Origin of the sequence: Pseudomonas arcuscaelestis (assembly GCF_016881005.1) — a bacterium.
GTDB classification, from domain to species: domain Bacteria; phylum Pseudomonadota; class Gammaproteobacteria; order Pseudomonadales; family Pseudomonadaceae; genus Aquipseudomonas; species Aquipseudomonas arcuscaelestis.
Map to the genome: position 1 here is coordinate 115,343 of NZ_JACOPV010000017.1, position 48,466 is coordinate 163,808.

Below are 48,466 nucleotides of genomic sequence, written 5' to 3' on the forward strand. Positions count from 1 at the left end.
CCGTCTTTGTTCGCTGCTGGATGGTTGGGTTCGTAGCGCGCCTCAAGGTTGCTTTGATCCTCAACCACGCCGAGCACCTGAACACCTTGGCCTGCCTCGCCCTGATCCTGGAACAGCGACTGACCCACACCGCCCTGCGCTTGCTGGAAGGTGGTAGCAAAAACCGGATGACGGGCACGGTAGGTCTGATCAATGCTCGAAGAGACCGTCTCGGCGTTGGCAATGTTCGAAGCGACGGTATTCAGACGCGTGGTCTGGGCACTCATGCCGCTACCGGCAATGTTGAATACACTGGCGAGGGACATGACTTACTCTCCGCGCAGGGCCGATACCAGCCCTTTGAATTTACTGTTGAGCAGCGTGAAGCTGGCCTGGAAACCCACGGCATTTTGCGCATAGCTCGATTGCTCGAGCTGGGCATCGACAGTGTTCTGATCGATCGACGGCTGCATTGGCGTGCGGTACTGCAGAGTCTCGTCACCCATGCTCAGGCCTTCAGCCTCGATGTGGCGGGTGTTGGTACGATCCAATGCAAAGTGGCCTTTGCTGGTCTTCTCGGCCTGGGCGGCGAGGACCGATGCAAAGTCCAGGTCGCGCGCCTTGTAGTTTGGCGTGTCGGCATTAGCGATGTTGTTGGCCAGCACTTCGGCACGCTGGGCGCGAAAGCCCAATGCCTTTTCGTGAATGCCGAGCGCTTTGTCGAAACTGATGCTCATGTCTGGGAAACCTTCGAAGGTTTTTCGTTGACTGAGCTAGAGCAAGAGCCATGCCAAAAAGCAAAACCCCGTAAATACGGGGCTTTTAGTGCTTTTCCACTGGCGGCAATGCCAGAAAAGCGGCAAAGGATTACCGCCGGGCGCCAGCAAAGCGGCAATGCCTACGCCCACAGGGGACGTGTTTATTTGGCCTGGTAAATGATGCCAGGGCTGCACTGGACCATTTGATAGTGATCCGGCAAGCCGTTGAGGGCTTCCGAGGCGCCAAGGAACAAGTAGCCGCCCGGCTTGAGCGTGCTGTGGATGCGCAGCAGGATGTCTTTTTTGACCTGTGCCGAGAAATAGATCAGCACGTTGCGGCAGAACACGATGTCGAACTTACCCAGGCTCGCGTAACTGTCGAGCAAGTTGAACGAACGGAACTCCACGCGACTGCGAATCGGTGCCTTCACCGCCCAGCGACCAGGCGCCTTGACGTCGAAGTAGCGCTGCAGGCGCTCCTGGGACAAACCGCGAGCAATGGCCAGGCTGTCGTACTCACCCGACTTGCAGTTGGTGAGCATGGTTCCCGACAGATCGGTGGCAACGATTTGCGCGCCCATCTTCAACTGACCAATGCTGCTGCGCTCGAACTCATCGATCGCCATCGAAATGGAATACGGTTCCTGGCCCGAGGAACAGGCAGCCGACCAGATGCGCAGACGCTGCCCCGGGTTGGCCTTGATCTGCTCAGGCAGCACCTTGTTCTTCAGTACTTCGAAGGGATAGGTGTCGCGAAACCACAGGGTCTCGTTGGTGGTCATGGCATCTACCACCTGCTCGCGCAAACCACTTCGCGGCTGGCTCTGAATACGCTGTACCAGTTCGGTCAGGGACTTGATGCCCTGCTGCTCCATCAGCTTGTTCAGACGGCTGGAGACCAGGTACTGCTTATTTTCGCCCAGCAGGATGCCACAGGCTTTTTCCAGGAAGACCCGGAACTGTTCGAAATCCAAATTACCCGTAGACAATGGTACAGCCTCTTAAATCGTGTGAACCGCCAGGGGTTGAACCCGCGGCCGTTAGTGCGTGGCCTTGATGCGATCGACGACGCGCTGGGCGAGGTCGTCCGGCTTGAACTTGGCCAGGAAATCATCGGCACCGACCTTCTTGACCATCGCCTGGTTGAACACGCCGGAAAGCGAAGTATGCAGGATGATGTGCAATTTTTGCATGCGCGGGTCGCTGCGAATCTCGGCTGTCAGGGTGTAACCGTCCATCTCCGGCATCTCGATATCGGAGATCATCATCAAGAATTCTTCTTCCGGACGCTTGCCCTCGTCCACCAGGTTGCGCAGGTATTGCAGCGCCTGACGACCATCGTTGAGTGCTACCACTTCCACACCGACAGTCTGCAGGCAGCGACTGACCTGCTTGCGCGCCACGGACGAATCATCGACCGTCAGCACACGCAGCGATACAGCTTTGTCCTGCACCTCGGCATCGACCACGCCAGCAGAGATGGACTCGGAGGTCGGCGCCACTTCGGCGAGGATTTTCTCCACGTCGATGATCTCGACCATCTTGTTGTCGACCCGTGTTACCGCAGTCAAGTAATGGTCGCGACCGGTGCCCTTGGGTGGCGGATGGATCTCTTCCCAGTTCATGTTGACAATGCGCTCCACCGAGTGCACCAGGAAACCCTGAGTCTTGGTGTTGTACTCCGTGATAATAACGAAGCTCTTACGCACATCTTCACTCAGACCGGGCATACCGGTCGCCATCGCCAGATCGAGGATCGGGATGGTTGCCCCACGAATATTCGCTACACCGCGCACTACCGGATTGGACTTGGGCATCACGGTCAAGGGTGGGCACTGCAGCACCTCCCGCACCTTGAATACGTTGATCCCATAGAGCTGCTCGCCATTGAGGCGAAACAACAGCAGCTCCAGGCGATTCTGCCCCACCAGTTGCGTGCGCTGGTTCACCGAATCCATTACACCAGCCATGCCAGACTCCTTCACCAAACGCTTCGAACTTCGTACCCAGTCTCGGCACGCGCTTTGCTATTTCAATCGTATGAACATGAAAACGCCATTTTCCCGACGCCTGACTCGCCTGCTGCCCAGCTATTTGGCTGCGCTGTGCCTGCTGGCACCTGGCGGTCGACTCTTGGCTGACACTTTCACCCTGCCTGAACAACTTATCGGCGTCACCCAAGGGTTTCTTGAATTCACCGTGGAAGACTACTTGGCCAGCAGCCAGACCGAGGGACGCTACGAGATCCAGGTCAACAACCTCGACCCACGCCTGCGCATGCCGCTGTGCGACCGCCAACTGGATGCCAGCCTGGAAAGCCCGGCGCAGCCCATAGGTCGCGTGACAATAAGGGTTCGTTGCGAAGGTAGCTCACCTTGGACGGTGTTCGTGCCCGCCCAGGTACGTCTTTTTCGCAATGTCGTGACGGTAGTGCGCCCGTTAAAGCGTGAGAGCATTATCAGTGAGCAGGACGTCAACCTGCGCGAGCGCGACGTAGGGCTGCTCAACCAGGGTTTCTTGAGTAGTCTGGATCAGGCCATCGGCCTCAAGGTAATCCGACCAACGGTCATGGATCAGGTGCTGACGCCTCAACACCTGGAACAGGCCGAAGTGATCCGCAAAGGTGACCAGGTGGTTATTACCGCTCGCAGCGGCACCTTGAGCGTGCGCATGCCGGGCGAAGCCCTGAGTAAAGGCGGCCAGAGCGAGCAAATTCGAGTACGCAATCTGAATTCCAAACGAGTGATCAAGGCCAGGGTTACCGGGCCAGGCCAGGTCGAAGTAGCGATGTAAGCGAGCAAACAACGACGAAGGCTGGCGATCAGGAACTGCTTTTCCTAAACTGTGTCCTATTGGGTGCCCAAAATGCACTGCGCATGATGTGGAACAATTGCGTCTAAAGTTTTTTCCGGGTTGGCCGAAAACAAGGCAAGCGTCCATATACCCAGAGGTTTTCTGATCATGGTCATCGACTTCAGTCGTTTGAATAACTCCCCGTCGGTTACCGGCGCGCGCCCTGGCAATAGCCAGGAAAGCACCGGCACCGCTGCAGCCAAGGCCGACCCTGTCGCCACCAGCAGCACCAGCGGGGAAACCGTACACCTGAGCCACGAGGCCCAGCAGTTGCAAAAGGTCAGCGATAAGCTGCGCGACCAGCCGGTTGTCAACAGCGCCCGAGTGGCGGAGTTGAAACAGGCCATCGCCGACGGTAGCTACCAGGTCGACAGCAATCGCGTCGCCAGCAAACTGCTTAATTTCGAAGCCCAGCGCTAGCCTCTGGCGCGCTGACTTCAGGACGCTTGAACCAAAGAGCCAGCCATGCACGACACTACCTTGCTGCAATTGATCGAAGACGACCTTGCCCCAGCGCAACAATTGCTTGAATTGCTTCAGGCTGAGTCGACTGCCCTGCACGGCCGTGACATGCCGCTGCTGGAGGACATCCTGGCGCGCAAACAATCGCTGGTAATCCTTCTTGATCAGCAAGGACGGCGCCGCAGCGAACTGCTTGCAAGCCTCGGCTTGAGTCAGGATCGCGCCGGCGTTCAACAACTGGCCAGCCAGTCGCAAATAGGTGAATTGCTCCTGCAGCAGTTGGACGTGTTGGGCAAACTGCTTGCCGACTGCCAGGCTGTCAACGAGCGCAATGGTCGCGCGATACAACTCCAGCAAAGCACCACAGCCAATCAGATCAAAATCCTCATGGGCGGCGAATCACCATCGCTTTACGATGCGCGTGGATCGACCTCACCCCTTGCCAAGCCACGAGCGCTCAGCCAGGCTTGATTGCCTATATCAAGCCATAGAACATACTGGCAAAATGCCGTTACTTGCGTGTGCCGTCTTGCCTGGAGATTGATTACCCGTGTTCAATGAAGCAGAAGCTCCGCAGCCTCCGAAGGTACTTCGTACGCCTTTGGAAATTGCCGCCAACTTGCGGTCGCTGCAAGAGAGCCATGACCCGCTGATCATTACCTTCCATGAACGTAGCCAGCGCTTCCAGAGCTATGTCGTCGAGGTCGACCGCGAAAACAACCGCCTGGGACTCGATGAAATGGTCCCCCGCGATGGTGAACGCTACCTTGAAAACGGTGAACCGTTCCGGATCGAGGGTTTTCATGAGGGCGTACGCATCGCCTGGGAATGCAACACCCCCTTGAGCATCAGCGAAGCCAACGGTCATCGCTGCTATCACGGGGAGCTGCCCACCGAAGTGGCCTATCACCAACGCCGCAATGCCTTCCGTGCCGCCTTGAAGCTGTCGCAACTGGTCGACATCAAGCTCGATGGTGACAAGCTCAAGGGCAATGGCGAGTTGCGTGGCAAACTGCTGGATATTTCCGCCACAGGTTGCAAGCTGCGCTTTGAAGGCAACGTCGAAGAATGCCTGCAACTGGGTCAGGTGTACGAAAAATTCGCTTCCGGCGCTCCGCTGGGCTTGTCCCAGGTGGAAGTCGAGCTGCGCCACCTGCATTTTGAAGAGCGCTTCAACACCACGTTCGCCGGTGTGCGCTTTCACAACCTGAACGGGCAAATGCAGCGCAAGATCGAAACCTTTGTCTATCAGCTCCAGCGTGAAGCGCGTCGGTTCGATAAAGACGATTATTGAGTGTATCGCGGGGCAAGTCCGCGCCTACCGAATCCGGTAGAGACGGCTTGCCCCACGCAAGACTTCACAGCGACGCCGGCTTCCCCACTCCCCCACCAGCGACATTGTCTGCCTCGACGCTGGCGTCTTCCCCTTCAGTATCTTCAGCCGCCACCGGCGCCTGCATCTGATCCTGCACCACTTGCTCATCGACCCGCGGGTCGAGCGCCGCCGACAGCGGTGAGCCTGCTGCCGGCATGGCCACGTGATTGAGCGGTGCATCGTCGACTTGGTGCAAACCTGTAACCGCCTTCGGACGGATCCGCCATACCAGCACCAGGGCAAAAAAGACAAAGAAAGCATAGAGCATCTGGGTGCCGAACATCTTCATCATCACCCCCGCCGCCAGCGGCCCAATACTGGCGCCAACGCCATAGGTCACCAAGAGCATGGCGGTCAGCGAAACGCGCCGTTCGCTCTCCACATGGTCGTTGGAAAAAGCCACCGCCAGGGGATACAGGCAAAACTGCAGCAACGACACGATAAAGCCCGCAGCAAACAGCACCACGATTGGCACGGTCGGCATGATCGCCAAGGGCAATGCCGCAATCGCCAGGCCCACCGCTACACTGCGGATCAATAAGGCACGGTCATGCCTATCGGACAACCAACCCAAAGGCCACTGCACCAGCAGACCAGCAAAAATACAGCAGCCCATGAACAGTCCGATGTATTCAGTGCTCAACCCCTGCTTCGCCGCATACAACGGTGCAAGACCGTAGAACGAACCGACGATCAAGCCCGAGCCGAGCACCGTACTCAAGGATTGAGGCACCCGCTTGATAAAGAAGCGCGGCTCCATTGGCGCAGGGTGCAAAGGTGCCGGGTGAATGCGGCGAGTCATCGCCACCGGCACCAGGCACAAGGCAAAGCACATGGCTACTAGCATCAACAGCTCTGGTCCCAATTGCGGGTGGGCAACCAGTATCAGTTGGCCGAGCACCAGCCCCAAGTACGAAGCAATCATGTAGCCACTGAACACCGCGCCCCGCTGCTTGGCGTCTGCCTGCTCGTTAAGCCAGCTTTCGATGACCATGTACTGGCACATCATGCCCAGGCCGACGATAACCCGCAGGAACAGCCATGCCGGCAACCAACTGACCAGGCCATGGCCAAGCACTGCCGCGCCGACGATACCGGCACAGGTAGCGTACGCGCGTATATGCCCGACTCGGGCAATCAGGCGGTGACCGATCTTGCCACCCAGGGCCAGGCCAAAATAGTTGGCCGCCATTAACGCACCCACCCAAAGGCTGTCGACATGGTCGGCAGCCAGGCGCAGGGCCAGGTAGGTACTCAACAAGCCGGAACCAATCAACATCATCAGCGCAGCGAAATACAGCGCGCGAAAAGACTTCCAGATCTGTCGCATCAGCGTCCCGAACGGCCCCTTGAGCAGGTGGAAAAACTGCATGAAAGCATAAGTGAAAATAGCGGTACTGCAGGCCCCGGGAACGAAAAAAACCTACGCCTGTGCCGCCAGCACTCGACGCTCCCACGGGGTAATTTCATCAAAGAAACTGGTCAGCTCCATACTCTTGGTAGCGATGTAGCCGTCGATGAATTCGTTGCCGAACATTTCCCGAGCGAGCTCACTGCGCTTCAGACGCTCAAGGGCCGCATGTAAGGTACATGGCAGGCTCAAATGATCCGGCACCTCGAACTCACCCTGGATCGCCGCAGTAGGTTCAAGCTGCTGTTCGATGCCATGCAGGCCGGCAGCAAGGCTGGCAGCAATGGCCAGGTAAGGGTTGGTGTCGGCACCGGGCAAGCGGTTTTCCACCCGCCGCGCCACCGGCGAGCTGGCCGGGATACGCAAACCGGCAGCGCGATTGTCCTCTGACCAGCAGGCATTGTTGGGTGAGGCGTAGGGATGGCAGAGGCGCTGATAGGAATTGACGTTGGGCGCGAACAACGCGGTGAAGTCCGCCATACAGGCCTGCAAACCACCGATGAAATGTCGGAAGGTGGCGGTCGGCGCACCGTCGGCATCGCTGAACACATTATGACCATCGCTGATCTGCACCAGGCTCTGGTGAATATGCATGGAGCTTCCCGGCGTATGCGCCAGGGGTTTGGCCATGCACACCACGATCAGGCCATGCTTGAGTGCAACCTCCTTGAGCAAATGCTTGAACAGCAGCGTCTGGTCGGCCAGCAGCAGGGGATCACCGTGCAACAGGTTGATCTCGAACTGACTGACGCCCATTTCATGCATGAAAGTATCGCGCGGCAGGCCCAGCGCTTCCATGTAGCGATACACCTCATTGAAGAACGGACGCAGGCCATTGTTGGAACTGACACTGAAGGCCGACTGCCCTTCTTCGCGACGACCGTCCTTGCCCAGCGGCGGAAGAAACGCCTGGTTTGGATCACTGTTGGGGGCGAAAACAAAGAACTCCAGCTCAGTCGCTACCACCGGTGCCAGCCCAAGGGCGGCATAACGGGCGATCACCGCCTTGAGCAGACCGCGTGTAGACAACCCGGAGCTGGCGCCGGTCAGTTCCACTGCATCACAGATCGCCAGGGCGCGGGGTTCGTCGCTCCAGGGCAGGCGATGAATGTGGCGATCATCGGCAACCAGCGCCAGGTCACCATCGTCGCTGCCGTAGAAACGTGCAGGCGGATAGCCACCCATGATGCACTGCAGCAGCACGCCACGGGCCATCTGCAAACGGCGGCCCTCAAGAAAACCTTCAGCCGTCATTACCTTGCCGCGGGGTACACCGTTGAGGTCCGGTGTGATGCACTCGATTTCATCAATGCCCGTCAATCGTTCGGCGAGGGAGCACTGGCCACTGGTCGTCATGACACTATCCTTAATGTTGTCGCATGCCGGTAAAGGCGATGACTACAACATAGGCGCGCAGCGTTCGGAATTTCAAGCACCCAGAACGGGGCTGATCGAAATTTCCTACAAGCGCTGCAGCACCAGCAGCAGCGCTTACCCCGCGCCAGCCTTCGCAATTACCCCGGCAAGGTCAGGCCATTGGCCGGCAACGGGAGGGCGGTTTTGTAGCGCACCTGCTTCAAGGCAAAGCTGGAGCGAATATTGGCCACCCCAGGCAAACGCGTCAGGTAATCCAGGAAGCGCTCCAGGGCCTGAATACTCGGCAGCAGCACCCGCAAGAGGTAATCCGGATCACCTGTCATCAGATAGCACTCCATGACCTCCGGACGCTCGGCAATTTCTTCTTCAAAGCGATGCAGTGATTGTTCCACCTGCTTTTCGAGGCTGACATGAATAAACACATTGACGTCCAGGCCCAACACTTCCGGCGCCAGCAGGGTCACTTGCTGGCGAATGACACCCAGTTCTTCCATGGCTTTTACCCGGTTGAAACACGGGGTGGGCGACAGGTTGACCGAGCGCGCGAGTTCAGCGTTGGTGATCCGGGCATTTTCCTGAAGGCTGTTGAGAATCCCGATATCCGTGCGATCCAGTTTACGCATGAGACAATTTCACCTGTTTTTTGTCTTTATCTAGAATGTTTATCCGCAAGCCGGAATAAAGGCAATGAACTTGAGAGAAATATTCTTCAGGCGCCCGAATATTATGTAGGACAAGACTGACTCCCTAGTCACAAGCCGGGGTTTCAGTAGCGACCGCTTCAAAGCTCAACAAAAACACAAGACAGAGCGAGCGTAAAAAAGCATGAACGAGTACGCCCCCCTGCGTCTGCATGTGCCCGAGCCTACCGGCCGGCCAGGCTGCCAGACTGATTTCTCCTACCTGCGTCTGAACGATGCCGGCAAGGTCCGTAAACCTCCCGTTGATGTAGAAGCCGCCGAAACCGCGGATATCGCCTATAGCCTGATCCGGGTACTGGACGACAAAGGCAATGCCCTGGGCCCATGGGCCGAGGACATCAGCCCGCAAATCCTCCGCCAGGGCATGCGCAACATGCTCAAGACCCGGCTGTTCGACAGCCGCATGGTGGTTGCCCAGCGCCAGAAGAAAATGTCCTTCTATATGCAGAGCCTGGGCGAAGAAGCCATCGGCAGCGGCCAGGCCATGGCCCTCAACCGTACGGACATGTGCTTCCCCACCTACCGCCAACAAAGCATTCTCATGGCCCGCGATGTGTCGCTGGTCGAGATGATCTGCCAACTGTTGTCCAACGAGCGTGACCCGCTCAAAGGCCGTCAATTGCCGATCATGTACTCGGTGCGCGAAGCTGGTTTCTTCAGCATCAGCGGCAACCTGGCCACCCAGTTCGTACAGGCTGTGGGTTGGGCCATGGCCTCGGCGATCAAAGGTGATACCAAGATTGCCTCGGCCTGGATCGGTGACGGCGCAACCGCCGAATCCGACTTCCACACTGCCCTGACATTTGCCCACGTCTACCGCGCGCCAGTGATCCTCAACGTGGTCAACAACCAGTGGGCAATCTCCACCTTCCAGGCCATCGCCGGTGGCGAGTCGACCACTTTCGCCGGTCGTGGCGTCGGTTGTGGTATCGCTTCGCTGCGCGTCGACGGCAACGACTTTATCGCCGTCTACGCCGCTTCGCGCTGGGCAGCCGAACGCGCCCGTCGCGGCCTGGGCCCAAGCCTGATCGAGTGGGTCACCTACCGCGCCGGTCCACACTCGACCTCGGACGATCCGTCCAAGTATCGCCCGGCAGACGACTGGAACCACTTCCCCCTGGGCGACCCTATTGTCCGGCTCAAGCAGCACCTGATCGCCATCGGCCACTGGTCCGAGGAAGAACACTTGGCGGTTACCGCCGAGCTCGAGGCCGAGATCATCAAGGCGCAGAAAGAAGCCGAGCAGTACGGCACCCTGGCCGGCGGCCAGATGCCAAGCCCTGCCTCCATGTTCGAAGACGTCTACAAGGAGATGCCGGAGCACCTGCGCCGGCAGCGCCAGGAACTGGGGATCTGACATGAACGATCACAACACCACCATCCAGTTGGAAACCGCCATGGCGACTACTACCATGACCATGATCCAGGCCCTGCGCTCGGCCATGGACATCATGCTTGAGCGCGATGACAACGTGGTCGTATACGGCCAGGACGTTGGCTACTTTGGCGGCGTGTTCCGCTGCACCGAGGGCCTGCAGAGCAAATATGGCAAGTCGCGGGTTTTCGACGCACCGATCTCCGAGAGCGGCATCGTCGGCACAGCCGTGGGCATGGGTGCCTATGGCCTGCGCCCGGTGGTCGAGATTCAATTTGCGGACTACTTCTACCCGGCCTCCGACCAGATCGTCTCGGAAATGGCGCGCCTGCGTTACCGCTCGGCTGGCGAGTTCATCGCCCCGCTGACCCTGCGTATGCCTTGCGGCGGCGGTATTTATGGCGGCCAGACCCACAGCCAGAGTCCCGAGGCAATGTTCACCCAGGTCTGCGGCCTGCGCACGGTGATGCCTTCGAACCCCTACGACGCCAAAGGCCTGTTGATCGCCTCGATCGAGAATGATGACCCGGTGATTTTCCTGGAGCCCAAGCGCCTGTACAACGGCCCATTCGACGGCCACCACGACCGCCCGGTAACGCCATGGTCAAAACACCCTGCCGCCGCCGTTCCTGATGGCTACTACACCGTCCCTCTGGACAAGGCTGCCATCACTCGCCCCGGCAACGATGTAACAGTCCTGACCTACGGCACCACCGTGTACGTCTCACAAGTGGCCACCGAAGAAAGTGGAGTCGACGCTGAAGTCATCGATCTGCGCAGCTTGTGGCCGCTGGATCTGGAGACCATCGTTGCCTCGGTGAAAAAGACCGGTCGATGCGTAGTCGTGCACGAAGCCACCCGCACCTGCGGTTTTGGCGCCGAGTTGATTTCGCTGGTTCAGGAACACTGCTTCCATCATCTCGAAGCCCCGATCGAACGCGTGACCGGTTGGGATACCCCCTACCCGCATGCGCAGGAATGGGCGTATTTCCCAGGCCCTTCACGGGTGGGCGCGGCATTGAAACGGGTAATGGAGGTCTGAATGGGCACGCACGTCATCAAGATGCCGGATATCGGTGAAGGCATCGCACAGGTCGAGTTGGTGGAATGGTTCGTCAAGGTCGGTGATACCGTCACCGAAGATCAGGTCGTGGCCGATGTCATGACCGACAAAGCCACGGTGGAAATTCCCTCGCCGGTAAGCGGTAAGGTACTGGCCCTGGGTGGTCAGCCCGGTGAGGTCATGGCCGTCGGCAGCGAGCTGATCCGCATCGAGGTAGAAGGCGCCGGCAATCACCAGGAAGGCACCAGCAAAGTTGCTGAACCCACGCCTGCACCATCTGTTGTAGAACCGGTGGAAGCAAGCTTGCCCCGCGAAGAAGCCAGCAAGCCCACCCCACCCGTGCTTTCGGCTCATCAGCCCAGCCCGATCGTCCCGCGCGCGGCCGGCGAGCGCCCATTGGCCTCTCCTGCCATCCGCAAGCGTGCCCTGGATGCCGGTATTGAACTGCGCTTCATCCACGGCAGCGGCCCGGCCGGGCGCATCCTGCACGAAGACCTCGACGCGTTCCTGACCACGCCGACCCAGGGCACCCAAGGTGCATCTGCCGGCTACAGCAAACGCACCGACAGCGAACAGATCCCGGTCATCGGCCTGCGCCGCAAAATCGCCCAGCGCATGCAAGATGCCAAGCGCCGCGTTGCGCATTTCAGTTATGTCGAAGAGATCGACGTCACCGCGCTCGAAGAGCTGCGTGTACACCTGAACAAGAAATGGGGCGACAGCCGCGGCAAACTGACCCTGCTGCCGTTCCTGGTGCGTGCGATGGTCGTGGCCTTGCGTGAGTTCCCGCAGATCAACGCCACCTACGACGATGAAGCCCAGGTCATCACTCGCCACGGCGCGGTGCATGTCGGCATCGCCACTCAGGGCGATAACGGCCTGATGGTGCCGGTGCTACGCAATGCCGAGGCCGGCAGCCTGTGGAACAACGCAGGTGAAATCGTGCGCCTGGCCAACGCGGCTCGCAGCAACAAGGCCAGCCGAGAAGAGCTGTCGGGCTCGACCATTACCCTGACCAGCCTGGGCGCCTTGGGCGGTATTGTTTCCACCCCTGTGGTCAACACCCCCGAGGTGGCCATTGTCGGCGTCAACCGCATGGTCGAGCGACCAATGGTGGTCAATGGCCAGATCGTTATTCGCAAGATGATGAACCTCTCCAGCTCGTTCGATCACCGCGTGGTCGATGGCATGGACGCGGCACTCTTCATCCAGGCCATTCGCGGCCTGCTCGAACAACCTGCCAGCCTGTTTGTGGAGTAACCATGCAACAGACTCAAAACACCACCTTGCTGATCATCGGTGGCGGTCCCGGCGGCTACGTCGCAGCCATCCGTGCAGGCCAACTGGGCATTCCTACCATTCTGGTCGAGGGCCAGGCCCTTGGCGGCACCTGCCTGAACGTGGGCTGCATTCCCTCCAAGGCGCTGATCCACGTTGCCGAGCAGTTCCACCAGACTCGCCAGCACAGCCAGCATTCGAACCTGGGCATCAAGGTTGCACCGCCAAGCTTGGACATCGCGCAGAGCGTGGCCTGGAAAGACGGCATCGTCGATCGCCTCACCAGCGGTGTTGCTGCCCTGCTGAAAAAGCACGGGGTCAAGGTGATCCACGGCTGGGCAAAAATCCTCGATGGCAAAAGCGTTGAGGTCGATGGCCAACGTATTCAGTGCGAGCACATGTTGCTGGCAACCGGCTCCAGCACGGTGGAGTTGCCGATGCTGCCTTTAGGTGGCGCGGTTATCTCATCTACCGAAGCGCTGGCCCCCACTACCTTGCCCCAACGCCTGACGGTGGTTGGCGGTGGCTACATTGGCCTGGAGCTGGGAATCGCCTATAGCAAACTCGGCGTGGACGTCAGTGTGGTAGAGGCCCGCGAACGGATACTGCCAACCTACGACAGCGAGCTGACAGCACCGGTCGCCGAGTCGATCAAGAAACTCGGCATTACCCTTTACCTCAAGCACAGTGTTGAAGGCTTCGACGCCGACAACAAGCTGCTGCAAGTGCGTGATCCAGCCGGCGCAATGCTGCAGATTGCAACCGATCAGGTATTGGTCGCCGTGGGGCGCAAGCCTCGTACCCAAGGTTTCAATCTGGAAAACCTGGGACTGAAAATGAACGGCGCTGCGGTGGCCGTCGATGAACGTTGCCAGACCAGCATGCGTAACGTCTGGGCCATCGGTGACCTGAGCGGTGAACCGATGCTTGCTCACCGCGCCATGGCCCAGGGCGAAATGGTTGCCGAGATCATCGCTGGAAAAACCCGTCGCTTTGAACCCACTGCGATTGCCGCGGTGTGCTTCACCGATCCGGAACTGGTGGTGGTCGGCAAGACCCCCGACGCTGTCGAACACGAAGGCATAGACTGCATCGTCGCGCAGTTCCCCTTCGCCGCCAACGGCCGGGCCATGACCCTGGAATCGAAAAGCGGCTTCGTCCGTGTCGTCGCCCGCCGTGACAACCACTTGATCCTGGGCTGGCAAGCTGTCGGTGTCGGCGTCTCGGAACTGTCGACGGCCTTTGCGCAATCACTGGAAATGGGCGCACGCCTGGAAGACGTGGCGGGCACTATTCATGCCCATCCAACCCTGGGCGAAGCCGTCCAGGAAGCGGCATTGCGGGCGCTTGGTCACGCCCTGCATCTGTAACCTGTAACACACTGAAGCGGCCAAGGCCGATTTGACCCGCTGTGCGAGCGCGCAGCGGGTATTTTTTTGCCTCTACCCTGGTTCAACGCACAGGCAGACTTTGCACTTGAGCCTTGATCCAGTTGACGAATGCCTGCACTTCAGGACGCTGCAAGATGTCGGGACGACTGACCAGGTAGTAAGCGAAGCGCGAAGGCCAGGGCTTGTCCAGCGCGACGATCAACCTGCCGGAGTCGATGTCTTCCTGAGCATGCGTATCCTGGACCAGCGCAATGCCTTGGCCGGCCGCCGCCGCGCGCAACAGCAGCAAGTCGTCGTCGAAGCTCATCCCGCGCTGCGCCTCGTCGCCTGCCTGCGCACCGTGGGCCTGCAACCACAACGGCCAATCGGCACGATCACTGTCTTGCAGTAGCGGGTAATCCAGACAATCAACCGGCTCATTGATAGCCGGGCCCTGGGCCAACAATTGTGGACTTGCCACCGGCAAGAGTACCGGCGCCATCAGCCGAATCGACTCAAGCCCTGCGTAGCTGCCGAGGCCATGACGCAGGGCGATATCTACGCGGTCGCGATTAAAGTCCACAAGCTTGGCCGACGCTTCGACACGCACCTCAATGTGCGGATGCAGGGCACTGAAAGCGCCGATCCTCGGCACCAGCCAGGACGCTGCAAACGAAGGCACTGTGCTGATTGTCAGCGTTTTTTCTACCGAGAAGTTTTCCAGCGTCGAATAGGACTTCTCAATCAGATCAAAACCACGCAGCAGACTGGCGTGTACCCGGGCTCCTGCCTCGGTGAGATGGACGCCGTGATGACCACGCACAAACAGCACAACCCCAACGCGTTCCTCCAGCAAACGTATCTGCTGGCTGATCGCTCCTGGGGTCACGCCCAAGCGTTCGGCCGCCGCCTTGAGGCTGCCTAGCCGCCCGGTTTCGGTAAAGGCACGTAATGCCAACAACGGTAAAACGGCTCCCACAGGCCACCCTCAGGTTAGAAATTCTAATCTCATAGAAAAGGAATCATCGTTTTTCAAGCCTACAACGGCTCACTAGGATAGCGGTCAGTATCTCACCTGACCAGCTCCATACAGTACGGAAGCGAACGATGAACGACCCTACACTAACGCTTTATACCGATAGCTCACCTAATGGCTTCAAAATCACCATCGCCCTTGAGGAACTGGGTCTGCCCTACGCACTCAAGCATGTTCGCATCGATCAGGGCGACCATCATGACCCTGCTTTTCTTCAACTCAATCCGCATGCGCGCATTCCAGTACTGGTGGACCAGGAATCTGGCATCACCCTTTTCGAGTCCGCGGCGATCCTGCTGTACCTGGCAGAAAAAACCGGGCAGCTGCTGCCAAGCGATCCAACTTTGCGCTGGGCGGCCATCAAATGGCTGATGTTCCACGCCTCGAGCATGGGGCCGATTCTTGGTCAACGGGTGCATTTCGAGCTGTTCGAACACCCCCCCATTCAGGCCGCTATCGAGCGCTATCGAGACCTTACGCAACAGACTTTCACCACCCTGGACAACCAGTTGGCGCACAACCGCTGGCTTGCCGGTCCGGAGTACAGCATCGCCGACATCGCCACCTTCGGATGGATGCACATCGCACGCATCATCGACTTCGACTTCAGCCGTTTCAATCACCTGAACGCCTGGTATGAGCGCATGGAGCTACGGCCCGCCGTGCAGCGCGGCATCAGCTTGCCGCAACCGGCAACCGGTCCGTGACATTCACTTGGAGAGCATCGGCATGAACCACACTGCAATCGGCAACACGCCTGCTACCGTCGGAGCCAGCGCTCCGGCATTTGCTGCGCACCCTGGCTACCAGAGGATGTTCGCGGATGGTGAATTGACCCTAGGCATGTTTCTGCCATTACGCTTTTATCAGGGCGACCTGGGCGTACTTGCAGGCCAGGCCGATCTTGTCGGCGAAATCGACCGCCTTGGGTTCGCTGCCGTCTGGGTACGGGACGTTCCGCTGTTCGATCCGTCCTTCGGCGATGCCGGGCAAATCTTTGACCCCTTCACCTACCTGGCCTACCTGGCCGCGAAAACCCAACGAATCGCCCTGGCCACTGGCAGCGCTATCTTTTCCCTGCGCCATCCTATCGACCTGGCCAAGGCCGCTTCGACCATCGACCAACTCAGCGGTGGGCGTCTGGTCATGGGCATCGCCTCGGGCGACCGTCCGGTGGAATTTCCGGCGTATGGTTTGGAGTACAGCGAGCGCGGCGAACGTTTCGCCGATGCGGTGGATTACTTTCGGCAGCTGCTGCAAGGTACCGAGACCAACATCGCCTCACCACTGGGCAACCTCAGCGCAGCGCAGCTGCTACCCAGGCCTGTTACTGGCAACATTCCCTTGCTTGTCACCGGCTCATCCCGTCAATCACTGCCGTGGCTGGGTGAGCATGCCGACGGTTGGCTGACCTACCCCCAAGCCACTCACTCTGCTTCGGGACCACGGCAACTTGGAGAAAAAATTCGTGCCTGGCGCAGCCATATTCCGGACCAGGGCTTTCGCCCTCACGTTACCAATGAATGGATCGATCTGGATGAAGACGCGAACTTTCCACGTACACCATTACGCGGTGGGTATGTACTGCGAACCGGACGCAAGGGCTTGATTGAATTGTTCGGTGAATGGCGCGATGCCGGTGTGAACCACGCAGCGCTAGGCATCCACCTGGCCCAGCGTCCCGCGCAAGAGATAATCCAGGAGCTGGGCGAAGAGGTTCTGCCGTTATTTCCCGCACACGCTGGTCCTTCGCCGATGGCCCAGAACTGGTAGACGCTGCGCTGTACCTTGCTTGTATTACTGTGAAGTTACTCGCACACCCTGTTTTTCCCGGCCGCTTTTGCCCGGTACAAGGCTTGGTCCGCCCGCATCAGTATTTGCCCGTGGTCTTCCCCCTCCTGAAGCTGTACCACACCATAGCTCATGGTCAATGGGTACTCGCCCACGGAGGGCGCCTGTTCCAATGCCTGACGGATGGTGGCGGCCAGTCGCCGAGCCTGTTCGAGCGAAGCGTCGACCATCACCACGACAAACTCATCTCCCCCCCAGCGAGCCAACAGCTCAGTACTGTGCAGGCATTCTCGAACCCGCCCGACTATATCGATCAACGCACTGTCGCCTCGGCCATGGCCGTAGCGGTCATTGATGGGCTTGAAGTCATCCACATCCATCACAATCAGCGACAATGGCTGGCGAAAACGTCGAGCGCGTTCACACTCCTGCTGCAGCACCTTCTCCAGGCGATAGCGGTTGGCGATCAAGGTCAGCGCATCACGCTCAGCCAAATCACGATTCTCATCCAGCTGGCGCTGCAGTTGCTGATTGACCCACGACAACTCGCGCGTGCGCTCCGCCACCAATGCCTCCAGCGAGGAGTTCTGCTGCTCCAACTGCTGCACCAGGCGCTTGCTGGCATCGATGTTGCGATGAGCCCCGAGCATCCGCGCAACTGAACCGTCGGCATTACGCTCGATAATATGACCGCTGTCTTCGATCCACAGGTAACTGCCATCCCGGCACTTACAACGGTATTGCACCTTGTACTGCTCAGCGCGCTGCGTGATGTAGGCCTCAAAATGCTCCATCACCCGCGAGTAATCTTCGGGGTGAATCACACGCTCCCAGGTCAACACAGAGTTATCCAGGGAATGGCTGGAATACCCAAGCATCTTGTACCAACCAGGGTTACGGTATACATAGCCGGTATTGGCATTCCAATCCCAGATACCGTCGCTGATCAGGTCCAGCAAGGTTTGCAATTGAGCGCCTTCGAACGCTACAGATGGAACCGTCGGCACTGCCGATTCAGGTGCTTGACTCATGGACCCTCTCCCTTGTCCTGGACGGCTTCGCTCCAGTCCGCCCGCGCCACATTCACCGAGCACTGTTCAACAGTTCAAAATCGAATTTCGGCACATAGACGCCAGCGAGTAGGTGCGGACAATTTGAGGTAACAAAATCATCACTCAACAGATCATATGAGCTTTTGTACTTATCGGTCAGCACCCCGGTAGCGCCGAGCAGCGTATGAGACAACGACGATATGCTGATTTTCTGATGTTCTCTATCTTTCAGCTTCATTAGGTTGAGTGACGGTTGATGCCTGACATTGTCAGATGCCCAAATGAATGCTGAGACCAGCAGATCATATTCATTACCCATGCCGTGGCCCAATAACTCGCGGTTATCGTCCAACAAGTTTTCGCCATGATCCGAGGAGTAGAACAATAGTGAGGGCTTCTCGGTACGCTTGAGCCTATCGATAATTGTCCCTAGCAGCCAATCGGTATACAGCACCGTATTGTCATACTCTGCGGTAATTTTTTCCTTGGCACTGTTGGAGGATGGCGTGAAGAGCTTGAAATCATCCGGGTATCGGCGCGAGTAGTCGAAATGGCTGCCTTTCACATGAATGAATATGGCCTGCTTCTCTCCCGCCCCCTGGCTCAGGATTTTCTCGTACGCAGGAATCAATGCACCATCGAAGCTTCTTTCAAAATATTGGCGGTGGTTGGCCTCTGCAGCTATTTGCGGAATGATACCGCCGAAGCTATCGACCTCCTGTACCGACAACCAATAGGTTTTGTACCCGGCTGCGCGATAGATGCCCACCAGCGATTTGGTCGAGGCAATCGAATCCCAATCCGAAATGGGCTCCAGGCTGAGCATCGAGGGTACCGCCACGGCTGTGTAGGGGGCGGTCGTGCACATACGATTGAACTTGAAAATTCCTGTTTGCTTATCCAGGTTTGGTGTAGTTTTTTTGTCGTAGCCGTACAACGACCAATTATGCGGCCGCGACGATTCACCGATCACGAACACCAGGGTTTCTATGGCTGACTTTGTCGGCACAGTCATCAACTTTACTTCCGACGCCTGCCGCTGCTTGATAAGTTTTTTAGATTCACTGTATATATGCGCAGTCAGGCCTGCCTGGGACAAGTAACCTACCGGCGTACTTTGATCCTTGGCAACCAGATCAAGCACTGCATGTGCCCCGAGCGAGTTAACCTTCACGGTCTTGTAAAAGTACGCTCCATACCCAAGCACCAAGGCGCAAAGGGTCAGCGCAAAAATACCTTTATTTTCATAATGTTCACGCCTGTACAGCCCTATCAGCCCAGCCCCATAGCAAATCAGAAAAGTGATCAGAACGAAGCTGATAGGTTGCCAATAGGTCGGCAGAAAGTCGTCGGCCTCCCTGTAGTTGGTCATACCGATAAAAAGGTAGGCAGCCGTCAACCTCGAATTGAAATTCAACACCAAAAACAAATCGACAGCGGCTGCCAGATAAAATGGCAGCAGAATAAGATGAAACTTAAACTGATTGACCGAGGAAAACCGAATAGCCAACAACCAGAGCAATGAAATACCCATGGTATAAAACGCCAGCAAATCAATTTGTGAGTAGTGATAGTTGGTTATCAGCCTAATGATCAACGGCGATAGCAAGTACGCCCACAACACCAGGTTTTGCCACTCTGCCTTGAATACTTTCACTGCAAAACCGATCACATTGGCTGAGGTTTTCATCTTTTAATTATTCTCATGGATTACCTGCTCGCTGCCCCAAGCGTAGCTTCAGTTTGCGCGCGATGCCACGGGGTTTGGGGCCAGGTAAACGAGAAATGACCCGGTGCGTCTAGCACCGGGTATTTTGCTAACACGGTCCTTACATGTCGAAAGCAGAAGGCAGAACGACCATGTCGCGGATGGTCACATGACGGGGTCGGGTCAGGATATACATCACCGCGTCGGCCACTTCACAGGGGTTGATAATACTGCCGCTCTCTTTGGCTTTTTTCAGGTTTTCTTCAGGCCAATCGGCGAGTAGCGCGCTGTGCACAGGACCTGGCGACACCGCAGAAACGCAAATGCCATGTTTGTTGACCTGGCGCCGAACAGTCTGCACAAAACAATTGATCGCCCATTTGGAGGCTGCATAAACAGGCTCCCACGAGACGGGGAAGTGACCTGCAACTGAGCCGGTGACGACGATGTCTCCAGCCCCCCGTTCGATCATGTGGGGGAGCACATCATGGATGTTTTTCATGACTGCATTGATGTTGAGGTTGAGCATCCGATCAATGCCAGCCCCATCAGCCTCGACCAGATCGCCGCCGATATAGCTGCCTGCGTTTGCATAGAAAATATCAAGCTGACCTGTCTTGTCCAAAACGCCGCTTAGAAGAGAAGCGCAGCTCTGCGGATCCAACAGGTCGATCACCAGTGGCACAGCCGCTTCGCCGAGACGGTCACAAGCGCGCTGCAGAGCAGGCTCATCACGATCAATCAACACGACGCGAGCTCCTGCGGCAACCATGGCTTCGACGGTCGCCAAGCCAATACCCGATGCTGCCCCTGTCACGCCTGCGACTTTGCCAACAAGTTCGTTAGCCATCAGAAATCTCCTTTTGGCCCCGCTTGGGCGAGGCACCGTTGTTGTTGTGGGAGTAATGTTGACGTTTACATTTCCAAGCTGCAAAACGTCTGGAGGGAGAATGTAGAGGGCAGGATTTAGCGATGTCAACGTTAACATTGTAGCGATAAGCCACAGAAAGCAGCTGTCAGCAAAATCATCAACGCCGGCTCTAGCGCTGCAACTGCCCTCTCACGACCTCATCTGAGGGAACGTATTGAGGATCGTCAATTTTTTTCAGCAGCATGTTTATCGCGCTCAATCCAAGCGCGTAGGTGTCATGACTGATGCAAGGGATCGGTTCTGCGTAGAGATCGGCGTAAGGCACCCGATCAATGCTGAAAAGCTGAATGTCCTTACGGGATACTCCGTGCTGGCGCATGGCTTCGAGTGAACCCAGGGTGATCAAAAGGTTCAGGCCAAAAATGGCATCCGGGCGCTTGCCGCCTGCCAGGTATTCACTCACCGCTTCACGGGCAGGCCCCTGGGTGTAATCGCCGTGCAGAACATCCAATGACGTGGGTTCTGGGTACTGATCCAGTGCTCGGCGAATACCCGCCAGACGAGACAAGGTGATATTTGATCGCTCAGGGCCGCCCACCACCAGGAAGTGCCGATGCCCCTGATCGAGCAATGCGCAGATCCCCCGGTATCCGCTCTCCTGATTGTCCAGGTAAACGCCAGCAAAAGGCGCATTGGCGAGTTTTCGGTCAATTTGAACGACGGGGATGCCAGCCATTTCAAGCTTGGGCAGATAGCTTGGATGGTAATCATCATCATCCGAAATTACCGACAGTACGATTCCGGCGACCTGATAGCTCAGCAAGGTATCGATAGCCCTGGCCTCCAACTCTGCCGAGCCGTCTGTGTCAAAGAGCATCAGGGAAAAGTCTCTCCTTTTCGCCTCCCGGGTGATCGCCTTGATAACCTCCCCGTAAAAGGGGTTGTCCAGGCTTGCAGTCACTAACCCGAACAGTCGGCTTTCCCGGCTTTTGAGGTTTCGGGCGAAAGCGTTGGGTACGTAGTTGAGCTCACGTGCCACTTCCAAAATTTGCGCAAGTGTCTCCTTCTTAACCTTCTCGGGCCTGTTCAAGGCACGGGAGACAGTGACAGTGGTCATATTGACCCGTTTTGCGATGTCAGTGATGGTAGCTTTGCTCGGCTTTGTCATGAAATTACTGTCCACACTAGCGTTCATAGACGACCTTTCCCTGTGCTCTCCCATGGGGCGCAGGCTGAAAGTGAGGTCTATTGTAAAGGCAAAATGCGTATGCTAGCTTGAATCCAATGTACACGTTAACATTTCCCGCCCTACAGTATCAACGTGGCTTCAAACACGGACCAAACTGTAACTGGCGTTTTTTTTAGTCAGAAAATGTAAACGTCTACATTACCAACTAGCAAATGCCCTCCTCTCACCATTACTGTGCTTTTAACAAAGCGCTGTAAAGATGAGTCACGCCCGACGTAAAGGTCATCATGCGATGAAGCGGAATATGAGTTACGTGATTGGAGTTGATATAGGTACTCAGAGCACCAAGGCGCTGCTGATGTCTACCGAAGGCGCAATCATTTCCCAAGCGTCAGTTGCCTACAAAATTGAGCAACCGCGACCTCTCTGGGCCCAACAATGGCCGCAGGTATGGCTTGCTGCGGTATATGAGTCGGTAGCCAGCGCTGTATCCAGAAGCTCGGTGCCTGCCAGTGAAATTAAAGCCATCTGCGTGAGCAGCTTGTACGGCGGGTCAGGGATTGCAGTAGATGAAAACATCAAGGCGCTGCACCCGTGCCTGATATGGATGGACAGACGTGCCCAGGCAGAGGTGGAGTGGGTTCGCCAGAACATCGATGTGCAACAGCTAAAGCAAATAAGCGGGAATGGCATCGACAGCTATTACGGTTACACCAAGATCCTCTGGCTCAAACGCCACAAACCGCAGGTCTGGGCCAAAACGCGATATCTGCTTCCGCCCAACAGCTATGTGCAATACCACCTCACCGGCGCGCTGAGCGTGGATCACAGCTCCGCCGGAAACATTGGCGGCATCTACGACATCAAGGCGAGAACCTGGTCCGTACCCATGCTCGAAGCGCTCGGCATTGACGCGAAACTCATGCCGCAGCGACTGGTGGAATCCAGCGACATAGTGGGTCATCTGCTACCCGAGGCCGCAACCAAGCTGGGACTCGTCGCAGGAACGCCAGTAGTCGCAGGCGGAGTAGATGCTGCGATGGCGACATTAGCTGCTGGAGTTGTCGAACCTGGTAATCATGTGGCGATGATAGGTACCAGCATGTGCTGGGGTTTTATCAACCCCAACACCGACGCTGACTTCGGCCTCATCAGCATGCCCTCCGTGCACAATCCTGCCGAAGACCTCTACATTTTTGGAGGTGCGATAGCCGCCGGTGCATCGGTCAGTTGGTTCAGGGATCAGTTTTGCGCACAGGAGAAACAAGCGGCAGCCCTACTGCCCGACGTTGACGTGCACGACCTGATGGAACTTGAAGCAGTCAGAACGCCACCGGGCTCAAACGGCCTGATCTTCCTCCCCTACCTGATGGGCGAACGAAGTCCGGTCTGGGATGCGCAAGCCTCCGGATCGTACGTCGGGCTTTCGCTGTTCCACACCAAAGCCCATATGTATCGAGCTGTTCTTGAAGGACTGGCCTTTGCCCTTCGTCACAACATGGAGTGCGGCCAACGAGGCCCCGTGAGATTACACCCCGAACTGATTGTGGTAGGTGGCGCATCAGCGTCCGACCTTTGGATGCAAATCATCGCCGACGTTACGGGTTATCCGGTTCTAACTATTGAAGAAGAAGTTGAAGCACCCTTGGGTGGAGCCATGCTGGCAGCCTTGGCTATCGGCGCCATCGACACGCTGGCGCAGGTTCGTGACTGGCGAACGCTTCGCCCGCGCGCTCAGCCCAACCCTGACAACAAGCGCATGTATGACCTTATGTTCGAGCAATATTGCAACATCTACCTGGCCCTGAAACCCAGCATGCATGCCTTGGCACTGCTGAGCGAATGACCAAGTCGTGCAGGTCTGGATGCGCCAGATCGGCGCACAGTCACAAACTAAAAGAGGAAAGGAAACCCATGCCCAGCTTGCTCAACCAATTGAAAACACTCAGCTCCGTCGTCGCGGACACGGGCGATCTTGATGTCATCCGCCGCTTTGTTCCTCAAGATGCCACGACCAATCCCTCACTGATCCTCAAGGCCGCGCAATCGGGCCAATACGACAGTCTTCTGGATAAGATCACTGCCGACTGCGAACGTCTAGATGCTTCTCTCGATGAACGCGTCGACGATGCTTGCGACCGCTGGGTCGTTGCTATGGGCGGCTTGATTCTGCAGCACGTAAATGGCCGCGTGTCGACAGAGGTCAATGCCCGACTGTCTTTCGACACCGAAGCCAGCCTTTCTAAAGCCCGCAAGCTTGTCGCATTGTATGAGGCTTCAGGCATAAGTCGTGATCGCATCTTGATCAAGCTTGCAGCGACTTGGGAAGGCATTCGTGCGGCTCAGGTGCTGGAGCAAGAAGGCATCCAGTGCAACCTGACCCTGATTTTCAGCCTCACTCAAGCACGCGCCTGTGCCGAAGCGGGTGCCTACCTGATTTCACCGTTTGTTGGTCGCATCCTCGACTGGTATCGCAAGAACACTCCGGATGTCATCTACCCACCTGCAAAGGAGCCAGGTGTTGTACGGGTAGCCGAGATTTATCGCTATTTGCGCCTTCATAAATACCCGACGGTGGTAATGGGCGCCAGCTTCCGTAACAGCGGTGAAATCCTGGCGCTGGCGGGTTGTGACCGCTTAACTATCAGCCCCTCGCTTCTCGAAGAGCTAGAGGGGAAAGACGGCGTTGTGGTACGGGCCATGGCGCAGATCGAGAGTCGGGAAGATCGCCCTTCCCGCATCACTGAGGCTGCTTTTCGCTGGGAGCTTAATGAAGATGCAATGGCCACCGAGAAGTTGGCAGAGGGCATTCGCGGATTTGAGGCTGATCAACGAAAACTTGAAGCGCTGGTGCGCAGCAAATTTGAAAGGATTGATCCATCAGTTTCACGTGAACGATGAGATCATCGCCAAGAGGGAAACGTCGGGATTGGCTCATCCGACGTTGAGGCATGAACGCGAACTTCGACAAGGAGTTCGCCCCTAGTTGCGATTGCGTAATCGAAACCATCGACGCCTTGAACGTATGGTGTCCCAGGGCAGGTTCGAACTGCCAACCTTCCCCTTAGGAGGGGGATGCTCTATCCAATTGAGCTACTGAGACATAGGGCCGGCAACGAGCGCTGCGCGACAACGGACGGCGTGCATGTTAACCAGCGAGCCGGCGTTTGTCATGTCATCCGTAGGGCTTTTTGCCAATGCCCTTTGCTCTCTTCGCGGTAAGAATCGGGCATTTTGCAACAAGGCAGTCGGCCATTATTGCAGATTGCATGAAAGCGCCAAACAAAAACATATGTAAACCATTGAATTTTAAGGAAAATAAACCAAAACAACACTGGCATGTGGTGTGCAGTTTCTTCTCTATAAAAAATAGGCCCGGCAACCGCCTCTTACCCCAGTGGAGTCTGCCAGATGAACCGCACACTGCTTCTGCTCAACGCCCTGGCATTGGTCGCCTTGATAGGTTTGGTCCTGCAACCGCAAGCCTCGACGGTTTCGTCCATGCCTCGGGCCCCGGCGATGGCTGCAAAATTGGCAGTCTTCGGTGATCCCGCAACTAACGCCACCGTTTCACAGCAAACACCCAGCGTGCCTGTCGTGGCTGTCAGCGAACGACTGAGTTTTTGACCTTTATCGCCCGCTGAGCACTCCGCGCTCACGCAACAGCGCCATTAACTGCGCTACGGTGTCGTCAAGCTGGCCGGAATTGTCCAGTACGCAAACAGTTTGATCGGCCAATTGCAGCTGCTGACTGCGAGCCAAGCGCTGTTCGATATCCTCAAGACTCTCCCGGCCGCGGGCCAACAAGCGTTGGCGCAGTACCTGCGGATCAACCGTTAGCAGTATCGCGAGCAAATCGGGGTAGCGCTCGCGGGCCTCAGCCAGGTACGCGCGTGACCCGTTTACCAGCACTGTACGCCCCTGCTGCAACCAGCTATCGATCTCCTTGGGAATGCCATACGCAAGACCATTGGCTCGCCAGTGCAACGCGAACTCACCCATTGCGCACAGTTGCTCGAAGCGTTCGACGGATACACCGACAGCATCCTCGCCTTTGGCTTCAGCGGACCGGGTGATTACCCGCCGAACAATGGCAACGTTGTGCTCCAGCAATTTTGCCCGGGCCGCATCGATCAGGGAGTCCTTACCGACCCCCGAGGGGCCCATCAGATAAATCAAAGCCCCAGAGAGTGCTGTACGGGGTCCGGCGCTTGCGTCATGCTGCATAGCCACTATGCTCATTGGTAGGAAAGCTCGCGCATTCTAGACGCTTTCCGAGCGCTATTTCGCCTGTTTCCTACACGGTGAAGCTCTATCTACCGACGGGCTGCAAAATGGAAAAATGTTAGCTTTTCAAACCAGTGCTCATTTCTGATAATTGGTACTGGCAAAAAGCCTTTATCCGGTTCAATATTTGTCACAGAATTGACGCCAAGGAACCGGCGACAATGAGGCATGATCCAACCCTCATTCACAATTCAGGTTGAACATTTTGTCACCGTGATGGTCGTACTGTGATCGTGCGGCCAATTTCGAGAACCGCTTCCCCTGAACTAAAACCGGTCAATTATATGCGCCCAATGAAACAGGCTGTTTACTCAAGCCGCACCGCTGACAAGTTCGTCGTCCGCCTCCCCGACGGAATGCGTGAGCGCATTGCCGAGGTAGCGCGCCACCACCACCGCAGCATGAACTCTGAAATCATTGCCCGCCTGGAACAGAGCCTGATCCAGGAAGGAGCTCTGGGTGATGAACTGAGCATGCGCCTGGACAGCCCGGAGCTGTCATTGCATGAGCGCGAACTGCTGCAACGCTTCCGTCAACTTTCCCATCGCCAGCAGAATGCCCTGGTGGCGCTGATTGCCCACGACGTCGAGATGGCTGCAGACGCGTCCTGAAGATCGCCAGCGCAATTGAAAAAGCCAGCGTAAGCTGGCTTTTTTGTGGCTGCGATTTAACTGGCTTAGAGCAGGAAGATAGTAGCCAGGCCCAGGAAAATGAAGAAGCCGCCGCTGTCGGTCATCGCCGTGATCATCACGCTGGCCCCCATCGCAGGGTCGCGACCAAGGCGCGCCAGAGTCATTGGTATCAACACCCCCATCAATGCCGCGAGCAACAGATTGAGTGTCATTGCCGCAGTCATCACGACACCCAGCGACCAACTGCCGTACAGCAGGTACGCCACCACACCAATCACACCACCCCATACCAGGCCATTGATCAAGCCGACCGCAAGCTCTTTGCGCATCAGGCGCGTGGTGTTGCCCGGGCTGACCTGGTCGAGCGCCATGGCCCGCACGATCATGGTGATGGTCTGGTTGCCGGAGTTACCTCCAATGCCCGCAACGATGGGCATGAGCGCCGCCAAGGCCACCAGCTTCTCGATTGACCCCTCGAACAGACCGATCACACGCGACGCCATAAAGGCAGTGATCAGGTTGATCGCCAGCCACGCCCAACGGTTGCGCAACGAACGCCAGACCGAAGCGAAGATATCTTCTTCTTCGCGCAGACCGGCCATGTTCAGCACTTCGGTCTCACTTTCCTCACGGATCAGATCGACCATCTCGTCAATGGTCAAACGGCCGATCAGGCGACCGTTCTTGTCCACTACCGGTGCAGATACCAGGTCGTAACGCTCAAAGGCCTGAGCCGCGTCGTAGGCGTCCTCTTCCGGGTGGAACACCACTGGATCGTCGGCCATGACGTCGGCCACTTTCTTGTCCGGATCATTGACCAGCAAACGCTTGATCGGCAGCACACCCTTGAGAATACCGTCGTAATCGACCACGAACAGTTTATCGGTATGCCCTGGCAGCTCCTTGAGCCGACGCAGATAACGCAACACCACTTCGAGACTGACATCTTCGCGGATGGTCACCATCTCGAAGTCCATCAGCGCACCGACCTGCTCCTCGTCATAGCTCAACGCGGAGCGCACGCGCTCACGCTGCTGGCCATCAAGGGTTTCCATCAGCTCATGGACGACATCACGCGGCAACTCGGGCGCCAGGTCAGCCAGTTCGTCGGCGTCCATCTCCTTGGCAGCTGCGAGCAACTCATGATCGTCCATGTCGGCGATCAGTGTTTCTCGAACAGAGTCGGATACTTCCAGCAGGATGTCGCCGTCGCGTTCGGCCTTGACCAACTGCCAGACAGTCAGACGATCGTCCAGAGGCAGGGCTTCGAGAATATAAGCGACGTCAGCAGAGTGCAGATCATCAAGCTTACGCTGCAGCTCGACGAGGTTCTGGCGGTGAACGAGGTTTTCTACCAGGTCGTGGTGATGACCTTCCTGGCGATGGGTCAGGTCTTCGACCAGGCGTTGACGCTGCAGCAGTTCGACCACCTGAGCCAGGCGATCCTGCAAGCTCTCTTGCGTCTTTTTTGCTTCGATTTCAGTCATAGGCGAACTCCACTCCCAGCAGCGGAGCACGCCGGGAGAATCAATCAGTCAGATCTTGATTGGCAAAACTTGCTATTGAGTAACTACTGGGTAAGTCCATGGTGGTATTCCACAAGCCCCGGCGGGGCTGACGGGCGCAATCATACACCGCTTGTCCTGTCAGGGGGCTGAAAAAATCGCGGTTAGAACAATCGTTTGCGAGACATAGCTCAGACAACCTGCGCATCTATCAGTGCGACGGCAACCAAGATAAAAAAACACATGTCAGCAATAAAAAGATAGGACACGGAAAAGCAAAAAGCCCGCCTAAGAAGGCGGGCTTTCTGTTGTATGGTGCACTCAGGAGGATTCGAACCTCCGACCGCTCGGTTCGTAGCCGAGTACTCTATCCAGCTGAGCTATGAGTGCAGGGTTGGCGCTTGATAGACCAGATCACCTCTGGTTGCAGCTGAAGCAACTTTCCAGAAGAAAGCTGCTTCGTCGTATGGTGCACTCAGGAGGATTCGAACCTCCGACCGCTCGGTTCGTAGCCGAGTACTCTATCCAGCTGAGCTATGAGTGCAGGGTTGGCGCTTGATGGACCAGATCACCTCTGGTTACAGCTGAAGCAACTTTCTATAAGAAACCGCTTCGTCGTATGGTGCACTCAGGAGGATTCGAACCTCCGACCGCTCGGTTCGTAGCCGAGTACTCTATCCAGCTGAGCTATGAGTGCATTTGTTACCGCGCATTATAGGCCGCTAAATCTTTTTGCCAACCACTTTTTCGTTTAATTTCAACGACTTACGCGATTCAGGCAGATTACAGCGTCCTACATGAATAATGGCGGAGAAGGGGGGATTCGAACCCCCGATACCCTTGTGAGGTATACTCCCTTAGCAGGGGAGCGCCTTCGGCCACTCGGCCACCTCTCCGCAACACGGGGCGTATAATAACCAGAGCCTTCCCCGTTTGCAAACTCTTTTTTGAAAAAAAATCGATAAAAATTAATGGCTTGGTTCTTCGTCCTTCTCTTTCTTGATCCGCAGGTAGATTTCCTCGCGGTGGACGGCCACTTCTTTAGGCGCATTCACACCGATTCGTACCTGGTTTCCTTTGACGCCGAGCACGGTCACGGTGATTTCGCCGTCGCCAATGATTAGGCTCTCGGCGCACCGACGAGTCAGAATCAGCATATCTTTCTCCTCACGAAATTCAGTTCAGGGGTAACAGTCTGCAAAAAGGGCTTGAGCCTTTAGCCCGTGACGGCTAAAGGCCTACGCCTAAGTATTGACCAGTGCGAGCAAAACGACAGATTTCTCACACCCGCCAGAAACGCGAAGGGCGCGGCTAAGCCGCGCCCTTGAGGCATTGCCTTACTCACCCTGTCGGGCGGGGGCGTCCAGTTCGAATGCGGTGTGCAGCGCGCGCACCGCCAGCTCCAGGTACTTCTCTTCGATCACCACCGAGACTTTGATCTCGGAGGTAGAGATCATCTGGATGTTGATGCTTTCTTTGGCCAGTGCTTCGAACATGCGGCTAGCGACACCTGCGTGAGAGCGCATGCCGACACCAACGATCGAGACCTTGGCAATATTGGTATCACCTACTACTTCACGTGCGTTGAGTTCCTGGGCGGTAGTTGCCAGAACTTTGTGCGCCTTGTCGTAGTCATTGCGGTGCACGGTGAAGGTGAAGTCAGTGGTGTTATCGTGCGAAACGTTCTGCACGATCATGTCGACTTCAATGTTCGCGGCACTGATCGGGCCGAGGATCTTGAAAGCAACGCCCGGGGTATCCGGTACGCCACGAATGGTCAGCTTGGCCTCATCGCGATTGAAGGCGATGCCGGAAATGATCGGCTGTTCCATGGATTCCTCTTCATCAATAGTAATGAGGGTACCCGGACCCTCCTGGAAGCTGTGCAGTACGCGCAGCGGAACGCTGTACTTGCCGGCGAACTCGACGGCACGGATCTGCAGCACCTTGGAACCGAGGCTGGCCATCTCCAGCATCTCTTCGAAGGTAATCTTGTCCAGGCGCTGAGCCTGGGACACCACGCGTGGATCGGTGGTGTAGACACCGTCTACATCGGTGTAGATCTGGCACTCGTCAGCCTTCAGTGCTGCCGCCAGGGCTACGCCCGTGGTGTCGGAACCGCCGCGCCCCAGGGTGGTGATATTGCCCTGCTCGTCGACGCCCTGGAATCCTGCAACCACAACCACCTTGCCGGCCTTGAGGTCACCACGAATTTTCTGATCGTCGATCTGCAGGATGCGCGCCTTGTTGTGCGCACTATCGGTGAGGATGCGCACCTGGTTACCGGTGTATGACACCGCAGGAACCCCACGCTTCATCAATGCCATGGCCAGCAAGGCAATTGTTACCTGCTCGCCAGTGGAGACGATCACATCCAGTTCACGTGGAACTGGCTGATCGCTGATCTGCTTGGCCAGGTCGATCAGGCGATTGGTTTCGCCACTCATCGCCGACAACACGACCACCAGATCATCGCCGGCCTCGCGGAATTTCTTGACCTTGTCGGCAACCTGTTCGATTCGCTCGACCGTGCCGACCGAAGTGCCGCCAAATTTCTGTACGATCAACGCCATTTCAAAGCCGCCTCAGCCCATGAAGGGCACCCAATAAACATTCAAACGACACAACGGCCCGCCACTAGACGACGGGCCGAAGAGTGTCTTAAACGCCCTGCTCCACGAATGGCACGGTCAGGGCCAGCGCGTTGTCCAGCGCTGCGGCGTCAACGCCACCGCCTTGCGCCATATCTGGACGACCGCCACCCTTGCCGCCCACAGCGGCAGCGGCTTGCTTCATCAAATCACCGGCTTTGAGTTGGCCAGTCAGGTCTTTGGTCACACCTGCAACCAATACAACCTTTTCCTCATGGACACTGCCGAGCAGGATCACTGCGCGGCCGAGTTTGTTCTTCAGTTGATCGACCAGCGCCAACAGCGCCTTGCCGTCCTGACCATCCAGGCGCGCGGCCAGGACTTTGACACCCTTGACCTCGACAGCCGAGTTGGACAGATCGTCGCCTGCAGCACTGGCAGCCTTGGCTTGCAGTTGTTCCAGTTGTTTTTCCAACTGACGGTTGCGCTCCAGCACTGCCGAGAGCTTGTCGATCAGATTGTCGCGGCTGCCCTTGACCAGTTGCGCAGCTTCCTTGAGTTGCTCTTCGGCAGCGTTAAGGTAAGCCAGTGCCGCTTCGCCAGTGACCGCTTCGATACGGCGCACACCGGAAGCAACACCCCCTTCGCTGATGATCTTGAGCAGGCCGATATCGCCGGTACGCTTGGCATGGATACCGCCACACAGCTCGACTGAGAAATCGCCACCCATGCTCAGTACGCGCACGCTGTCGCCATACTTCTCACCGAACAGCGCCATGGCGCCCTTCTGCTTGGCCGTATCGATATCGGTCTCTTCGGTTTGCACCTCGGAGTTCTTACGCACTTCGCGGTTGACGATGTCTTCCAGGGCCTTGAGCTGCTCTGGCTTGACGGCCTCGAAGTGGCTGAAGTCAAAACGCAAGCGTTGGCTATCAACCAACGAGCCTTTCTGCTGTACATGATCACCCAGCACCTGACGCAGGGCAGCATGCAGCAAGTGGGTAGCCGAATGGTTCAGCGAGGTGGCGTGCTGCACATCGGCATCGACCTTGGCCAGAACCTTGGTGCCGACCACCAGCGTACCGCTGGCCACCTGGCCGTGGTGCAGAAATGCGCCGCCAGTCTTGGTGGTGTCGCGCACATCGAAGCGCATGTTGCCAGCCTGCAGGTAGCCGGTGTCACCCACCTGGCCGCCGGACTCGGCATAGAACGGCGTGCGATCGAGAATCACAACGCCCTGCTCGCCTTCACCCAATTGCTCAACGACTTTACCGTCCTTATAAAGAGCAACGATGTTCGCCTCGCCTTCAGTGGCGCTATAACCGATGAACTCGGTAGGGACGTCGACTTTGACCAGGGTGTTGTAGTCCAGGCCGAAGGCACTGGCGGAACGCGCGCGCTCACGCTGCGCTTCCATTTCACGCTCGAAACCTTCTTCGTCGATGGTCAGCTCGCGCTCACGAGCGATGTCGGCAGTCAGGTCCATCGGGAAACCGTAGGTGTCGTAGAGTTTGAACACCACATCACCCGGTACCACGTTGCCCTTGAGTTCGGCCAGATCCTGCTCGAGGATTTTCAGGCCCTGCTCCAGGGTCTTGGCGAACTGCTCTTCTTCAGCTTTGAGCACGCGCTCGATATTGGCTTGCTGCTGTTTGAGCTCGGGGAAGGCTTCGCCCATTTCAGTCGCCAGGGCTGCAACGATCTTGTAGAAGAAGCTACCGGTGGCCCCCAACTTGTTGCCGTGGCGGCAAGCGCGGCGAATGATGCGACGCAGCACATAGCCCCGTCCTTCGTTCGATGGCAGCACGCCATCGGCGATCAGGAAACCGCAGGAACGAATGTGGTCGGACACCACCTTGAGCGACGACTGCTCCTCGTTCTTGCAGCCAATCGCAGCAGCGGAAGCATCGAGCAAGCTGCGGAACAGATCGATTTCATAGTTCGAGTGCACGTGCTGCATCACCGCACTGATACGCTCCAGGCCCATGCCGGTATCTACCGAAGGTGCTGGCAGCGGGTGCAGTACGCCATCGGCAGTACGGTTGAACTGCATGAATACGTTGTTCCAGATCTCGATGTAGCGATCACCGTCTTCTTCTGGCGAGCCAGGCGGGCCACCCCAGATGTCCGCGCCGTGGTCGTAGAAGATCTCGGTGCAAGGACCGCACGGGCCGGTATCACCCATGGTCCAGAAGTTATCGGACGCGTACGGCGCACCTTTGTTGTCACCAATACGCACCATGCGCTCGGCAGGCACACCGATTTCCTTGGTCCAGATGTCGTATGCCTCATCGTCGCTGGCATACACGGTCACCCAGAGTTTTTCCTCTGGCAGGCCAAGCACCTTGGTCAGGAAAGTCCAGGCATAGGTGATTGCGTCTTTCTTGAAGTAGTCACCGAAGCTGAAGTTACCCAGCATTTCGAAGAACGTATGGTGACGCGCGGTGTAGCCGACGTTTTCCAGGTCGCTGTTCTTGCCGCCTGCGCGAACGCACTTCTGGCTGCTGGTCGCGCGGGTGTAGGCGCGCTTTTCCTGGCCAAGGAAGCAGTCCTTGAACTGGTTCATCCCCGCGTTGGTGAACAGCAGGGTCGGGTCGTTGCCCGGAATCAAGGAGCTGGAGGCAACTCGGGTATGTCCCTGCTCTTCGAAGAAGCGAAGGAAGGCTTCACGGATTTCTGCGCTTTTCATAGGTTCTTCCACGGAAACGGCGGCCTGCGTCAAATTGACGAAACGACGGCAAAGGGCCGCATTATATCGGGCCTTAGGCCTGGGTGCAGTGTGTTTATGCTATAGAAACCGTCAATTGGACTGCTTGCAACGGTTTCCTCGATGAAATGGCATTCATCCGACAAAAAAATCGTTAGCAGCCTATACGTTCAAGCGGCAGATGTGCTAATAATTCGCTGCCACCGACGACCGGTGGCAACGTTCTCAGGGCGGGGTGCAATTCCCCACCGGCGGTAATTGCGCACCATGCGCATAGCCCGCGAGCGCTTGCAGGCTTGCCTGCAAGGTCAGCAGACCCGGTGTGATTCCGGGGCCGACGGTCATAGTCCGGATGAAGAGAGAACGGGATAGGCACCGCCGTGCCTGTCGCTGCGCACCTGCGTGGCGAAGTCCCCTTCGATCCAGATGCCCTGTTTCTCATACAAACAGGAGTCCGTTTCAATGCAACCTACCGCAATCGATAGCAAAAACCCTTCCCACGAGCGGATCGCGTTTATCCAGGCCTGCTGGCACAAGGATATTGTCGATCAGGCACGCAAAGCGTTCGTCGAGGAAATGCTCGTTTTGGGCTATCAGGCCAGCGACATCGACTTTTTTGAAGTCGGTGGCGCCTTTGAAATTCCCCTGCACGCCAAACTGCTGGCTCGTACTGGTCGCTATGCCGGCATCGTTGCCGCCGGTCTGGTCGTCGATGGTGGTCTGTATCGCCATGAGTTTGTAGCCCAGGCGGTGATCAGCGGCCTGATGCAGGTGCAGCTTGAAACCGAAGTACCGGTGTTCTCTGCGGTACTCACCCCGCATCACTTCCATGCAGGCGACGAGCATCAGAACTTCTACTTCGAGCACTTCCTGGTGAAAGGCGCCGAGGCCGCGAAGACCTGCGCCGACACACTACAGAAGTTGCGCGCCATACGCCGCATCGAAGCACCGCAAAAACGCGTAGGTTGATTGGCAGTGGCCGAGGTGGAAGCAACGCTTCTACCTTGGTCAACTGAGAACCGACAGGGTTTGATTCAAGCCAACTGATCGGGCGTGGTCGGCACCACTAGAATCCCCGCGCGCAATCCATTCTTGACCTTGGGGTTGGGGAAGATAATGCGAGCGCCCTCCTCCTCCACAATCCAGCGCGTGTTGGCCAAGTCTTCGGCCAGCAAGTAGCCCTTGGACAGTTCCGAGAAATTCTCGATGTCCGCCGGCAGGTGCAGGTGGAAGCTGTCACTGTGCTTGATGATTTCGCGTGCCACGCAGAACAATTGCAGGCCGTCCAGCGCTTCAGGCGCCTCTGGCTCGTTGCCTTCGATGATTTGCTTGAGGCGTGTTTCCAAGCGGTCGAGGTTGACCTGCTCGTTCTGCCCAAACGGACGCGCCTTGCCCAGCTCCAGGGTAAAGGCTTCGGCACCCAACTGCTCATAGGTGTACGCGGTAAAGGTGACTGAGGCCTTGCTTTGCAATAGTACGGCCTCCATACCGGCTGCACGCAAGCGCGCCAATTCGCGACGCGAATGCTGGCGGCCGTCCTTGAAGGGATACAAAGCGAACTGCTCGATCTTCGAGCCACGAATGGCCGTGTGCAGATCGTAATGCAGCCGGACACGCTCGGGCACACTGAAAAAAACCGCAGCCAAACGCTCAAGTTCACAAGCGCGCAACGCTTCCGAACCACTGGATAGCTCGTGCCGACCATTGAACAGGCGATTGACGTCCTGCTCGATGTAACGCTCGCCCTTGCGGATTGCCTCGGGGTTGCCAAATAGAAACAGGATTCTGGCCCGTGGCTTGATTTCACCCCCGGCAATACCGTGGAGCAAATCGTCGAGCAGCTCGATCGGGGCAGTTTCATTGCCATGGATTCCCGCCGACAGCAGCAGGTCCATACCGTTGTCACGCGCCTCTGGAGGACGCACTTCAAGCGCGCCCTCTCCGAGCCAGCGCATGCGCACGCCGTCGACAGTCAGCTGGGTCTTCTCTGCCGGTTCACGACCGGCAAGGGTCAGTTCGAGCAGTTTGCCGAGGGCGAGCATGGGCTATTCCTTAGTGATGGTGGCCGCAATCAGGACCATGGACGTGATCTTCATCGTCGCCGGCATCTGCCGGTTCCATTTCCAGCTGCAGGCTCACCAGGTTGGTAGCCAGCGGACGCAGCAGCAGGTTGGCGTACTCTTCGTCGTCTTCTTCGACGTCGACGCCGATCAGCAACTGACCACGGCCATCCTGCTGGATCCACACCTCCTTGCCTTGCCAGACCACCGCAAAGCGGGTGCAGGAAGTTTCCAGCTGGGTACCATCTTCATCTTCAAGGATCAGCCGCAGGGCGTCGGACATAGTCGAATTCTCTATCAAGGTTGGAGTTGGAACGGATAAACCGAACCCAGTTTCAGGATCTGGGTCAGCTCGTCCAGCGCAGCACGACACTCCAGCAACAACTGCGGATCAGCCAGGTCGGATTCAACCAGACGATCGCGGTAGTGCTTGTCGACCCACTGGGTCAGGGTGTCGTACAGCGAAGGCGTCATGATAACCCCTGGATTGACCGCTGCCAGTTCAGTTTCTTTCAGTGCTACGCGCAAACGCAGGCAAGCTGGGCCACCGCCGTTCTGCATGCTCTGCTTGAGGTCGAAAACCTTGACCTCGCCAACCGGGCCACCCTGGCTGGTCAAACTCGCCAGGTAAGCCCAGACCCGCTCGTTGTTGCGGCATTCTTCAGGCACGATCAGCAGCATCGAACCGTCGGCGCGGGACAACAGCTGGCTGTTGAACAGGTATGAGCGCACAGCGTCCTCTACCGTTACAGCCGAGCGTGGCACACAGATCGCCTTGAAGTTGCCACCCCGTTTAGCCAGTTTAGCCTGCAGTTGGCCAAGCATCGCCTCGGTCTCGAGGAAGGCGTCTTCGTGGTAGAAAAGCACCTCGCCGTTGCCCACGGCGATTACGTCGTTATGGAACACGCCCTGATCGATCACCGCAGGATTCTGCTGGCCGAAAACAACACCGTCCTCACTCAGGCCATGCAAGCGGGCGACCGCCTGGGATGCTTCGAGGGTCTGGCGTGCCGGGTATTTCTGCGGTGCTGGATAGCGGTTGTCAAAAGCACTGCGACCGTAGACGAAGAACTCCACGCCAGCTTCGCCGTAACTGCGACAGAAACGAGTATGGTTGGCAGCACCTTCATCACCGAACTGAGCCACCGCAGGCAGCGCGGCATGGTGAGCGAAGTGTTTGCTGTCAGCGAACATTGCCCCAAGTACACGACTGGTGGTCGGGTGTTCAATACTGCGGTGATACTTGCAATTGAGGTTGGCGGCGGTGAAATGCACGCGACCATCGGCCGTATCGGCACTTGGACTTACCGTGGCGGCGTTGGCGACCCACATGCTCGACGCCGAGCAACTGGCAACCAGCAACGGCATGGCTTCTTTCGCGGCGCGCTGGATGACTTCGGCATCACTACCAGAGAATCCCAGGCGGCGCAGAGCAGCAACGTCCGGGCGCTCCTGCGGTGCAAGAACACCTTGCTGGAAGCCCATTTCCATCAGCGCTTTCATCTTCGCCAGGCCCTGGAGCGCAGCTTCGCGCGGTTTGGAGCCCTGCTGGCTGTTGCTTTGCGAGGCAACGTTACCGTAGGACAGCCCGCCGTAGTTATGCGTCGGTCCCACCAGACCATCAAAGTTCACTTCAAACGATTTCATCGGCAAGGCTCCGTGGACCTTTTGTTATAGGGAGACGCCTGGCGTCAGCGTGGCAGGCAGCGTCAGGCTGGCGGTCTCCAGCGAGGCTACCGGGTATGCGCAGTAATCCGCCGCATAGTAAGCACTGGCGCGATGGTTGCCGCTGGCGCCCACCCCACCAAAAGGTGCGCTGCTGGCGGCGCCGGTCAGTTGTTTGTTCCAGTTGACGATGCCGGCACGGCTTTGCAGCCAGAAGTACTGGTAGCGCGCGTGAGAGTCGGACAGCAGGCCCGCAGCAAGGCCGTACTGGGTATTGTTGGCCTCGGCAATTGCCGCATCAAAGTCGCTGTAGCGAATCACCTGCAGCAGCGGCCCGAAAAACTCTTCGTCAGGGCGATCTGCAACTGCGGTGACATCAACGATACCCGGCGTCAGCAGGGCCGCCGACGCTTGTGGCTGAGTCATTTCCAGCAGCGAGATCCCCCCATTGCCCAGTAACTGCGCCTGGGCATCGAGCAACGCCTTGGCTGCAGTGAGCGAGATAACCGAGCCCATGAACGGCGCAGGCTGTTGATCGAAAGCGCCGACAGTAATGTTTTTGCACACCTCGACCAGACGCTTGACCAGCGAATCACCCCACGCACCTTGCGGCACCAGCAGGCGGCGAGCACAGGTGCAGCGCTGACCCGCCGAGATGAAGGCCGACTGGATAATGGTGTAGACGGCAGCATCCAGGTCTTTGACCTCATCCACCACCAGCGGGTTGTTGCCGCCCATCTCCAGCGCCAGGATTTTGTCCGGGCGTCCGGCAAACTGTTGGTGCAGCAGGTTGCCGGTACGGCTGGAGCCAGTGAAGAACAACCCGTCGATACCCGAATGGGCAGCCAGGGCGACACCCGTTTCCCGGGCACCCTGAACAAGGCTCAAGACACCCGCTGGCAGGCCGGCTTCGATCCAGCACTTGACCGTCAACTCGGCAACTTTCGGGGTCAGCTCACTGGGCTTGAATACCACGGTATTGCCGGCCAGCAACGCCGGAACGATATGGCCGTTAGGCAAGTGACCCGGAAAGTTGTAGGGGCCGAAAACCGCCACCACACCATGGGGCTTGTGCCGCAGCACGGCGGTAGCATCGGCCAGCGGCCCACTTTTTTCACCGGTACGTTCGCGGTAGCTCTGCACCGAGATCGCCACCTTGTTGACCATGCTGGTCACTTCGGTGGCGGACTCCCAGAGTGGCTTGCCGGTTTCTTCACCGATGCAGCGCGCCAACTCATCGGCATTGGCCTTGAGTGCTGCGGCAAACGCTTCCAGCACACTGATACGTGCTTCCAGCGACTGCAATGCCCAGCCGCTGAACGCCTTGCGAGCGGCCTTGACGGCGCTGTCGACTTGTTCAGCGCTGGCTCCTTGCCCTTGCCAGACTACCTTCTGACTGACCGGGTCCAGTGATTGCAGCGCTTCAGCTTGTCCTGGCTGCCAGCTACCGGCGATAAAGTGAGTCGTCATTATTTGGTCTCCCGGGCAGCAGACAGTGGCACGGCACGTACCTGATCACCGGCACTCAGGCGCAAGCGTTTTGCAGTCAACGTATCGACCACCAGGGTGCCGGCCGCCAGGCGCGCTGGTGCCGCAGTGATGCGGCACTCTTCGCGCTTACGGTTATGAATAAGGAATGGTGTGGCGTCGTCGCCCGGCGTCCCTACCGCCAGAACCAGCGCCTGGCTGTCCTGCACCGCGCGGATCTTGCTGGTTTCGCACTCCACGGCAGGGCCCGCATCGAAGATGTCGACGTAGCCCTGATAGCTGAAGCCTTCGCTTTTGAGCATGGCCAACGCCGGCTCGGTGTCGGTGTGCACACGACCGATCACGCCACGCGCATCTTCGGAGAGGAAGCAGGTGTACAGCGGGAACTTGGGCATCAACTCGGCGATGAATGCCTTGTTGCCAACGCCGGTAAGGTAATCGGCCTGGCTGAATTCCATCTTGAAGAAGTGTCGCCCCAGGCTCTCCCAGAAGGGCGAGCGCCCCTGCGCGTCGGACATGCCACGCATCTCGGCGATGATCTTGTTGCCGAACAACTCGGCAAACTCGGCGATGAACACCATGCGTGCCTTGGCCAGCAGGCGACCGTTGAGGCCAGTGCGATAGTCACTGCGCAAGAACAACGAGCACAATTCGGAATTGCCGGTCAGGTCGTTGGCCAGGAACAGCGTCGGAATCTCCCGATAAATGTTCAGCTCCTGGGAAGCGCTGACAGTCAGGCCAACACGGTAGTTGTACCAAGGCTCCCGCAAGCCGACAGCGCCGGCAATTGCGGAAATGCCGACAACCTCACCTTCGTCGTTTTCCAGTACGAACAGGTAGTCCGCATCGCCGCGCTCAGCTTCGCCACGGAAGGTCTTCTCAGCCCAACTGACCCGGTGCGCCAGGCGCTCCTCGTTGGCCGGCAAGGTTGTCAGGCCAGTGCCTGTGCTGCGCGCCAACTCGATCAGCGCAGGTAAATCGCTGCTGCATACGGGACGAACGATCATGCTATCTCCTCGGGCGGCGACCTGTGGCCACCGCGAAACTCGACCTGGGGTGCTCGGCTATCAAGCCGCAGGAATCAAACCGCAACCAGGCGCACGCTGGCGCCATCACCGACGCCGAGGGCTTCGGCTGCTTCAAGACTCAGGGTAACCGGCTTGCCAGGCACCCAATCGAGCTCCAGCAAGACGGCACGGTAGTCCTGCAGTTGGCCGTTGCAGACCAGATAGGGGCGTCCGCCCTTAACCACCGTGCTATCGAGCTTGACCGGCACAACCCGGCTCTGGGCTATCGAGCGGATACTCGAGACCCGCGCATGCAGTGTCGGGCCGCCATCGAAGATGTCGATGTAGTGATCTGTCTCGAAGCCTTCACGCATCAGGATGTCGAAGGTGATCTGCGCACGCGGATGCACCTGGCCCATGGCCTCTTGCGCAGCATCGGGCAGCAGCGGTACGTAAATCGGGTAATGCGGCATCAGCTCGGCAAGAAAGGTCCGGCTTTTCAGACCACACAGACGCTCGGCTTCGGCATAGTTGAGGTCAAAGAAGTTACGCCCAATGGCATCCCAAAATGGCGAATCGCCGTTCTCATCGCTGTAGCCCACGATTTCGGTCACCACCGAATCGGCGAAACGCTCAGGGTGCGCAGCCATGAACAGCAGGCGGCCACGGGAGTTGAGCTCCGACCAGCCCGTACCGACCAGCTCCGGCAGTACATAAAAGCTGGTGAGCAGACTGTTGCCTGTCAAGTCGTGGCACTGCGAGAGGACATGTATCTTGTTGTGGATCTTCAGCTCACGTGAAGCATGCACAAAGGTTTCATTGCGAAAGCTGTAGAACGGCTCGGAATAGCCAGCCGATGCTACGATCGCCGAGCAGCCGACCAGCTTGCCGGTAATGCTGTCTTCAAGGACAAAGAAGTAGCTCTCTTCCCCGTTGAAACTGACCTCGGCAGCGAAGGAGGTCTCTGAGGCGGCAATCTTGTCGCTCAAACGACCGGCATCATCTGGCAAGGACGTGACACCAATGGGGCTGTCCGCTGCCAGACGCTGTACTTCGCCTAGATCAGCCACTTGCGCGGGGCGCATCACCAGCATGGTGTCACTCCTTTCGGGAAAACAGGCCAGCCATCGCCAGCACGGAAAAAAACAGCAGGCGCCCTTGGGCACGTGCTCTGGAATTCGGATTCACCGGCCCCGAAGGACCGATGAACATACCTGGGCGTCAATCAAGCCTGGGTCAGTTTTATTGCAGCACGCTCGAAACGGTCCAGACCTTCGTCGATGTCGGCATCTTCGACCACCAGGCTTGGGGCGAAACGCACAACGTCGGGACCGGCCTGAAGGACCATCAAGCCTTCTTGCTCGGCAGCGTTGAAAATATCCTTGGCCTTGCCTTTCCAGGCATCGGACAGCACGCAGCCAATCAACAGACCCATGCCACGAACCTGGGTGAATAGACCGTACTTCTCACCAATCTGCTCCAGGCGAGCCTTGAACTTCTGGTGCTTGGCCTTCACGCCAGCCAGCACCTCAGGGGTGTTGACCACATCCATCACCGCATTGGCTACCGCACAGGCCAGCGGGTTGCCGCCGTACGTGGTGCCGTGGGTGCCGACGGTCAGGTGTTTGGCCAGGGCTTCAGTGGTCAACATGGCGCCGATCGGGAAGCCACCACCCAGGCTCTTGGCACTGGACAGGATGTCTGGCGTTACACCGTAGTGCATGTAGGCGAACAACTCGCCGGTACGGCCAACGCCGGTTTGCACTTCGTCGAAAATCAGCAGCGCGTTGTGCTTGTCGCACAGCGCGCGCGCACCTTCCAGGTAGGCCTGATCAGCTGGAACCACACCGCTCTCGCCCTGGATCGGCTCGATCACGACGGCGCAGGTCTTATCGGAAATTTGTGCTTCGAGGGCTTTCAGATCGTTGTAAGGCACATGGCTGATGCCGGTGATCTTCGGACCGAAACCATCGGAATACTTCGGCTGGCCACCCACACTCACGGTGAACAAGGTGCGACCGTGGAAGCTGTTGACGGTCGCAATGATCTCATGCTTTTCCGGACCGAAACGGTCATGGGCTACGCGACGGGCCAGCTTGAAGGCGGCCTCGTTGGCTTCAGCCCCGGAGTTGCAGAAGAACGCGCGCTCGGCGAATGTGGCGTCGACCAGCTTGTGGGCCAACTGCAAGGCCGGCTCGTTGGTGAACACGTTCGACACATGCCACAGTTTATTGGCCTGCTCGGTCAGCGCGTTGACCAGCGCCGGATGAGCATGTCCCAGAACGTTAACGGCAATCCCGCCGGCGAAGTCGATCAGCTCGCGGCCCGACTGATCCCAGACTCGGGAGCCCGCACCACGAACGGGGATGAAAGCCGCCGGTGCGTAATTGGGGACCATTACCTGGTCGAAATCGGCGCGTTGCACCGGAGCTTGCTCAACGGACATCGGAGTCTCCTGAAGAGGAACGCCTGCCTGGAACTGGCGAGCGATGGGGGGATTGTAAGGACAGATTGGCGCGCTACCTTGTCGCCAAGCGACAACTTCTTATAGCGCCAAACCCTGTTTTACCAAGGCTTTCGGCAATGCGACAAATAGGGTCGCAAAGGCGCAGTTTAAACGGTGCGTGGGATGGGTGGGAGATTCTGTTCTGATGGATCAGTTGCAGGCTCCCACCCTGTCCAGTTCGACCAAAACCCGGGACCGCACCGCGAGGCGATTAAAACGTCAGCCGCGTTCAGCAGGCACCGAGGACAACTCGAAAGGACTGCTGCTTCGTCGCTGGTTACGGTCTTCACGTGGCGTTGCGCCAAAGAAGTTGCGATAAGCACTGGAGAAGTGCGGCCCAGAGGAGAAACCACAGGACAAGCCAATCTGGATGATCGACTTGCTGGTCTGCATCAACATCTGTCGCGCCTTGTTAAGACGCAGTTCAAGGTAATACTGGCTGGGTACGCGATTGAGGTATTGCTTGAAGATGCGCTCCAACTGGCGCCGCGACACGCACACGTGCTGGGCTATTTCATCAGTGGTCAACGGCTCTTCGATGTTGGCCTCCATCAGCAACACGGCCTGGGTCAACTTCGGGTGACTCGACCCCAGGCGATTCTGCAACGGAATGCGCTGACGCTCACCACCCTCGCGGATTCGCTCGACCACCAACTCTTCAGACACCGCACCCGCAAGTTCCGCGCCATGGTCGCGAGCCAGTACTGCCAACAGCAAGTCGATAACCGACATCCCGCCACAAGCCGTCAGACGATCACGGTCCCAGTCGAACAGATGACTGGTGGCAATCACCTTGGGAAAGCGTTCAGCAAAATCATCCTGCCAACGCCAGTGCACCGCTGCACGGTAGCCCTCGAGCAAGCCCAACTGCGCCAACGGATAAACCCCTGCCGACAGGCCGCCGACAACACAACCGGCACGCGCCAGTTGCTTGAGAGCGCTGGCCAGTCCAGAGGCCACCGCCACAGGTGGCTCATCCGCCAGCAAAAACAACTTCTGGCAACCTTCCAGGCGCCCCGCCCAAGGCTCACCCGGCAGACGCCAGGCACCTTCAACGGCGGGCTCGGCCTGCAGGAACGACAACTCATAGACCACCTCTGGATGCACCCTTTGAGCAACCCGCAAAACCTCCTCAGCCAGCGCCAGGGTCAGGGCTTTGGTACTTGGCCAGATGAGAAAACCGATTCGCTGGGTGGTCATTGAGTGCGGTCCGAAACCTGAGAGAGGTCAAGAAGATAAAGCCCGGTCAGGCTGCGATCAGCTCGCAGCATGACCCATTTTGGTGCAAAACAGCAATCTTACTTCAGGCTGCCCGAAAGGAATTGCTGCAGGCGCTCGGACTGCGGATTGACCAGCACTTCGCGCGGGTTACCGGTTTCCTCCACCAGGCCTTTGTGCAGGAACACCAACTGGTTCGACACTTCGCGGGCAAAGCCCATTTCGTGCGTGACAACCACCATGGTCCGGCCTTCCTGGGCCAGCGACTGCATGACCTTGAGCACATCACCGACCAGTTCGGGGTCGAGCGCCGAGGTAGGTTCGTCGAACAGCATGACCTCCGGCTCCATCGCCAGCGCACGGGCAATGGCTACACGCTGCTGCTCACCACCGGACATATGCCCAGGATAGGCATCCTTGCGATGCGACACACCGACCTTGGCCAGGTAATGCTCGGCTTTTTCCAAGGCATCCTTTTTCGACATGCCGAGCACGTGAACCGGTGCTTCGATGATGTTTTCCAGTGCGGTCATGTGCGACCACAGATTGAAGTGCTGAAACACCATCGACAGGCGCGAGCGCATGCGCTGCAACTGCTTGGGATCGGCCGCTTTCAGCGCGCCGTCCTTGTTGGCCACCAACTTGAGCTCTTCGTTGTTGAGCAGGATCTTGCCTGCATGCGGCTGCTCAAGCAGGTTAATGCAACGCAGGAAAGTACTTTTGCCCGAACCACTGGAGCCGATGATGCTGATCACGTCGCCCGCCTTTGCGGCCAGGGACACGCCCTTGAGCACTTCGTGACTGCCATAGCGTTTATGCAGGTCTTGGACTTGAAGTTTGTACATGCTGTCGGTTCTCACAAAGCTGTCAGTCTTGAGCTAACGCCCAGGGCAAAAAAGTTACCGCAGGCCTTAGCCCTTGCGCGGCGCCAGGTAGCCAAGCCAGCGGCGCTCGGCCAACTTGAACAGGCGTACCAGAATGAACGTCAGGCACAGATAGAACACGCCGGCAGTGATGTAGGCTTCGAACGGCAGGTAATACTGGGCATTGACCGTGCGCGCTGCGCCAGTGATGTCAATCAGGGTAACGATCGACGCCAGACTGGTGGTTTGCAGCATCATGATCACTTCGTTGCTGTACTGCGGCAGAGCCCGGCGCAACGCCGACGGCAGCAGGATGCGGCGATACATCTTGACCCGCGACATGCCCATGGCCTTGGCCGCCTCGATCTCGCCGTGCGGCGTAGCCCTGAGGCTGCCGGCTATGATTTCCGCGGTGTAGGCACTGGTATTGATGGCAAAGGCCAGGCAAGCACAGAAGGTTGCGCTGGACAGCCACGGCCACAGGAAGCTCTCACGCACCGCCTCGAATTGAGCCAGTCCGTAGTAGATCAGGAACAACTGCACCAGCATCGGCGTGCCGCGAATCACATAGGTGTAGAGCCAGGCAGTCAGGTTGACCAGCGGCTGCTTGGAAACGCGCATCAACCCCAGTGGGATGGCCGTCAGCAAACCGAAGAACAGCGACAGCGCCAGCAACTTGAGGGTAGTCAGCAAACCACCCAGATACAGGGGCATCGCTTCCCAGATGACGTTGTAGTCGAAAATCATAGATCAGCCGCCTTTACGCCAACCGAGTAGCGCTTCTCGAGGTAACGCAGGGCCAGCAGCGAGACACTGGTGATCACCAGGTAAAGGGCTGCGACCGCCAGGTAGAAGGTGAAAGGTTCACGCGTGGCATCCGCTGCCTGCTTGGCCTTGAACATCATATCCTGCAGACCGACTACGGAAATCAGTGCCGTAGCCTTGGTCAGAACCAGCCAATTGTTGGTGAAACCTGGAATGGCCAGGCGAATCATCTGCGGCACCATGACCCTGAAAAACACCTGCAGACTGCTCATGCCATACGCCACGCCGGCCTCGGCCTGCCCTTTGGGAATGGCCATGAAAGCGCCGCGAAATGTCTCTGAAAGGTAGGCACCAAAAATAAAACCCAGGGTGCCGACGCCCGCTACCAGCGGATTGAGATCAATGTAGTCGTCGTAACCGAGCAGCGGTGCGACGCGATTAAGCAGGTCCTGACCACCGTAGAAGATCAGCAGGATCAGTACCAGGTCGGGAATCCCGCGGATTACCGTGGAATACAGGTCGCCCAGCCAGGCCAGCCAGCGCACTGGCGACAGACGCAGGGATACACCGATAAGGCCGAGTACAATGGCAAGGGCCATAGACGACAAGGCAAGCTGCAGCGTAAGCCACACGCCGTCGAGGATAACTGCCCCGTAGCCTTTCAACATAATGAGGTCCTCGACCTTTGGGATGAAAAAATGGTGCAAACCTCAGAGTCTCTGCTGCTTGCACCATTACACAGGTGTCACGTCGACGATTTACTTGGCTTCAGGGCCGTAGATGTCGAAGTTGAAGTACTTGTCCTGGATCTGCTTGTACTTGCCATTGGCACGGATACCGGCGATGGCAGCGTTGATACGATCCAGGTTGGCCTTGTCGCCCTTGCGTACGGCAATGCCGACGCCGTCACCGAAGTACTTCACATCGGTAAAGGACGGACCAACGAAGGCGTAGCCCTTGCCAGCGTCAGTCTTCAGGAAGCCGTCTTCAAGCAGCGTAGCATCGGCCACGGTGCCATCCAGACGACCCGCCGCTACGTCCAGATAGATTTCGTTCTGGGTGCCGTAAGGAACGATGGTGGCACCTTGAGGAGCCAGGACTTCCTTGGCGAAACGATCGTGGATCGAGCCACGCTGCACACCAATTTTCTTGCCCTTGAGCTCGGACAGATTGTCGCTGACGGTGGTGCCTTCCTTCATCACCAGACGCGCTGGGGTCAGGTAGTACTTACCGGTGAAGTCCACGGACTTCTTGCGGTCTTCAGTGATCGACATGGACGAGAGAATGGCGTCGATCTTGCGCACTTTGAGTGCTGGGATCAGGCCGTCGAACTCTTGCTCGACCCAAGTACACTTGACCTTCAGCTCTTCGCACAAGGCGTTGCCGATGTCGTAGTCGAAGCCAACGATGCTGCCATCGGGCGCTTTCGAGGCGAACGGTGGGTAAGCGGCCTCGATACCGATTTTCAGCGGTTTCTCATCAGCCAGCGATGCCAGGGAAAACACGGACAGCGCCAGTGCGCCAAGCAGTGCGAGTTTCTTCATCTGGAACTCCATCGGTAAAGGGCAATACGAGGCAGCGGATAACAACTGCCCAATTTGCGAATGGGTACAACGCGAGCTGCGCAGGGTCGACGAAACGTCTGACACACCACGAGCGAGTGATCGGCATTTTAGCGACAGCTCCGAAGCCGATGTTTCCTCAATGCGACAACTAGTTATAGAAGCGCAGGAACCAAGGGGCGGAGATATTGACAGCTTTCGCAGAATATGCAAAAGCAAAAGACAAATAACCAATCAATGAAGCAATAAGCGGGCCTATTATTGGCAAAGCCTTCTAATCCGGCAAGTGTAGCCTTTCAGCGGGCTCAATTTGCCGCCGTGATTGCACCGAAATCGACCGTTAGTGTTTCCCTTGGCCCCGTTACCGGCCAGCACCGGTGACAGATTGGTTACCGATGATTGTCGGAGTAACAGAAAGCACAAAGCCCCGCAGGCACTGCCTGACGGGGCTTTGTGGCGCTTGGGCAGGTTAGCTCCCAGGCGTGGGAGCTAACCTGCACAGCGATACCTTTAGGCGCAAACCTTGCTCATATCCTTATGGGTATCGATCAATTGCTGAACCACTCCCGGATCGGCCAGTGTCGAGATATCACCCAAGCCATCGTACTCAGCCGTGGCGATCTTGCGCAGAATGCGGCGCATAATCTTGCCCGAACGGGTCTTCGGCAGGCCAGGCGCCCACTGAATGACATCCGGGGAAGCAATCGGGCCAATTTCCTTGCGCACCCAGTTTTTCAGCTCCAGGCGCAACGCCTCGCTCGGCTCCTCGCCACCGTTGAGGGTCACGTACACGTAGATACCTTGACCCTTGATGTCGTGAGGCACGCCAACCACCGCAGCCTCAGCCACTTTCGGGTGCGCAACCATAGCGCTTTCGATCTCGGCAGTACCCATGCGGTGGCCCGATACGTTGAGCACGTCATCGACGCGACCGGTGATCCAGTAATAACCGTCTTCGTCACGGCGAGCGCCGTCACCGGTGAAGTACATGCCACGGAACGTCTTGAAGTAGGTGTCGACGAAGCGATCGTGGTCACCGTACAGCGAACGCGACTGACCTGGCCAGGAGTCGAGGATCACCAGGTTGCCTTCGGCAGCGCCATCGATCAGGTTGCCGAGGTTATCCACCAGGGCCGGCACCACACCAAAGAATGGACGGGTCGCCGAACCTGGCTTGAGGGCCGTGGCACCCGGCAACGGGCTGATCAGAACACCGCCAGTCTCGGTCTGCCACCAGGTATCAACAATCGGGCAACGCTCCTTGCCAACAGTCTGGTAGTACCAGTTCCAGGCTTCCGGGTTGATCGGCTCACCCACCGAACCGAGCAGGCGCAAGCTTGAACCATCGGCGCCGGCAACAGCAGCCTGACCTTCAGCCATCATTGCGCGGATAGCAGTTGGAGCGGTGTAGAGAATATTGACCTTGTGCTTGTCGATGATCTTCGACACACGGGTGATATCCGGATAGTTCGGTACACCTTCGAACAGTACCGTGGTAGCACCATTGGCCAGCGGACCATAGACAATGTAGCTGTGGCCGGTGACCCAGCCGACGTCGGCGGTGCACCAGTAGACTTCACCCGGGCGATAGTCGAACACCCGCTCGTGCGTCAATGCCGCGTACACCATGTAGCCACCAGTGGTGTGCAGCACACCTTTTGGCTTACCGGTGGAACCTGAGGTGTAAAGGATGAACAGCGCCTCTTCGGCACCCATCTCTTTTGGTGCACAGTGGCTGGAGGCGACCTTCATCAGGTCTTCGTACCAGATATCACGATGTTGGTGCCAGGCAATGTCACCGCCGGTGCGCTTGCACACGATGATCTTCTGCACGCTGGCGGTTTCCGGGTTGGTCAGCGCCAGGTCGACATTGGCCTTGAGCGGCGTACGACGACCACCACGCAGACCTTCGTCAGCGGTGATCACCACTTTGGATTTGCAGTCGATAATGCGTCCAGCCA

45 protein-coding genes, 5 tRNA genes and 1 riboswitch (1 of these 51 only partly in view) are annotated in these 48,466 nt (G+C 57.7%); of the genes, 15 read left to right on the forward strand and 35 right to left on the reverse strand.

The features are described from left to right. The 4 genes from flgC to H8F21_RS24060 all read right to left on the reverse strand — a co-directional run. Nucleotides 1-305 carry the 5' portion of a flagellar basal body rod protein FlgC gene (flgC, locus tag H8F21_RS24045; protein ID WP_203585495.1) on the reverse strand. The gene continues 139 nt to the left of window position 1, outside the view, so only the first 305 of its 444 coding nucleotides appear in the window; it begins with the start codon at nt 303-305; its stop codon lies off the left edge, out of view. A 3-nt stretch (nt 306-308) separates the two neighbouring features. After that, nucleotides 309-716, reverse strand: a complete 408-nt coding sequence (flgB, locus tag H8F21_RS24050; protein ID WP_203543961.1) for a flagellar basal body rod protein FlgB — start codon at nt 714-716, stop codon at nt 309-311. A 182-nt stretch (nt 717-898) separates the two neighbouring features. Next, nucleotides 899-1,726: a protein-glutamate O-methyltransferase CheR gene (cheR, locus tag H8F21_RS24055; protein WP_203585496.1), complete on the reverse strand. Its 828-nt coding sequence runs from the start codon at nt 1,724-1,726 to the stop codon at nt 899-901. Between the two features lie 51 nt (nt 1,727-1,777). Continuing rightward, complete coding sequence (locus tag H8F21_RS24060) at nt 1,778-2,707, reverse strand: chemotaxis protein CheV (protein ID WP_203543962.1); 930 nt, start codon at nt 2,705-2,707, stop codon at nt 1,778-1,780. A gap of 70 nt (nt 2,708-2,777) precedes the next feature. Here H8F21_RS24060 and flgA point away from each other — a divergent pair, with 70 nt between their 5' ends. The 4 genes from flgA (at nt 2,778) to H8F21_RS24080 (ending at nt 5,346) form a co-directional block, all read left to right on the forward strand. After that, nucleotides 2,778-3,530, forward strand: coding sequence for a flagellar basal body P-ring formation chaperone FlgA (flgA, locus tag H8F21_RS24065; protein WP_203585516.1), 753 nt, complete (start codon nt 2,778-2,780; stop codon nt 3,528-3,530). A gap of 168 nt (nt 3,531-3,698) precedes the next feature. Continuing rightward, entirely contained in the window at nt 3,699-4,010 is a 312-nt protein-coding gene (gene flgM, locus H8F21_RS24070) for a flagellar biosynthesis anti-sigma factor FlgM (RefSeq protein WP_203543963.1), read from the forward strand. Between the two features lie 45 nt (nt 4,011-4,055). Beyond that, complete coding sequence (locus H8F21_RS24075; protein WP_203585497.1) at nt 4,056-4,523, forward strand: flagella synthesis protein FlgN; 468 nt, start codon at nt 4,056-4,058, stop codon at nt 4,521-4,523. 79 nt (nt 4,524-4,602) lie between these two features. Continuing rightward, complete coding sequence (locus H8F21_RS24080) at nt 4,603-5,346, forward strand: flagellar brake protein (RefSeq protein ID WP_203585498.1); 744 nt, start codon at nt 4,603-4,605, stop codon at nt 5,344-5,346. A gap of 64 nt (nt 5,347-5,410) precedes the next feature. On the opposite strand, the gene H8F21_RS24085 is transcribed toward H8F21_RS24080, so the two are convergent. The 3 genes from H8F21_RS24085 to bkdR all read right to left on the reverse strand — a co-directional run bounded on the left by H8F21_RS24085 (nt 5,411) and on the right by bkdR (nt 8,838). Next, nucleotides 5,411-6,757 (reverse strand): MFS transporter, encoded by a 1,347-nt coding sequence (locus H8F21_RS24085; RefSeq protein ID WP_203585499.1) that lies wholly within the window; start codon nt 6,755-6,757, stop codon nt 5,411-5,413. 93 nt (nt 6,758-6,850) lie between these two features. Continuing rightward, nucleotides 6,851-8,092: a glutamine synthetase family protein gene (locus tag H8F21_RS24090; protein ID WP_203585517.1), complete on the reverse strand. Its 1,242-nt coding sequence runs from the start codon at nt 8,090-8,092 to the stop codon at nt 6,851-6,853. A 260-nt stretch (nt 8,093-8,352) separates the two neighbouring features. Then, nucleotides 8,353-8,838, reverse strand: coding sequence for a Bkd operon transcriptional regulator BkdR (bkdR, locus tag H8F21_RS24095; RefSeq protein WP_045189126.1), 486 nt, complete (start codon nt 8,836-8,838; stop codon nt 8,353-8,355). A 202-nt stretch (nt 8,839-9,040) separates the two neighbouring features. On the opposite strand from bkdR, the gene H8F21_RS24100 reads away from it, so the two are divergent. Genes H8F21_RS24100 through lpdA form a run of 4 tightly spaced genes read left to right on the forward strand, consistent with a single transcriptional unit; the run spans nt 9,041 to nt 14,002 of the window. After that, complete coding sequence (locus tag H8F21_RS24100) at nt 9,041-10,273, forward strand: 3-methyl-2-oxobutanoate dehydrogenase (2-methylpropanoyl-transferring) subunit alpha (protein WP_203543966.1); 1,233 nt, start codon at nt 9,041-9,043, stop codon at nt 10,271-10,273. A 1-nt stretch (nt 10,274) separates the two neighbouring features. Further along, the gene (locus tag H8F21_RS24105; RefSeq protein ID WP_203585500.1) at nt 10,275-11,333 is read left to right on the forward strand and encodes an alpha-ketoacid dehydrogenase subunit beta; all 1,059 of its coding nucleotides are present in this window, start codon (nt 10,275-10,277) and stop codon (nt 11,331-11,333) included. Next, nucleotides 11,334-12,614 (forward strand): dihydrolipoamide acetyltransferase family protein, encoded by a 1,281-nt coding sequence (locus H8F21_RS24110; protein ID WP_203585501.1) that lies wholly within the window; start codon nt 11,334-11,336, stop codon nt 12,612-12,614. A 2-nt stretch (nt 12,615-12,616) separates the two neighbouring features. Beyond that, nucleotides 12,617-14,002, forward strand: a complete 1,386-nt coding sequence (gene lpdA / locus H8F21_RS24115; protein ID WP_203543968.1) for a dihydrolipoyl dehydrogenase — start codon at nt 12,617-12,619, stop codon at nt 14,000-14,002. Nucleotides 14,003-14,084: 82 nt separating this feature from the next. Here lpdA and H8F21_RS24120 read toward each other — a convergent pair whose 3' ends face one another. After that, complete coding sequence (locus H8F21_RS24120) at nt 14,085-14,981, reverse strand: LysR substrate-binding domain-containing protein (RefSeq protein ID WP_203585502.1); 897 nt, start codon at nt 14,979-14,981, stop codon at nt 14,085-14,087. Between the two features lie 128 nt (nt 14,982-15,109). Here H8F21_RS24120 and H8F21_RS24125 point away from each other — a divergent pair, with 128 nt between their 5' ends. Both H8F21_RS24125 and H8F21_RS24130 read left to right on the forward strand, forming a co-directional pair. Beyond that, nucleotides 15,110-15,745 (forward strand): glutathione S-transferase family protein, encoded by a 636-nt coding sequence (locus H8F21_RS24125; RefSeq protein ID WP_203585503.1) that lies wholly within the window; start codon nt 15,110-15,112, stop codon nt 15,743-15,745. Nucleotides 15,746-15,767: 22 nt separating this feature from the next. After that, the gene (locus H8F21_RS24130; RefSeq protein ID WP_236043196.1) at nt 15,768-16,811 is read left to right on the forward strand and encodes an LLM class oxidoreductase; all 1,044 of its coding nucleotides are present in this window, start codon (nt 15,768-15,770) and stop codon (nt 16,809-16,811) included. A gap of 35 nt (nt 16,812-16,846) precedes the next feature. Here H8F21_RS24130 and H8F21_RS24135 read toward each other — a convergent pair whose 3' ends face one another. From H8F21_RS24135 to H8F21_RS24150, 4 genes are all read right to left on the reverse strand, one after another. Then, nucleotides 16,847-17,860, reverse strand: coding sequence for a sensor domain-containing diguanylate cyclase (locus H8F21_RS24135; RefSeq protein WP_203585504.1), 1,014 nt, complete (start codon nt 17,858-17,860; stop codon nt 16,847-16,849). Nucleotides 17,861-17,912: 52 nt separating this feature from the next. Beyond that, the gene (locus H8F21_RS24140; protein ID WP_203585505.1) at nt 17,913-19,571 is read right to left on the reverse strand and encodes a phosphoethanolamine transferase; all 1,659 of its coding nucleotides are present in this window, start codon (nt 19,569-19,571) and stop codon (nt 17,913-17,915) included. Nucleotides 19,572-19,710: 139 nt separating this feature from the next. Next, entirely contained in the window at nt 19,711-20,439 is a 729-nt protein-coding gene (locus H8F21_RS24145; protein ID WP_203585506.1) for an SDR family oxidoreductase, read from the reverse strand. Between the two features lie 190 nt (nt 20,440-20,629). After that, nucleotides 20,630-21,655: a LacI family DNA-binding transcriptional regulator gene (locus H8F21_RS24150; protein ID WP_236043197.1), complete on the reverse strand. Its 1,026-nt coding sequence runs from the start codon at nt 21,653-21,655 to the stop codon at nt 20,630-20,632. Nucleotides 21,656-21,953: 298 nt separating this feature from the next. Here H8F21_RS24150 and H8F21_RS24155 point away from each other — a divergent pair, with 298 nt between their 5' ends. Then, on the forward strand, nt 21,954-23,495 hold the full coding sequence (locus H8F21_RS24155; RefSeq protein WP_203585507.1) for an FGGY-family carbohydrate kinase: 1,542 nt from the start codon (nt 21,954-21,956) through the stop codon (nt 23,493-23,495). Nucleotides 23,496-23,563: 68 nt separating this feature from the next. Beyond that, nucleotides 23,564-24,550 carry a transaldolase gene (gene tal, locus H8F21_RS24160; protein ID WP_203585508.1) on the forward strand — a complete coding sequence of 329 codons (987 nt, stop codon included), beginning with the start codon at nt 23,564-23,566 and terminating at the stop codon, nt 24,548-24,550. 125 nt (nt 24,551-24,675) lie between these two features. Here the strand turns inward: tal and H8F21_RS24165 are convergent. Further along, nucleotides 24,676-24,752, reverse strand: a tRNA-Arg gene (locus H8F21_RS24165). Nucleotides 24,753-25,060: 308 nt separating this feature from the next. Between H8F21_RS24165 and H8F21_RS24170 the strand changes: the two genes are divergently transcribed. After that, on the forward strand, nt 25,061-25,276 hold the full coding sequence (locus tag H8F21_RS24170) for a hypothetical protein (protein ID WP_203543975.1): 216 nt from the start codon (nt 25,061-25,063) through the stop codon (nt 25,274-25,276). A 3-nt stretch (nt 25,277-25,279) separates the two neighbouring features. On the opposite strand, the gene phnN is transcribed toward H8F21_RS24170, so the two are convergent. After that, entirely contained in the window at nt 25,280-25,876 is a 597-nt protein-coding gene (gene phnN / locus H8F21_RS24175; protein WP_203585509.1) for a phosphonate metabolism protein/1,5-bisphosphokinase (PRPP-forming) PhnN, read from the reverse strand. 344 nt (nt 25,877-26,220) lie between these two features. On the opposite strand from phnN, the gene H8F21_RS24180 reads away from it, so the two are divergent. Then, nucleotides 26,221-26,547, forward strand: coding sequence for an Arc family DNA-binding protein (locus H8F21_RS24180; protein WP_038616878.1), 327 nt, complete (start codon nt 26,221-26,223; stop codon nt 26,545-26,547). A gap of 65 nt (nt 26,548-26,612) precedes the next feature. Here H8F21_RS24180 and mgtE read toward each other — a convergent pair whose 3' ends face one another. The 8 genes from mgtE to alaS all read right to left on the reverse strand — a co-directional run bounded on the left by mgtE (nt 26,613) and on the right by alaS (nt 33,353). Beyond that, nucleotides 26,613-28,055, reverse strand: a complete 1,443-nt coding sequence (gene mgtE, locus H8F21_RS24185) for a magnesium transporter (protein ID WP_203585510.1) — start codon at nt 28,053-28,055, stop codon at nt 26,613-26,615. Nucleotides 28,056-28,386: 331 nt separating this feature from the next. Beyond that, nucleotides 28,387-28,463, reverse strand: a tRNA-Arg gene (locus H8F21_RS24190). A 77-nt stretch (nt 28,464-28,540) separates the two neighbouring features. After that, nucleotides 28,541-28,617 (reverse strand) — tRNA-Arg (locus tag H8F21_RS24195). 76 nt (nt 28,618-28,693) lie between these two features. Further along, a tRNA-Arg gene (locus H8F21_RS24200) sits at nt 28,694-28,770 on the reverse strand. Nucleotides 28,771-28,878: 108 nt separating this feature from the next. Further along, nucleotides 28,879-28,969, reverse strand: a tRNA-Ser gene (locus H8F21_RS24205). 72 nt (nt 28,970-29,041) lie between these two features. Further along, nucleotides 29,042-29,230 carry a carbon storage regulator CsrA gene (gene csrA, locus H8F21_RS24210; protein WP_002554426.1) on the reverse strand — a complete coding sequence of 63 codons (189 nt, stop codon included), beginning with the start codon at nt 29,228-29,230 and terminating at the stop codon, nt 29,042-29,044. A 180-nt stretch (nt 29,231-29,410) separates the two neighbouring features. Next, entirely contained in the window at nt 29,411-30,646 is a 1,236-nt protein-coding gene (locus H8F21_RS24215) for an aspartate kinase (protein ID WP_136477565.1), read from the reverse strand. 88 nt (nt 30,647-30,734) lie between these two features. Further along, a complete protein-coding gene (gene alaS, locus H8F21_RS24220; protein WP_203475768.1) occupies nt 30,735-33,353 on the reverse strand; it encodes an alanine--tRNA ligase in 2,619 nt (872 codons plus the stop codon). Between the two features lie 235 nt (nt 33,354-33,588). Continuing rightward, a riboswitch (FMN riboswitch) is annotated at nt 33,589-33,740 on the forward strand. Between the two features lie 93 nt (nt 33,741-33,833). Between alaS and H8F21_RS24225 the strand changes: the two genes are divergently transcribed. After that, nucleotides 33,834-34,340 (forward strand): 6,7-dimethyl-8-ribityllumazine synthase, encoded by a 507-nt coding sequence (locus H8F21_RS24225; protein ID WP_203475769.1) that lies wholly within the window; start codon nt 33,834-33,836, stop codon nt 34,338-34,340. Between the two features lie 65 nt (nt 34,341-34,405). Here H8F21_RS24225 and astE read toward each other — a convergent pair whose 3' ends face one another. The 13 genes from astE to acs form a co-directional block, all read right to left on the reverse strand. Beyond that, nucleotides 34,406-35,413 carry a succinylglutamate desuccinylase gene (gene astE / locus H8F21_RS24230; RefSeq protein ID WP_203475770.1) on the reverse strand — a complete coding sequence of 336 codons (1,008 nt, stop codon included), beginning with the start codon at nt 35,411-35,413 and terminating at the stop codon, nt 34,406-34,408. A 10-nt stretch (nt 35,414-35,423) separates the two neighbouring features. Beyond that, a complete protein-coding gene (locus H8F21_RS24235) occupies nt 35,424-35,714 on the reverse strand; it encodes a topoisomerase II (RefSeq protein WP_136477569.1) in 291 nt (96 codons plus the stop codon). Nucleotides 35,715-35,728: 14 nt separating this feature from the next. Next, nucleotides 35,729-37,078 (reverse strand): N-succinylarginine dihydrolase, encoded by a 1,350-nt coding sequence (gene astB, locus H8F21_RS24240; protein WP_203475771.1) that lies wholly within the window; start codon nt 37,076-37,078, stop codon nt 35,729-35,731. Between the two features lie 24 nt (nt 37,079-37,102). Next, nucleotides 37,103-38,569: a succinylglutamate-semialdehyde dehydrogenase gene (gene astD, locus H8F21_RS24245; RefSeq protein ID WP_203476424.1), complete on the reverse strand. Its 1,467-nt coding sequence runs from the start codon at nt 38,567-38,569 to the stop codon at nt 37,103-37,105. Further along, nucleotides 38,566-39,591 (reverse strand): arginine N-succinyltransferase, encoded by a 1,026-nt coding sequence (gene astA / locus H8F21_RS24250; protein WP_203475772.1) that lies wholly within the window; start codon nt 39,589-39,591, stop codon nt 38,566-38,568. The genes astD and astA overlap by 4 nt, the downstream gene beginning before the upstream one ends. A gap of 74 nt (nt 39,592-39,665) precedes the next feature. After that, nucleotides 39,666-40,685 carry an arginine/ornithine succinyltransferase subunit alpha gene (aruF, locus tag H8F21_RS24255; protein ID WP_203475773.1) on the reverse strand — a complete coding sequence of 340 codons (1,020 nt, stop codon included), beginning with the start codon at nt 40,683-40,685 and terminating at the stop codon, nt 39,666-39,668. Nucleotides 40,686-40,816: 131 nt separating this feature from the next. After that, a complete protein-coding gene (locus H8F21_RS24260) occupies nt 40,817-42,037 on the reverse strand; it encodes an aspartate aminotransferase family protein (protein WP_203475774.1) in 1,221 nt (406 codons plus the stop codon). Between the two features lie 279 nt (nt 42,038-42,316). Then, nucleotides 42,317-43,297, reverse strand: a complete 981-nt coding sequence (argR, locus tag H8F21_RS24265) for a GlxA family transcriptional regulator (RefSeq protein ID WP_203475775.1) — start codon at nt 43,295-43,297, stop codon at nt 42,317-42,319. Between the two features lie 98 nt (nt 43,298-43,395). Further along, nucleotides 43,396-44,160, reverse strand: coding sequence for an ABC transporter ATP-binding protein (locus H8F21_RS24270; RefSeq protein ID WP_203475776.1), 765 nt, complete (start codon nt 44,158-44,160; stop codon nt 43,396-43,398). A gap of 66 nt (nt 44,161-44,226) precedes the next feature. After that, on the reverse strand, nt 44,227-44,925 hold the full coding sequence (locus H8F21_RS24275; protein ID WP_136477577.1) for an ABC transporter permease: 699 nt from the start codon (nt 44,923-44,925) through the stop codon (nt 44,227-44,229). Continuing rightward, nucleotides 44,922-45,611: an ABC transporter permease gene (locus H8F21_RS24280; protein WP_203475777.1), complete on the reverse strand. Its 690-nt coding sequence runs from the start codon at nt 45,609-45,611 to the stop codon at nt 44,922-44,924. The genes H8F21_RS24275 and H8F21_RS24280 overlap by 4 nt, the downstream gene beginning before the upstream one ends. Before the next feature lie 90 nt (nt 45,612-45,701). After that, the gene (locus tag H8F21_RS24285) at nt 45,702-46,487 is read right to left on the reverse strand and encodes an ABC transporter substrate-binding protein (RefSeq protein WP_203585511.1); all 786 of its coding nucleotides are present in this window, start codon (nt 46,485-46,487) and stop codon (nt 45,702-45,704) included. A 528-nt stretch (nt 46,488-47,015) separates the two neighbouring features. Then, a partial coding sequence (gene acs / locus H8F21_RS24290) for an acetate--CoA ligase (RefSeq protein ID WP_203585512.1) occupies nt 47,016-48,466 on the reverse strand: 1,451 nt, incomplete at its 5' end.

Coding starts and splice junctions, on each gene's coding strand:
- flgB (WP_203543961.1), bottom strand. CDS start 716: ATGAGCATCAGTTTCGACAAAGCGCTCGGCATTCACGAAAAGGCATTG.
- H8F21_RS24060 (WP_203543962.1), bottom strand. CDS start 2,707: ATGGCTGGTGTAATGGATTCGGTGAACCAGCGCACGCAACTGGTGGGG.
- flgA (WP_203585516.1), top strand. CDS start 2,778: ATGAACATGAAAACGCCATTTTCCCGACGCCTGACTCGCCTGCTGCCC.
- flgM (WP_203543963.1), top strand. CDS start 3,699: ATGGTCATCGACTTCAGTCGTTTGAATAACTCCCCGTCGGTTACCGGC.
- H8F21_RS24075 (WP_203585497.1), top strand. CDS start 4,056: ATGCACGACACTACCTTGCTGCAATTGATCGAAGACGACCTTGCCCCA.
- H8F21_RS24085 (WP_203585499.1), bottom strand. CDS start 6,757: ATGCGACAGATCTGGAAGTCTTTTCGCGCGCTGTATTTCGCTGCGCTG.
- H8F21_RS24090 (WP_203585517.1), bottom strand. CDS start 8,092: ATGACGGCTGAAGGTTTTCTTGAGGGCCGCCGTTTGCAGATGGCCCGT.
- bkdR (WP_045189126.1), bottom strand. CDS start 8,838: ATGCGTAAACTGGATCGCACGGATATCGGGATTCTCAACAGCCTTCAG.
- H8F21_RS24100 (WP_203543966.1), top strand. CDS start 9,041: ATGAACGAGTACGCCCCCCTGCGTCTGCATGTGCCCGAGCCTACCGGC.
- H8F21_RS24105 (WP_203585500.1), top strand. CDS start 10,275: ATGAACGATCACAACACCACCATCCAGTTGGAAACCGCCATGGCGACT.
- H8F21_RS24110 (WP_203585501.1), top strand. CDS start 11,334: ATGGGCACGCACGTCATCAAGATGCCGGATATCGGTGAAGGCATCGCA.
- lpdA (WP_203543968.1), top strand. CDS start 12,617: ATGCAACAGACTCAAAACACCACCTTGCTGATCATCGGTGGCGGTCCC.
- H8F21_RS24125 (WP_203585503.1), top strand. CDS start 15,110: ATGAACGACCCTACACTAACGCTTTATACCGATAGCTCACCTAATGGC.
- H8F21_RS24130 (WP_236043196.1), top strand. CDS start 15,768: ATGAACCACACTGCAATCGGCAACACGCCTGCTACCGTCGGAGCCAGC.
- H8F21_RS24135 (WP_203585504.1), bottom strand. CDS start 17,860: ATGAGTCAAGCACCTGAATCGGCAGTGCCGACGGTTCCATCTGTAGCG.
- H8F21_RS24140 (WP_203585505.1), bottom strand. CDS start 19,571: ATGAAAACCTCAGCCAATGTGATCGGTTTTGCAGTGAAAGTATTCAAG.
- H8F21_RS24145 (WP_203585506.1), bottom strand. CDS start 20,439: ATGGCTAACGAACTTGTTGGCAAAGTCGCAGGCGTGACAGGGGCAGCA.
- H8F21_RS24150 (WP_236043197.1), bottom strand. CDS start 21,655: ATGAACGCTAGTGTGGACAGTAATTTCATGACAAAGCCGAGCAAAGCT.
- H8F21_RS24155 (WP_203585507.1), top strand. CDS start 21,954: ATGAGTTACGTGATTGGAGTTGATATAGGTACTCAGAGCACCAAGGCG.
- tal (WP_203585508.1), top strand. CDS start 23,564: ATGCCCAGCTTGCTCAACCAATTGAAAACACTCAGCTCCGTCGTCGCG.
- H8F21_RS24170 (WP_203543975.1), top strand. CDS start 25,061: ATGAACCGCACACTGCTTCTGCTCAACGCCCTGGCATTGGTCGCCTTG.
- phnN (WP_203585509.1), bottom strand. CDS start 25,876: ATGCAGCATGACGCAAGCGCCGGACCCCGTACAGCACTCTCTGGGGCT.
- H8F21_RS24180 (WP_038616878.1), top strand. CDS start 26,221: ATGCGCCCAATGAAACAGGCTGTTTACTCAAGCCGCACCGCTGACAAG.
- mgtE (WP_203585510.1), bottom strand. CDS start 28,055: ATGACTGAAATCGAAGCAAAAAAGACGCAAGAGAGCTTGCAGGATCGC.
- csrA (WP_002554426.1), bottom strand. CDS start 29,230: ATGCTGATTCTGACTCGTCGGTGCGCCGAGAGCCTAATCATTGGCGAC.
- H8F21_RS24215 (WP_136477565.1), bottom strand. CDS start 30,646: ATGGCGTTGATCGTACAGAAATTTGGCGGCACTTCGGTCGGCACGGTC.
- alaS (WP_203475768.1), bottom strand. CDS start 33,353: ATGAAAAGCGCAGAAATCCGTGAAGCCTTCCTTCGCTTCTTCGAAGAG.
- H8F21_RS24225 (WP_203475769.1), top strand. CDS start 33,834: ATGCAACCTACCGCAATCGATAGCAAAAACCCTTCCCACGAGCGGATC.
- astE (WP_203475770.1), bottom strand. CDS start 35,413: ATGCTCGCCCTCGGCAAACTGCTCGAACTGACCCTTGCCGGTCGTGAA.
- H8F21_RS24235 (WP_136477569.1), bottom strand. CDS start 35,714: ATGTCCGACGCCCTGCGGCTGATCCTTGAAGATGAAGATGGTACCCAG.
- astB (WP_203475771.1), bottom strand. CDS start 37,078: ATGAAATCGTTTGAAGTGAACTTTGATGGTCTGGTGGGACCGACGCAT.
- astA (WP_203475772.1), bottom strand. CDS start 39,591: ATGATCGTTCGTCCCGTATGCAGCAGCGATTTACCTGCGCTGATCGAG.
- aruF (WP_203475773.1), bottom strand. CDS start 40,685: ATGCTGGTGATGCGCCCCGCGCAAGTGGCTGATCTAGGCGAAGTACAG.
- H8F21_RS24260 (WP_203475774.1), bottom strand. CDS start 42,037: ATGTCCGTTGAGCAAGCTCCGGTGCAACGCGCCGATTTCGACCAGGTA.
- argR (WP_203475775.1), bottom strand. CDS start 43,297: ATGACCACCCAGCGAATCGGTTTTCTCATCTGGCCAAGTACCAAAGCC.
- H8F21_RS24270 (WP_203475776.1), bottom strand. CDS start 44,160: ATGTACAAACTTCAAGTCCAAGACCTGCATAAACGCTATGGCAGTCAC.
- H8F21_RS24275 (WP_136477577.1), bottom strand. CDS start 44,925: ATGATTTTCGACTACAACGTCATCTGGGAAGCGATGCCCCTGTATCTG.
- H8F21_RS24280 (WP_203475777.1), bottom strand. CDS start 45,611: ATGTTGAAAGGCTACGGGGCAGTTATCCTCGACGGCGTGTGGCTTACG.
- H8F21_RS24285 (WP_203585511.1), bottom strand. CDS start 46,487: ATGAAGAAACTCGCACTGCTTGGCGCACTGGCGCTGTCCGTGTTTTCC.